This window comes from Oscillibacter sp. PEA192 (assembly GCF_003574015.1).
GTDB classification, from domain to species: Bacteria; Bacillota; Clostridia; order Oscillospirales; family Oscillospiraceae; genus Oscillibacter; species Oscillibacter welbionis.
Genome location: NZ_AP018532.1, coordinates 1697092 through 1754762, shown reverse-complemented (window position 1 = coordinate 1754762; position 57671 = coordinate 1697092). Strand labels below are relative to the sequence as shown.

Below are 57671 nucleotides of genomic sequence, written 5' to 3'. Positions count from 1 at the left end.
ATATTTACGGTTTTGCCGCAACCAAAGAGCGCGTGGAGGAGGAATACCTTTATCATGCGCCGAAAGGCCAACGTTCTCTGGTGTTCTCCCGCACCGGCCAGGAGTTCCACTTCCCTACAAACAACCTGAAAAGAAGACGGGAACTGATCGGGGAGGCGGTGGCAGCCAACCAGCTCTACTTTGCGGTGGCCTGCACGATGAATGAGCAGGCCTGTGTCGGCGCCATGCGCTGGTTCCGGGAATGCGTCCGATTTTCCCGGGGGTATGCTGACTTTCCGAAGCACCTGTTGGAGTATTCAGAAGATTCCAATATGCTCCAGGCCATCTCTGACTATGCCAAGGCGGCCGATGTGGGCATCCGGGATATGCAGTTTGATATCAAAAACCAGGAGTTTCCCAGCCCGCAGGACCTCCCTGAAAACGTGCCGGAGGGGATCAAGGCTGCCCTGGCGCAGTTCATGCAGGCCCTTTCCGACGCGTCTCCGGATTCAGAGCAGAAACTGCGGATGGGAGAGATCCGGGCTGCGTCTTATCACCAGGGAATCAATCGAGCTGGTAAAGAAAGTCTCTATTCGCTGGAGCTGGCCGATGAGTCGGACGGTACACGCCGGTTGATGTCCCTTGCTCCAGATATGGAACAGGTCCTGAGCCGCGGCGGTGTGCTGTTGGTAGATGAATTGGAAAAAGAGATGCACCCCATGCTCGTGGAGTATATCGTCGCAAAATTCCAAAGTCCTGAGTCTAATCCCAATCATGCACAGCTTATTTTTACGAACCATAATACGGAACTTCTGAATATGGAGCTGCTGCGGAAGGATCAGCTATACTTTGTGGATAAAAGCCGCAAGGATGGCACTTCCTCCCTTTATAGCATCAGCGAACTGGCCACACCCACCAGCGAGAATGTTCGGAAAGGCTATCTCATGGGAAAATACGGCGCCACTCCAGAGCTTGAGATCGAGGAGGTGGAGTAAATGCCACGCCGTCAGGTGAAACGAGGGGGGCGCAAGTTTCAGCCAGAAAAGCCTCTGATCTACGTCTTCTGTGAGGGAGAGAGCGAGCAAGCCTATGCAAAATTCCTGAAAGAACATTTTGCAGATGTCGCCGTGCTCAAAATTCCCTCAAAAACAGGACTTTTTTCTAAAGCCAAAAACGATTTTGACAAGGAACCAAAATACCGCAATTATGCCGAGGTCACAGACGAAATCTGGTTTTTCTTTGACGTAGAGGCAGATGATTGCGGAAAGTGGGATGAGCGATGGAAAATCATCGAGACGCTGCGTGGACTTCGTGAAAAGCCCAATGTGCATGTCCGGCTGCTAATGACCACGGCCTGTATCGAATACTGGCTGATGCTCCATTACAAGATGATGATACCGACGTCCTTGACAACTGTGGAGGACAAAGAACGCATGCGCCATCAGTTGATAGAAATCGTTCCGAATTACCAAAAGGGAGATGAAACGGCGATCCGTAAAATCGCTGCGGAATATCCTAAGGCTGTTGAGCGCGGCGGTCGGGTATTGGCCGCGCTGCTGGATGATGGGCTCCCGAGCTTGGATGATACGGATGAACGCAACCGCTGGCTGTGTCAGTGCGGAAAAACTTTTACGACGGTACAGGAAGCCATCGTATTTTTGGAGAGTCTCAGGCAATAATGCGCTTTACATGCTCCAATAGATATCATACGGGAGGGGCCCCCTTTGTAAGCCTCTATCCTATGTAATTTACGTCCAATTGTCCGTTGTAGTTATTCCAAAGTGTCCTGGTATTGTGATGTATGATTGCTCTTGTTAATTAAGGAAAATCGTAGTATTTTAAAACATAGATATCAAGTTTCATGTAAGGAGTCATTTTATGCCCGAACTATCTATTCGTAAAATTATTGAAAAAACATTATCCGGCGAAATTAGAATCCCCTCATTTCAACGTGGATTTGTATGGGAACCGGAAAAGGTCGCCTTTTTCATTGACAGCTTATATAAAGGCTATCCTATCGGCTCACTATTGTTTTGGAGAACGAACATACGATTAGAAAACGAAAGGCAATTAGGTAATTATTCTTTACCAGAACCGACAAAAGGATATCCTTTAGATTATGTTTTGGATGGTCAGCAAAGAATTACTTCTATCTTTTCTGTCTTTCAGACAGAACTTACTGCTGTTTCAACCGTATCAAGTTGGATGGATATTTATTATATTTTGGGAAGTTCAGTTGAGAGCCAGCAAAGTCAGTTTGTCCCTCTAGATGCTAACAATGTTGACGCAAAAAAACATTTCCCATTAAATTGCCTTTTTGATTCCGTAAAATATAGGAAAGCTACAGAACATTTAGATGATCAAACCAAAATTGAAGTTGATAAATTGCAGGAAACATTTAAAGAGATTCAAATCCCGTTCCAACTAATGGAGACAGACGATCGTGCTCATGTTGCGATTGTGTTTGAGCGAATTAATCGTACCGGAGTTCCGTTGGACTCTTTCCAGTTATTAAAAGCGTGGAGTTGGAGTACTGATTTTGATTTGCAGGAACAATTGGACGACCTATCATCCGATCTAGCAGATTATGGCTATGACGGACTAACAAGCGATCAAGATCTGTTGTTAAAATGCTTCACTGGATATATTCTTGGTAGTACGTCACCAGGAGCAATCACACAGCTAGATGGAGAGCATATTCGGGCAAATTTTGATGAAATAAAAAATGGAATAAAGTCTTCGGTCGATTTTATCCGCGGCGAGTTAAAACTCAACAGTTTGAAATACTTACCATATCCTGCAATGCTGGTTTCTTTGGTTAAATTTTTTGGCACTACAAAAAAGGGGGGCGCGGCATTTACTGATCTACAACGACAGAGCCTTATCAAATGGTTTTGGCGGAGTTGTTTTTCTAGACGCTACTCCAGCGGCGTGAATAGTGCACATGAAACAGATTTACAAGCAATGGAACGTTTAGTTTTTGACGAACAATATGATATTTGTTCCTTCAAATGCGAAGTCTCTCCCACATTTTTTACGGATAACGTTTTTAACCTCAATACTGTTAATACAAAGACATTTGTCGCCCTATTAGCGTCCACATCTCCCAAATCATTTATTTCAGGCGCGAATGTAAATTTATCAGAACCAATGAAATTGGCTAATTCGAAAGAGTTCCATCATATTTTCCCGGCGAAATACTTGCAGCGATTAGGCTTGGCGCGTAACAGAATTTTTTGTTTGGCTAATTTTTGTTTTCTCAATAATGCAGATAATCAAAGAATTAAAGATAAAGCCCCAGCGGAATATTGTAAGATGATGAACTCAGATAAAATAAATGATATCCTTCAAAGTGCATTGTGTCCAAGTCAAACATTTTGCCTGGATTATGACACATTTCTAAATGAGCGAAGTAAAATACTGGTTGACCAGGCTAAAGTACTATGTGGGATGGCAGGGTAGCAGTATAAAATTCTTTGTAATCCAAATACTTTAAAGGGGGCCTATAGGGATGCCCTCCTTATTTCCCGCGAAATAATAGAAACGTATGGATGCAGAAAGGGATTATCACCATCTACTCCGCATATTCGCCATCTCCGCATCCATTGAAGTACACCCAGTCTTCATTTAACAATTTTTCTTCCAAATTGAGCAAGCACATCCTCCGTTCCCGAAGCAGTTTCTGCATATCTGGAGAGAGCCGCGAAAATTCCATCCAGTCCTCAAGCCCCTTTTTGAAAGAACTCTTAGAATCAGCTCCGGGCCATCTGTCGGTCATAAATGCACAAGGTTTCTGTTGGCCGCAGTTGTCACAGTCGGAGCACGACTCCAGTAGTACATCCACCAAAGAAAAAGTCAACTTTAGGAGAGACTCACCGACTTCAATCAGTTCCCTGGCGGTCATCTCTCCGGGGATCACTACCGCCGCCTGATCCAACAGATGGAGTTCCAAACGGTCAAACCCCATCAGGTTCGCCTGCTCCAGATCTGCTGCCGGAATCGTAATCTCATTTTTTTGTTCAAAAAGCCTCTGCTTCATTTTTCCATCCTTTCCTGGTCTCTGTCCCATGATATAGAGAATCACCATACTGCATACGGTCACGGCGGTGCTTTGAATTACCCTGGATTGTGACCCATCTTTCTGCACCGAATTGACCCATATCCCGTTGGACTGGGGTGGACTTATTGGAGAAAATAGTTCACAAATCAGCGCAAAATCACACTTATCGAACACATTTGGAACGATTATACAAACCCGACGTAGTTCGGGACCAAGAGGCCGTGGGTTCAAATCCCGCCACTCGGACCATCGGAGTATCCTTTGGGGTACTCCGATTTTTTACTGCCAATTTGTAAATTTTCTCATGTTGTTGCACAGGAATGTGCAACTTTTTTTGTTTGGGAACCTGTATGCAGAAGGACTTGTTCCTTACTACATACAGGAGGGCTATCTATGACCGAAGAAAATTACAACTACCGAACCAGTCAGAAACTGCTTCGCAACCAGTTTCCCGGCAAAGGAAAGTTAAAAATCCCCATCATTCCTAAGTTCCAAGAAAGTCCCGGAGACTTCGATGATCTTTTGTTGATCGGTTTTGACAAAACCCATTTGGAGGACCAGAATCACCTAGACCGCATGGTACACTTCTTCCTATATGACTATCGCTTTGAGAGGGTCTGGAAGAACCCGGACAATGACATTGAAAAACTCTCCCGCTACCGCGCGGTGCTGTCGCCGGATTTCAGTATGTACCTGGAGATGGCGCCTGTTATGCAACTTTACAATGTATTTCGTAATCGCTGGTGCGGCGCTTACTGGGCATCCAAAGGGCTCCGGGTCATTCCAACTGTCAACTGGGGAGATGAATCCACGTTTGATTTCTGCTTTGAAGGGATTGAAAAAGGAAGCGTTGTTGCTGTCTCCACTTATATGGCCTCAGAGCATGACAACCGCTGCGACCAGAAAGAATGGTTCATGGCAGGATACAACGAGATGCTGCGGCGCATTGATCCGGAAAAAATTATCTGTTATAATACACCGTTTCCCGAAATGCAGGGCAACATTATCCATGTGGATTACGAACGCAGTTCTTGGCGGTATATGAACTATGAACGAAGTTTCCATCGTGAAGATTTGGATGCCTTTAAAATTGGCGGCACATCCAGTAATAATCGTGATACAATAGAGCCGTACCTAATTGGAAAAGGCGGAGGAAGCGCCTACGGCGGAGAAATCAAACCGTCAAAACCAGAGGATGAGCGATTCTGGGGTGAGCCGGGCGAAACAAAATATACCTATACGGCAAAAGGAGAGCTTATTGAAACGCTGATTGGTCCTGACGGAAAAGCATATTTGGAAATTCACCATACAAACCATGGTTTCCCCAAGTATCATGAAGTTCCACACCAACATAGCATCATATGGGATCAGTCAGGCTTTCACTTCGGCAAAGAACAGACTACCAAGAGCTTTTTATACGGGAGGAACACGAACATGGCAACATGGGTCGGCACAAACAGCCTTGAAGATAATAGGTTTAAAACAATCAGTGATTTCAAACAGTGTATGCGGCGCGGCGGCGAAGTCCAGTTCGAGTGGAATGGCGTGCTGTACTGTTGCTTTGGCTGTATTTCTCCTGCGGCAGATGCAGCGCCTAAAATGGTGATTTGTCAGGCTGGCTCTGTGGAAGTAAACACTCGTACTGAGAAATGGTGTGATACCGCCGACGAAATTCTGGAGTATATGGTTGGTGGTGATCGTCTGCGTGATGTAATCACGCAAGTGAAAGTGTGGGAGCGTACAATTTAAGATGAAGCCTTTTGCCGACTGCTTACAAACCATTGATATTACTGGATTTCCACAGATCCTTTAATGACATTCAGACTATGTTAAAAGCTGCATTTTGGTTCTTTGAACCGAAATGCAGCTTTTTCATTTTCCCGCCCTTCATGACAAACTGGTCGACAGTATGTATCATGGAGGGCTTCTTATGTTTCAACATGTGATCAAGATCCCGTATACGCAGAAGGACCATCCTATTTGAGACCAGCAGCTGCGGGTTGCAGCCTATTGCCGTACCAGCACGAATCAGGAGAAACAAAATTCAAGCCTGGAAAAACAGATTGCGTATTATACAGCTTTCATTCAGAGTAATCCCAAGTGGCGGTTTGCAGCTGTTTACGCCGGCCAGGCATCGGGACAGCACACCCAAAACCGCCCGGGCTAATGTAATTTTTTACATTAAGTAAAAGTCATGCAGTTGATAATTGAATGATGTGTTGTATAGCACATTCTATTTAAACTATTAATAATTGGTAAATAATTCCTTGATATGTTGACTTTATTACCACCTCTTCGTACAATATATTGTAATCAGTTGGTTGTACTCTTTCAATAAATAGAAAGGCGTATTATGGGCGGAAAAGAAGGCGGCAGAGGTTATCTATATCAAGGGATTGTTGCTGTTCTAGAAGCATTAAGGCGAAATGATTGGGATAGGATTTACATTGAATTTCCAACAGAAGGTGACAAGGTAGATATTGCTTTAAAGAGCGCAGATACAATTACAGATGCGATCCAAGTTAAATCGACGGTCAACTCTTTTTCAAAGGGCGATATTTCTAAGTGGTTAAAAGATATCATCACTGATTATCCCTGCCAGCGGTATTGCTTGGTTTTAATCGGAAATTGTGCGGTATCAGCTGTGGATTTTATGAACGCTATTACCAAGTTTCAAACGGGTAAGTTGGATGCAACAGGTAAAAAACAGTTAGAAAAATTTGAAACTCAATTACTAAAAGATATTAATGTGGATTTTAAAGTGTTGCCATTCGATCCAGATAGTTTGAAGAGCCTTGTTCGAGAGGCTCTTTGGAAATATGCATATGATAGTGGACATTCCTTGGAGCATCCCCAAGTATCTTTACTTGTGGACGCAATGGTTGAGGAGGAACTTCTTCAATCAACAAAAGATGGCTATACCGATCGAACAATTTTCAGCCTGGAGTTGAACAAGCGAATCGAATTAATTATCAAGAAGTACACCAAGGTACGAAAAGCAATTGGAATTTTGTGTTTTTCAAGAGGTTCTGAAAGACTTACCCAAGAGACGTCAATTCTGTTAGATTTACAAGACAAATTTGAAGGTAGATTTTTGAAACCGGATTTTGACTGGACGGTTGATATCGGTAAGCCTGTTCAAGATTTTTTGAGAGAAAATACAGAGGTGCAGCAAGCTTACCAAATTATGCTGGAAGCCCATGGTTCCATCGCTTTTGCTGCAGGTCGTGTTTTTGATACTAAATCCGGTGTGGATATTTGTCCTGTTCAAAAAACAATTTTGGGACCAGAAATATGGGAATTTGACAAATGCGATCGAACCCAATATCAGAATTGGAAGGTAGAACATATAGCAAGAGATGAAGATACATTTGACACCGCGCTTATCCTCAACGTGAGGCACAATATTTGCTCTGATGTGGAGCGATACCTGAAAGAACAGGGGGTTCACGTTGGACGGATTATTAATTTCTCACCAGAGGACACAGGTAGCACTGGCTTTTCTATTCAAAATGGCACCCACTCCTCAAAACTGGCAATGGAAGTTTATGCCGCATTGGCAGGACGAAGCACCGTTGAAAGGCGAGCATATCTCCATATTTTTGCTGCCGCGCCTAATGCGTTTATGTTTCATCTTGGGCAAGTATCCCGTCCATTTGGAAAGTGTATTCTGTACGAATATGATTTTGAACAACGAGGCAACTGCTCTTACATACCGTCCATTCAGTTTGACGGGAAAGGAGGACTTGAATGAGCGCAATACAAACTTATTTTCAGGATTTCTTGACTAATATTCGGCTACCTGACAGTTTGAAAAAAGCGTTGATCTCCGCACACACCGAGCTTCGAGAACAACTCAAATCTGATGACCTTACAAAAGATTTACTCGTTGAAAGTTTTTTACAGGGTAGCTATGCTAGGTCAACTTGTATTAAACCAGCACCAGGAAAAAAGGTGGATGTAGATGTAATTGTAGTTACTAATATTGATCATGATACCGTTTCTGCCCAAGAAGCATTTGCCATAATTACACCCTTTGTAAAGAAGTACTATCAGAACTACGAACAGCAAAAGCGTTCGATCGGTATTTCTTTGCCCGAAGTAGATATGGATCTAGTAATTACCGCAGCTCCCAGCGAAGAGGTGAAAAGGGCCATTGAATGTGCTGGCCTTTCATCCGCATTCACAGTCGATGATCTCTCGGGCTATCAGCAGTCACTTTTGGAAAATTACCGCTTAGATTCACTGGAAAGATTTTTCGAAAGTGATTCTACTGGCCAACAATGGAGGGCGGAGCCTTTACTGATTCCAGATAATGTCGAAAATCAATGGTATCGAACGCATCCTTTAGAGCAGATCCGTTGGACCAAGAGAAAAAATCAAATTTGCAAAGGTAATTATGTAAATGTAGTTAAAGCGATCAAATGGTGGCGACGATTGGAACTACCTAGCCTCAAGCATCCGAAAAGCTATCCGTTGGAACATTTTGTGGGAGAGTGTTGTCCAGATGGAATCACAAGTGTTGCAGAGGGCATCGTCGGAACCTTGGAGTGCATTGCGGAATGTTATCCTAAAAAGCCATTCCTCCCAGACCGGGGGGTTCCTGAGCATGACGTATTTGAGATGCTCTCAGATGAGGATTATGACACTTTCTATAAGGCGGTTTGCGGCGGTGCAAGACTTGCTAGAGCAGCTTATGATAGCGCTGATATAGAAGAGAGTGTTAACCTTTGGAAATCTTTCTTCAAAGATTGCGATGAATTTCCATCCTATTATAGAAAAAACGGAGGATTTACTCCGAGAGTACAGGAAAGTAAGGGCGTTCCTGTTGGGAGGTTTGGATGAGTCAGAATCCAACTGAGAATTTGCGACGCGGGCGGCGCCGGATTGAAGAAATACCAGAAATAATTTTGCTGAAAGATTGGACTTGGGATGTAGTTACAAAACGTTTTTATCTTCACATTAGGGTTTGTTTGGACCATGATGGCAAAGATATTCCCAGAGTAACAGAATGGTTTGTTACTGCGGAAACTGTTTATCCCTTTGGAACTATTGCTATATATCCGAGCTGCAAAAATAGTATAACAAATACATTTCCACATCAATCGATCAATGCTTTTGAGGAAGAAAACCATTTGTGGCGTAAAGGAAAACTCTGTGTTGATCTTATTGATCAGACTCTTGGCATCCGCGTTCCTGAAAAAGAGCCGTTCACAGTTGATGAACGGCTCTTTTGGAATATGCAAAGAGCTGTTTTGTGGCTCCGTGCGGCTGCAGAAGAGAGATTAATAAAAAATGGGGATGCCTTTGAGTTACCAGATTTTCCAGTCTCTCATATACAGACAGTCTTTGCTTTTCAAGAGGATTGTGTTTCCATGATGATCTGGGAAAGTACGGATGAGCGTTGTGGAATTGCAAGAATCGTTCGTAGGCAACTTTCATCAGAGCAATCCATAGCAATGATTCGGAGCTTTCGCTCCATTGATTCTCAGAAGGTAATCTATCAACCGGTTTGGGGAACGGCAATAAGGGAAAAAAACTATGAAAATGCACTTTGGATCAGACTAAAAGAGGTACCAGTTATTAATAACTGGCAAGTTCCCACTAACCTATGTCAGTTGAAGCAGATATGCACTAATCAGGGCATTGATTTGCTGGCCATTTTGAAATCATTTGCCCCCAAAGCCAGAGATGGGAGGCGGCATCTGCTTTTGGTTGGTTTTCCAATCCCAGCACATATCGGTGAAGATTCCTACGAGATGACTTGGCAGGCTATAGAGCTTCCTGCTCTATCCTGCGGAAAATATACAAATAGAGTTTTTCATTCTGGCAAGCGACTTAGCATTCCTCAGACTTACGGAGCAAGAAAAGGCTACCGCCCGAGTGAAGCGGGCTGGTGGATGAATGACAAAGCAAAGATATTCCTGGATAGTATGGAACTATCATGGATTCGCAGCGAAAACTGGAGCGCACGCACGATTAAGGGGCGTGGAAAGCTTGCAAATAGGCTTGCGAATCAGCGTATAGTTATGATTGGGCTCGGTAGCTTGGGCGCTTCTATTGCAGAACTGTTGACTCGTGCTGGGGCAACACAACTCACCTGTATCGATGGAAATGCTTTAGAAATGGGAAATCTTTGCCGTCATACTTTATGTATGACAGATCTTTATCAGTCCAAAAGTAAACTTGTAGCTAAAAGGTTAACGAATATTGACCCTAACATTCACACTACTTATGCAGAAAGGTATTTAGATATAGATGAAACTGGGGCATTAGTACCAGACTTGAGCAGTTTTGATATTATCATTGATTCCACTGGCGAGGATCAAGTATTGGCGTTATTATCTGCAACAGAGTGGAAGCGAAAAATTGTATTCTGCTCAAGTTCTGTTGGACTTGGTGCAAAACGACTGTATATTAATATTCAAAGGACAAAACTGCCTCACTTTGAAAATTTTCTTAATTTAGTCGAACCATATTTTCAAAAAGATTCCAATGATTTTAATCTAGATGCGCTTCCTCGGGATGGCATTGGCTGCTGGCATCCATTATTTCCTGCCAGGGCAGATGATATGTGGTTTGCGGCTTGTACCACAGTCAAGGCATTAGAAGCTTTTGTACAAAATTCAACAGAAAAAGGGATCTCATTAATCTATGAAACACAGACTGAAGATGGACTTTTTAATGGCCTGCGATTGATTGAGAAACAATATGAATATCGAGAAAATTGAGACCTTTAAATATTACGAGAGCTTTAATGGAAGCTATGGTGTTAAGTTGCCGGATCAGGAGCTAGAGTATATTCATAGTTTATGTATGAATTCATATCCTTATGAGACAGGCGGAATCCTCATCGGCAGATACTCTGATGATTTGAAATGGGCAGAAATAACCACTATAACAGGAGCTCCAGCAGAATCCAAGCAAACTTTGTGTTCATTCGTACGGAGTACGCGGGGCATTATTACGAAGCTAAAAAGAGCGTGGCAAAAGCAGCAATATTATTTAGGGGAGTGGCATTATCATCCCAATGCTTCTCCTAAGCCATCTGCACTAGATTTGAAAACAATGGTCAATTTATCTAAAGACGAAGACCTAGGATGTCCAGAACCAATTTTGTTGGTCATCGGAGGTAGCTCATCCAACTGGCTTCAGTATATTGGGGTATATGTAAAGGAACAAGAGATAGAACTCTATGAAATAAATAATAACTAATGCTACCATTATACTTTTTAGATCTATTTTTTTAGATCTAATGAATAAAGGCTCTCAAGCGACATCTATAATAGTCGCACAATACATGTTAAAAGCTATATTTTAGTTCCTTGAACTGAAATGTAGCTTTTTCATTTTCTACCCCTCCATGATAAACTGATCGACAGTATGTATCATGGAGGGGTTCTTATGTTTCAACATGTGATTGAGATCCCGCAGACGCAGGAGGACCACCCTATTTGGAATCAGCAGTTGCGGGGGGCAACCTATTGCCGTACCAGCACGAATCAGGAGGAACAAAATTCAAGCCTGGAAAACCAGATCGCGTATTATACAGCTTTCATTCAGAGTAATCCCTTGTGGCGATTCGTGGCTGTTTGCGCGGACCAAGCGTCGAGATTGCACACGAAAAACCGCTCAGGCTATCGGAAGATCCTGAGAGGCTGCCGGAGAGGGAAGATCCATTTGATCCTTGTCAAATCGCTCAGCCGCTTTGGAAGAGATGCCCGGGAAGCTATTAGCACAATCAGAAAGCTGAAATAAATGAACGTAGGAATTTACATTGAGTTAGGAGGTATCTTTACCATGAAGCCGCCAGACAGCGTGATCGATCTGTATGCTGCCTCTGCACAAGTGGAGAGCCAAACTCGCAGCGAGAACATTAAGTTTGGCATTCAGAATCGCATGCGGAGCGGGAAAACCATTTTGAATTACATACAGTTTCTGAGCTATACTAAGGGGCCGAATGGAGTGCTGCAGATCGTACTGGAGGAGGCCGAGATCATCCGAAAGATTTTTGACCTCTACATCCAGGGAAACGGCGTCCGGAAGATAAAAAGTATCTGGAATCTCACGGCATCAAGACGGTCACCGGAAAAACGGAGAGGAGCACCTCCACCATTGACCGGATGTTGAATTGTGCGATTGGGTTTTAGAACCGGAGCGTTCAGAAAGAAGTCACCGTAACTGACCGTGGACTGTTCCAGACGGGCGATGTCTCCGGCGGTGTAGCCGGTGAGCCAGGTTGTGACCTGGTCCACCTCTTCTCGCGTGCGGCCTTTCCGCTCCGCTTTTGCCACCAGCAGAGGATAGAGCTTTGCAAAGGGCATTTGAGTGACATCCATACGGGCATGACAGCACCTCCTCGCTTTCTGTTGCCATCATATCATACGCGGTTCTGCCTGGCAATTCAGCAAAGTAAGGGAAAGCGGTTTCCTGGATTCCCGGCATCTTTTGAATCATCTCATAGGGTTTGGATACCGTATGCCGGGTCACCTTGGCCCCTTGGCAATGACGCTGTAATTTGTCTCTTCGGGTGGAACTTTATGTGCGTCCAGATCTCTTGTATGTTTTTCAAGACAGAGGTACCATTTTTTCAAACTTTGAGGTAAACTGTACCGCCTAGAGTATCACCGTGGGTCATGGATTCTGGCCGAAACTTTTCCGCTGACCACATGTAAGACCACAGACAGAGCTGGAATACACGGAAACAGCGGAAACAAGAGCGATGGAAAGTAACTGATTTGAAGCGGAAATGACTATAAAGCAATATAAACGCCTATAAAAAATTCCGGAAACCTCTTTGGGACTAGAACTCATTAAAAGCGATTAGAAAAAAATAATAGTATCAGAATAAACCGTACAACAAGAGAGAACGGTCTGCCTTGCAAGTTGCCTCCGACCTATGGATACCAGGGCGGCAGTTATAATTTCATTGCAGAGAGAGATTCCTGCTCCGCTTTACAGTTATGTGCCTGCATGAAGGCAAATATTTCCCGGTAGGCACAGAGCATAGGTGACTGCATGACTTTCCGATCTTCTGCGGTCAGCGGACGGTAATGTCCTGCCTGGAAACAAGCTTGCAGGGTAGCAAGATCCATTCCTGAAGCGGCAAATGGAATTCCGGTTTTTTGTTTCAGGTTTTCCAGTATCAAAAGACCGTATGGATCCAGATCTCCATAATGCAGATAAACAGCATCCGGTTTGGAAGCGTAAACCATACGAAGAAAACTTGCCCGTGCGGAATTTGGGAAACCACCCAGATATAAAACGGCTCGATCGTCTGAGGGAATGTCGTGATAGGTAGTGAGGTTTTCTACGGTAATGACTGTCCGGGGCTCCAAAAGGACAGACCGTATGGCACTCAAACCGTCAGAGGTCAAACCGATACCACCTGGAAGATCAGTAACACGGATACATGAGTCCGGAAACTCCAATATCCAGCCTCCTTTCAAATAGAGGTAGGTTGGATTTTCCAAAAGATTGTAATATTCCAGGATCTGCTTCTTTTCTACCGGCTGGTCTGTCAAATCGGAGAGAATACTGCGGATAATCCCGGAAATAGAGTGAAAGTGCTTGGAGTCATGGAATACGGCCTCGGAAAAGTTGCGCACATAGGTCTCTTTGTTTAACTGCCCGATTTTTTCCAGAGCCAGCAGAACATCCCGTAGTTTCTCAACATTCCCCTGAAGGCCGTATCCCGGTGAACGTCCTGCCTGCAGTGCGGCCATCAGCTCTCCGGCGAAGCGGCTGGAGAGAGTATCCGGGTTTTGTCTCTGGGCATCCAATAGAAGCTGCAGTTGCTCCTGCCGGGTTTCCTGGGCTGGTTTCCGCCCTAAAAATTCATAGATTTCCTGAATGTGGTCCAGCCGCAGAGTAATCTTGGTGTAGTATCCCTGGGCACTGCGGGGGGCGGCAACCATCTGCCAACTGGAAAGGCGCGTCACCGCATCGTCAATGGCCTGCTCCTCCTCGCTCAGGTGGTCCCGGTATATGGGATAATACTTTGCGAGATCAAAGGTTACCGCCCGCTGGGGCTTACCGTTCTGGGCAGAAGTTCCTTTCCTGCGTTCATAGCGATCCACCATCGCCGTGAGAATTTCGTGGGTGTAGTCCATCATTCCCTCACATCCTGATAAAATGGGCGGACAGCATTGCGCGTACCGCTTTTGATAATGGAACAGGTGGTGTCACAGTAGGGCTGGATGGCCGAGGCCTTTTCCACTGTGGTGATCAGTACCGTCTGTAGCTGCATTTTGCGCAGCATCTGCATCATGGGGCGGATGCGGTCGCTGGTCATGCGGCTGAACGCCTCGTCCAGCAGTGCCAGGCGAATGCTGTTCTCGCATTTGTCGTAGATCTGCAGCAGGGATGCACAGATTGCAATATAGAACGGCGCCTGATTCTCTCCGCCGCTGCTGTCCTGACTGACCGCAGAGAGGCGGGTCACGCCGCCGGTGATCTGGTTGCGGCACTCAATATCATATTCCAGGTAGTACCGGTAGTCCACATAGCGAGACAGCTCTGTGGCCAGATGCTTTCCCTCTTGGCGGCGCTGGGCATTGGCTTTCAGCTCTGCTAGGATCCGCTCCATCAATTCGTCCACCTGCGTTTCGTAGGCCGGGTCATTGCGGGCCAGAAAATCTTCGATACTGCCGTCCCCCTGGATCCGCCGGTTGCTGTCCTGCATGATTACATCATAAAATGCCCGGCGTTCGGGATCGGCGCTGGCCTGGACAACGAACTGATAGACCTCCTCACCGTACTGCAGGTTTTCCATTGTGTGGTTGAGTTCCCGGAATTGCCGCTTGGCGTTATAGATATCGTCCTTCATCCGATAAAGAATGTCTTCACGGAAGCGCTGGCGGCACCGTTCTTGTGCCTGGTGCAGACTGGTAGAGTACCGTTCCAGATCTACATGAACCAGCCGTTCCTGCTGTTCCCGGAAGGTCTCGATGCCATCCAGCCCCAGAGGATAATCACAGGTGTAGATGGTGTTATACTCCCGCTGCCTGGGGATCAGCTGATCCCGCAGCCATTCGTCCAATGCTTTATCCACCTGATTTTGATAATTCGTTTGGTATTGGACGATCTTGTCCGGGGGACGGCTGCGGGCTGCGTCCTGATATTTTTTCTCTACCTCTGTCTGCAGCAAGGGTTCCTGCTGGCAAAACGCCAGCCAGCCTGCTCTGGCGTCTTCCGCCTCCCGGCTGGCCTGCTCCTGCATCCCTTGTTTTTCCTGGACTTTATTCGTTTGGGAGCGGAGGGTGGCTTCGATTTCCACCCGCTTTTGATCCTGCCGCGTCCATTCTTCCTGGCAGAGATGTTCGGCGGTGATCTTTGCCTGGAGAATGGGATTTTCCTTCCACATCTCGTATTCCTGCCGTGCCTGCTCCAGCGCCTGCCAACTGGCTTGGTGCCGCTGGACGCTGCCCCAGTTTTTGCGCAGATCCTCCAGAACGCTGCTGTGCAGAACGCGGCGGCATTGCTCCAGAATATCCCGCAGGGACTGTGCCTGGGCGGTGCACTCGGTCAGCTGTCCGCGCAAAGCTGAAAACTCCTCCCAGGCAGCTTTCAGCTGCTGCTTGCGGGCTTCCATACCGATATACAGCACGGGCGTTCGCAGACGTGCCAACCGATAAGGATAGTGCCGCAGAAGATCTTTTGTGGCGCTCTGGGGATACGCTTCCAGCGCCTCCGACGTATCGCAGCAGACGATTTGCCCCAGCAGGTTCTGCACATAGTATTTGGCCAGCCAGTTTTCACTGGTGACTTTGGCGGCGAGAGTACTGAGTTGCGGGGAGGCGGCGTCTTTTTCGCCATCCCGCTCCAGAGCAGGACTGTCCAGAAGGCTGACCTGTCCGACCTCGGCTTTCAGATGCTCAAATACCCGTTTGGCGGTACGGTAATGCCGGGGGGGAGACGAAAATGTCGAAGCGGCGGTTTCCCAGACAGGCTTCGATACACGCCTGCCAGTCGGGCTCTTGTACCGTCAGGATCTCGCAGAGAATGCGGGCATCGGCCTCCATACCCTGCTGGGCCAACTCCCGGTTGATGGCCTGGCAGACCCGTTTTGCCCGGTCCTGATCCGGATAGACCAACTGGCCCTTTTCCAGCGTTTCAATTTTCGCCTGAAGGGCTTTTTGCCGCTCCTTCAGCTGTTGGAGATCGCTTCGGACCTGAAATTCCTCCTGATCCAGGGAATCTTCCCGCTCCCGAAGCAATTGTTCCATGGCGGTGAGCTGCTCCGTCTGCCGCTGCTCCGGCAGCTGCTCAATGGCATCCGGCATCTGTTCGGCCGGAAGTGCTCGTCTGCAGTCGGACAGCTTTCGATTGAGGGCTTCCAGCTCCTGTTTGGCGTTTTGTAGAGAGGAGAGGGCTTTTCGGGCCTCCGTGTAGTCTTTTTCACGGTCTTTTACCAGATCCTCGAAGACCTGCAGCTGCTGGCGTTCCGGGCTGTTCTGGTTTTCCCGCAGGGCATCCATCCACCGCTGGTGGGCCTGCTCCGTCCGCTCCTTCTGATACTGCAGCTCTTCTTGCAGACGGTCGATCTCCCGGTTTCCGTCGCAGATGGCAGAGAGGATCTGCTCCTCTGCCCCCTCTGCCGCCTGTTGGCTGGCATATAGAACAAACCCCTGGTTCACTCTGCAGTCCCGCTGCTTGGAACGGGCAGTTTCACCCAGGGTACCGATCTCCGTCAGCAGCTGCGCCCGCTCCTTTGCCTGGAGCAGCACGTCGTTCAGATGATCCAATTCGATCTGCTCCTGCTGCAGTGCTTGGGGGTCAATTTCCGGCTGGGGGAGGATGTAGTGATAGATGAATTCCCGGAAGTCCTCAATGTCGTCCATCCCGGTACCCATGGGAAATACCGCACAGAATTTCTTCCCCAACGGGGAGTCTGCTGCTCCAATCCCCAGCGCGCGGCAGATCAGGTCTTTTGCCAGCTTTTGATTGTCGGTATCCCGCATTTTCCCATTTTTCGGGCAGAACTGTTCCCGCTTTGTGGGAATATAGTCGGGGCCCAGGAAGGGGAGGTCCTCCAGCATGACGCCCCGGGGAGAGATGTACCAGCGCTGCTGTACGTGACGCATGTCCTCGTCAGGTTTCTCAGATTCCACCCGGACCGTAATGACAAAGGTGTCCTTCCCAGGGGCTGCGGTATCATCCCGAAATTCGGCGCCGACATAGGATACAGTATGCCCCTTGCGGCTGTACCGGGGACGGTCTCCGTCCTGATCCCGCTGTTTGCCGTGTACCGAGCCCAGCAGTGTTCGCTTGCTCTTGCGGTTGCCCAGGGCGTTGAAGCTTTTGCTCGTGGTGAGGCAATACCGCAGGGCGTCCAGGATCGTGGTCTTGCCCACACCGTTGACGCCGATCAGATAGGTGATCTGCTGGATATTCAGAAGGTCGTTGACAAAATTATGCCAGTTGATCAGCCGCAGGCGGCACAGTGCAATCATACATCATCCTCCTCACCGGCTTTGCGGTATTTGTCCAGTGCCGCTGCCGTCTCATCCCTGGATGACTTCAGGACATTGTCTGGCAACGCCAGAATAACAGTGGGATAGATCTCGATTTTGGCTTCTTCCTCGGTGAGACGGTCCAGCGGCTTTGCCAGATTGTAGGTCTTGAGGGTCCGCAGGATGGCTTCCAGCGTGATCCGGTCCAGCTTGCGGGGAAGACCCAGCTTTTGATACTCCTCCTGGATCTCTCCCACTGTGGCGACGACATGCGCTCCATCCAGAGAGAGCTTCTCCCGCTTTTGCAAATACAGTAGCCGGAAAATTAACAGCAGGATGCTCTCATATTTATTCAGCTTCGCTTGGTTGCCCTCATACTCGCTGACCAGTGCGATCACCTTCAGAGGCGCGGAATGGTAGACAACCGTATAGCCAAGGGGCTTGAAGATCCGGCGCAGCTCCTCCAAGTGATTGACCGCATAGTAATGCTTTTCCAGCAGGTCTTCCGCCTGCGACGGAAGAAAGCAGTGGTTGAGCAAATAGTTGGCGACCTCTCTTACGTCCATAGAAACCTCTCTTTCAGCTTCGCCTGCGTATCCAGAACTGCTGGAATCGGAACCCACCGCAGGAGACCCATTCCTCCTGTTCGGAGATCTCATAATTGCGGTCGGGGGATTGTGAGTATGTGTGAAGTCCGATGATTTTGATAAATTCCTGACTTTGCGTGGAAGCCAGTTCCAGAGCGGAAACCGTCTCTCGGTGGTTCAGCACCTGGCCGGCAAAACGATTTACATTTTCCAGAGTGACCGCCTGGCGGACATATTCCAGCAGCAGTTCCTGCTGGCGCTGGAGTTCCTCCTCGGATATGGGCGGTTCCGGAGGTGCCTGCTCGATAGGAGTGGGTTTTCGGCTGTTAACGGCTGGCTTGAGAAAGTTCCTGCCTAGGATCTCTGTGGGATAGAATTTCCAATGGCGGCTCAAGGGGCTCTCGTCTGGCTCGAACAGCTCTTCCGGGCGCTGAATGGTTTGGGCGTAATACCGCAGCAGATCGCTGATTTTTCCTTGAGCGGAGCCGTCGGAGAGCAGCATGAACTGTGCCCGCTGCACAGCCCGCTTCCGGTAGGTCACATGGTTGCGATCGATCTCCGAGAGCAGATCCCGCATAATCTCCAGATCATCCCGCACTTTCTGAACCAGCCTTCGTACTGCAATGGCGGCTTCCGACTCGCTGACCCGCTCCACTCTGCAGTAATCCGCAGCCAATGCCTCAGCATACTGCCCGTTGCAGGCATCCAAGCCCTCTAGGATCTCTGTCCTATATTGGAACAGATTGTCACTGGTTTTAAAACGGTGGTAGGCCGCCACCACGACTTCGTCCTCATATTGCTGAAATAGGTCCAAGACTTCCTGAGGGGTCCGATTCCGAGTCAGCTGGTCGATGTAGCTCCCGATAGATGCATTGAGCTGCCGCAGAGAGGTGTTCAGGTCCGCCATGTCAGCGGAGACCTCTTTGAGCACATTTTCATAAGGGCTTTTTTCGTGCTCCATGTCCTGGAGCAATCGATAAGCCTTTAAAAGCTTTCCGCTGTATGTGACAGTCTTGGGATGGAGCAGTTCATCAAAAAGTTGCAGCAGACGGACAGCCAGGGCAGACAGGGCCGTGCGGTTTTCCTCCTCATATCCGCCCTCCAGATCTTCCACCCACCCTGCGTCCCGTAAACGGCGCACAAACAGCAATCCTTGGCTCCTGGCATCCGTGGCTGATTCGCCCGGGGAATCCTCTTCATCAAGCGGCAGGATCGTGCCCAGTCCTTCCATATAGGTCTCTGCCAGTTCTGTAAGAGCACCTTTCCCGATGCTGTAGTCCTGGGATGTGCTGCATCTGTCCCAGATCAGCATCAGCAAGTCAGCATAAATGCGCTGATTTCGCCCTGTCAGCGGCCGGAACATTCTCGGATTGAGTAAATCAAAAAGATTCATTTTGAGGCCTCCCATTCAGGCAGAGAGAACGGCTAAAGTATCTAAAGCATCAGGCTTATTCGTGAAAAAACTTTTTGTAGGACTGTTCTCTGGGTTGTTTCTACAGCAAGCAATCAAAAAGAGTATGGTCCTGTTATTTTTTGGTAGCCAGCTTTGTCAAGATTAACTTTATAGGAATATTCCGGTTGTGTCAAGCGCATCTCCAATACCTGAAATATCATCGGCAAAAAAGAGATGGGGTGAATGACAACCTCTTTTAGGGCCATTATAAAATCCGGGCACCTGTAGCAATTGAGCATTCAAGAAAATCCGCCGTAGCCTCAGAGACTACGGCGGATTTTTGGGGGGAGTTCTTGACAGATGTTTTCTTTGATATAGCGACACAAAAATTGATCGGTTTTCTCTCAAAAAAGTCTTGTATGTTTTTCGAGATAGAGGTACCATTTTTCAAACTTTGAGGTAAATTGTACCACCTAGGGTGTCACTGTGGGGCAGGGATTCTGGCCGAAACTTTTCCGCTGACCACATGCAAGACCACAGACAGAGCTGGAATACACGGAAACAGTGGAAACAAGATCGCTAGAAAGTAACTGGGTTGGAGCAGAAATGATGATAAATTACTATAAACAACTATAAAAAATGCTGAGAACCTCTTTTGGGAGAATACGCCCGGGCCACCCCACAACTTCATATCCGGGTGTAGCGCAGTTGGTAGCGCGCCTGCTTTGGGAGGATAGACGGTCTATCCATTCCCCCAAAAGTGAAAGCCCGGAAGTCCTTGGGACAGTAGCCTGTGGCGGAAATCCCCCGCCTGAAGATCCCCCCGCAAAACCGGCCTTGACCACAGCACTGCCCACAGACACGAAAAACTTGCTTTTTCCTTCTCCGCATAGTATCATGCAGAAAAATCGAATATCCGGGATTAGCGCAGTTGGTAGCGCGGGTGGTTTGGGACCATCAGGCCGGGAGTTCGAGTCTCCCATCTCGGACCAGAATGAATGACCCTACCTGATCTGAACAAAAAGATGTCAATGTTCAGAATAGGTAGGGTCATTTTATGCCAGAAACCATTGTGCCACAATGGTTTCTGGCGTTCCTATTATAGAGGGCACTATGTCACCAAACAAATGCAAACAGGGCGAAATCAAGACGCAAAACGCGCAATCGATGGAATCTGCCCCCCAGCTGTGTCACTGGGATACGGATTCATGATTTGTCACTCATGAACGCATCTTCAACCTGGCATGGCGTCAGATTTTTCAAGGTACGATGTGGGCGCTGGGTGCTGTAAAACTCGATATAGGAGGCAAGGCCACGCTTGAAAGCCGCCTCTGAGGTGTAATCCTTCCGATACAGATCTTCCTTCTTTAGGGTGGCGAAGAAAGACTCCGCAACAGCGTTGCCATGAGGTTTCCTCGAATTGGAGAAAGATTGCACCACTGCGCGCTCATGAAGCAGTTGTCGGAACCGATGTGAGGTATATTGAGCCCCACGGTCACTGTGAAAAATGAGGCCGGTATCGGGAGCTCTCTGCTCCCATGCGTCCTTAAATGTGGAGGTAATCAACTGGGTGCTATTCTTCCTGGACACTTTATAGGCAACAACCCTGCGTGAAAACAGGTCTAGAATTACGCAGGTATAGAGATAAAGCTCCCCCAGTTTAAAGCAGGTAACATCACTGACCCAGATTTGATTGAGCCTGTCCGCCTGGAACTGTTGACGCAGGACATTCCGTTTCTTTTCTGGCTCATGAAGTTTCATGTAATCCTGCTTCGCAGTACTGCGGATGCTGGTCAGCCCCATCTCCTTCATCAACTTTGCCACATATTCTGGGCTAACCTGATGACCTCGTTGAACAAGAATAGTGCGGATCTTTTCAGCACCCAGCACCTGACGATACTCATCAAATACTTCACGGATCAATCCGCAATATTCCTCTCTGCGTTTTTGGAACCAAGCATTGCTCCGCTTATTTCGGAGAATATGGTTATAGAAGGTTCCGCGGGAGACATTCATAGCTTCACAAAGAGTGTGTACGTCGTATTGGCCGTATAACAACTCCAGTTCTCCTAACCGCTCCTTCAATGGAGCATGGACCGTGCAGCCGACAGTTTGCAAAATAGCGACCATGTTTTCTAATTTGGCAACTCTGCGAAGAAGTGCATCATACTCTTTGACGGTATAGGTGCGTTTTTCGTCCGGAACCACTGGGCAGTATATCTTCGCCCAGCGGTAGATCGTCCGTGCGCAGACGCCGCATTCTGTACATAATTGCTGGATTGGCCTGCCCTGTCTGTACTGTGTGATGATAGCGGTTTTCTCTTGATCTGTGTAGGTCATGGTGTTTGCTCCTTTCATGTGATATGAATTAGCATATCACATGAAAGGAACTACCCTATTTTGGATTATGAATTGTACTACACCGCATATACCATTAACAGAAATCTGATTCATGTCTCTATGAGAGTAGCATTGTAAATCTACCACAATTATGCCATAATGAAATTGTAATAACGTTATATTCGGCACCGCAGGGAGGGCTATACATGACGAATATCCCCGTTGACTGGAAGGTTTTTGAGTCCAAGTTTTCTCAGAATCCCAGGGCTGCCTTTGAGGGCCTTGTCACCACGCTGTTCTGCCACGAGATGGGGCTTTCGCACGGTATTTTCCGGTACTTCAATCAACCATATATCGAAACACAGCCCGTGATGGCTCCGGATGGCCTTTTGACCGGATTTCAAGCGAAATACTATGATGCTTCCACTCGGATTTCATCTAAAGAAGTGGATTTCAAAAATGCTATTGCGGATGCAAAGCAGAAATATGCAGGAATCAGCCGGATTATTTTTTATATTAATAAGGAAATGTCTGTCAGCAAGCGCCCTCATACCCAGAAGCCCATATATCAAGAGAATATCGAAACACACGGCGAAAGCCTTGGCATCACTGTTGAATGGCGGGGGCCAAGCCATATCGAGCAGATACTTTTGGCACTACCCACAGTAAGAGATTTATATTTTAACCCTATGCCGGGTCTTTCCCAGTGGGTTGAGCAGATCCAAAACCGGAGTGACTCCATCCGTTCCAATATTCAGTCGGAGATTCCGTGCCAGGGTGAGCGGATCAAAATCTATTATGATATGCAGAAGCTCGATGTACTATGGGAGTCGGAAAAAGCTGTCTGTATCATATATGGTGACGCAGGGACGGGTAAATCTGGCGTAGTGAAGGATCTCATTTCTCGGCGGCAGGAGCAGGGCGATGAGTTTGCCTGCTTCTTGTTCTCTTCCACCGACTTGGATGTGGAGGAAGAAAGTCTGTTTTTACGCAAGTATGGAAACTACCAACTGGAAGACTTATTTACCCTCTACAGTCAAGAGAAGCGAAAGGTCTGTGTAATTGAATCCGCTGAGAAGTTCTCCGCACTTAATAGCCCACAGGTATTTGCTGCCCTTGTCCATAAATTCATTGACCACGGCTGGAAGATGATCTTCACCATCCGTACCGTATACAAGGACAGCTTTTGCAATATTCTCCTCAAAGACATCGCTTATGACGAGTTTCGGGTGGAGAGCATAGCTGATGAGGTGCTAGAAGCGATCTCAGAGCAGTATCACTTCCCACTTCCCCAAAACCAGAATCTTCGAAGCCTCCTGAAGGATTTCTTCTATTTAAAGCTGTACTTAAAGCTAGATCCGGCTGGCTTGGATTTGGTATCCTCTGAGGAGCTGTTTCTGCAGCAGGTCTGGAAGGAGGTCATCTGTGACAGCCACCGTCGCGCAGAAAACCTCCCCGTCCGACGAGAGGAGATGGTAACGCACATCGTGTTCTCTATGCTGCAACGGGGATCCACCATTTACATAAGCAGTGCCAACGATGACTATATGGCGCTGACCGCGCTGGAGGATAGCGGAATTATCGCCGTTTACGACAACTCTCCACGTCGGTGGATGATGAGTCACGATGTGTATGAGGAGCTGATTATAAAACACATTTTGACCCAGCGGTACCAGGAGGGAATAGAGGCCGAGAAGGTTCTAGAGGGGTTCGGCCTATCTCTACGAGCCAGGAAGCTGTATCGCATCTGGCTGGAATCCGTTTTTGCTAGCGGTGGAGGTCGCTATGCAGATTTTTTGATCTCTATGCTCCAAAGCGGACTGGATCAGGCTTGGAAGGATGAGACGCTGATCGCACTGATGCAGTCTGATCAGGTGGACTGTTTCCGGGCAATCGACCCCATTCTGAGTCAGGAACGATACTCTTTGTTCACCCGCATGGTCTTTCTACTGAACACCGCCTGCCGTGACATCGACCGGGAACTGTTAAAGAAACTGTCCACGCCAACAGGGAACAAGTATCGCTTCACCTGCCCTGTAGGACGGGCTTGGTTTACGGTCTTTCAATATATTTATAATAACCGTGGCCTGATTCCTTGGACAGCCCAAAATCTGGACATCGTCACTAATACATTGAAAACATGGACAGCGAAATATGAAACAGGAGAGACAACGGGACTGGCGGGGAGGATTGCCCTCTATTTGAAAAGTGAGATATGGAAAAGGGAGCGGTATCCCTATACCCTTCGGCGAGACTCGCGATTTATCACCCTTACCGATGTGATTTTGGCTGCCGCAATGGAACTGAAGCAGGAACTGACCGACATCTTCCAATCCTTTACAGATACACAGACGGATGATAGTTACAAGGAAAACTATTTACTCCTGCAAAAGAGCCTGTCCAATGTTTATGAATGCGGAAGAGTTTGCCAGGCAATTCCGGAGCAGGTACTCAGTCTTGCGGAGCGTTATTGGTGCGACTCTTCTCAACGAGAACATAATGACTATTCTCATGACAGCATGGAGTACTATTTCGGCCTGTCCCACAGCTTGGATATGAAATACAAGGCGGAAAGCGCCCTTCAAACTCCGCTGTTTTTCCTATTACAGGAGGCACCAATCCGGGCGTTGAACACGATCCTGCGGATCATGAACTACGCCACAAACTGCTACAGTTCTTCCAAATTGGCAACAGAGTATTCTGAATGTTCTCAGATTGAAATCCATTTCACTGACGGCACGGTACAGCGACAGGTGTGCAGCGACAGACTGTGGAAGATGTACCGAGGTACTCATGTAGCACCCAAGTTGTTGGAGAGCGTGTTGATGGCACTGGAAAAATGGCTACTGGATTTGGCCGAGTTTACCGAGGAGAAAACCATATGCCAGTTCTGTGAGTATCTGCTGAGGAAATCCGCAAGCGCAGCCATTACTGCCGTGGTACTGAGTGTGGTGATTGCCTATCCAGATAAGCTCTTTCCCATCAGCTGTATTCTGTTGAAGACCAAGGAGGTCTTTGTCTTCGACATCGCCCGACTGCAGGCGGAGCACAGTGCCGATTTTCTGAAAGGAACGCTGGCATCTCATCGCTGGTTCGACCATGAGCGGATGGAGACCAATGCACTACCCTTCCGAAAAAAGCAATTTGAACAAGTTTTGGTGGACTACCAGATTGAAAAAGGCATTCTGTCTGAGAATGAGCTGGAAGAGAGAAAGACACAGCTGTATGCCGCATTTGACGAGGCAACCCAGAGCATCGATTCCTGGGAGGAGGTATATCAGTTTGCGTACTATCGGAGCGACCTTCGAAGGCGTCAGATTAGTAGCCAGAAGGTGTCCCAGGACAGAGTGATGATCTCTGTGGTGCCAGATATGCCGGAAAATCTCACAGCCCTCAGCGAACAGGCCCAACGCAATTATGAGGACTTTATGCGGCATGTACCGCTAATGCTTTGGGCAGATGCAAAACTTCGAGGCAATCAGGAAGCTGCCCAACAGTACCCACAGTTTGAGGGCGGTATCGAGCCAGTGGTAAATGAGATCTATCAGATTCTGGAGGAGGGAGAAGCGGACTCCCACGACATTTCCAGTGCCGTAAATGCCTGTGCAGTCCTTTTACGGGAGCGACGGACGGCTATAAATGAGACAACGCTTGCCTTTTGCACCGAGGTACTTCTGGCGACCTGTCTGAACTTTTTGAATCGAGATTGCCATCTAGGTCCCTATGAGTTGAATGGAGTTATCTCCGCAGTGGCAAGTCTGGTTTCCAGTGACGACTTCATCGCCGATTGGTCTTCTCCACTTTTCATGCTGCTGGCCCTTGTGATGTATAACGGCAAACAGAATGAAGCGCTGAACAGTGTGGCCTCCATCCTTTGGCCCTCCGCCCCCAATGTGGCCCGAAAGCTAATGCATACCTATGCGGTGCTCGCACCCCGATATTTCTCCCAAGTCCTTTGCTACAACGGCATTTCTACAAGGACCTTTTTTGAGCAGCACAGTCAAGAAATCCAGGCGCTGTTTCAAGAGGAGGTCTCCGATTTAGAAGACATCCCTTTGAGCGGCCTTGAGGTTCACCAACTGATTGCCCTGCAGCGGATGATTCCGTCCGGTAATGTAGAAGGCTCCTTCGTTTTCGTATTAAAAATCGGGGACCGGGTCTGGGGTACATTGCTCGGACCTGAGGACACGGACAGAGACGGCTATCAGGACTACGAAGGAGAGTACGCATATACACAGTGGCTCGGCGACTATGTTCTGGGCCTATCTGCGGAGCAGCAGAGCATCTTTCTGGACCATTTGGTGAAGCACGTGAAATACGGCAAGGAATTCACCCGCTTTTTGCGGGATGTTATCCAGGCCGAAGATATTAAACCTAGGTATAGCGCCTTTTGGGGATTTTGGGATTTGCTGAAAAACTACATCTTCTCTGCCTTCGAACGGGCCCCCGAATTCGAGCAACAGATGGATGAGGATCGGGCCATCAGTTTTGGAATAGGAAATGTCCTGACGGAGTATCTTTTGGCAGGACCTGAATGGAGAGAAGGCATCACAACCTGGCACTCCCTCCGGGAGGACTGTGCGGTCTTTTATAAAACGGCAGTAAATAGGACGGGAGCACATCCGGCAATTTTGTACTCTGTCGGTCGGGTATTGAACAGCATCGGTTCCCAAGTGTTCTTTGAAGACGGCGTGGAATGGCTCAGCGACATTATATCCAACAACCCCCAGCTGCGTCAAACCGCTCTTCCCACAAACACTATCTACTATATGGAAGAGTATATGTACCGTTATGTTCAAAAGCGGCTGTACCTCTTCAAATCGGATGCCCTGCGTAAGCACAAGGTTTTAAATGTCTTGGACTTTCTTGTAAACAGAGGGTCTCCTCTCGGATTTTTGCTACGAGAAGACATTATATAGCATCCTTTCAGCTAGGCAGCTGTTGATTAAGCGATCTAGTTAAGATAAGAAAAGCTAGTGCAGATGAAAACAAATAGATGGGATATAGATTTTGTGGGCTACTACACTTCAATGATTTGAACGCCCCCCGCCTAATCTGAATAGTTTGTATGAGACTGACGGATTAGGTGGGGGTGTTTTATGGCTGAAAACCTTGACACAGCAAGGTTTTCAGCCATTTTCATATCTGCAATAGAAATGGGACATGAAAACACAAAAAACTTGAAATCGATTTACAAAACAGAAGATTTCCGAAATCTGAACCCCTATATGCCAACCTCTTAGGATTGGCACCACTACGTTTGGTAGTCTTCCTCCATCTGGCATGGAGTCCAATTTTTTAATGTGCGATAAGGCCATGTTGTATTGCGGAATTCAATATATGAGTCGATCCTGTTCTTGAACTCTGATTCAGAAGCATAGTCCCTCCGATTTTGAAGTACTTCGGACACAGATCAACCCCATCTCACGCATAGATATCAGCCACAAATCTTGTGTTGACCTTGTGCTCCCTCTGCATGAGAATCATGCGGATTTTCTCAGCGCCAAGCAGATCCTGTCTGCGGACATTGAATTTCCATCCGCGCTCCCCTCACGGTGAGCGACGATCACCTCACATCCAACGCTTCGTCCGGCTCGGATTTCAATCCACGCTCCCCGTAAGGGGAGCGACAAGAGCAGCAGGCCGCCATTGACGCCGCCGTGAAATTTCAATCCACGCTCCCCGTAAGGGGAGCGACGGGTCCTGCGCCATCAAAGCGAGTTCCCGGTAAAATTTCAATCCACGCTCCCCGTAAGGGGAGCGACTCTTGTGGTGGATGCCCCTTCCGGAGCCGCCGGGATTTCAATCCACGCTCCCCGTAAGGGGAGCGACTCTCCGCTCTGGTGCACCGTCTGGAGACGGAGCTATTTCAATCCACGCTCCCCTCGCGGAGAGCGACCGCCCGCCTGATGGGCTATGAGGTGGTGGAGGATATTTCAATCCACGCTCCCCTCGCGGAGAGCGACGGCGTCAGGATGATGGGATAGGCTTGTTTCATGAATTTCAATCCACGCTCCCCTCGCGGAGAGCGACGTCAAAGTCGTGGACGGTGTGGCCGTCCGCTTTATTTCAATCCACGCTCCCCTCGCGGAGAGCGACGTCAAAGTCGTGGACGGTGTGGCCGTCCGCTTTATTTCAATCCACGCTCCCCTCGCGGAGAGCGACACATGCTGGAGGGGACGGCGGTGCTGTGGGAGGAATTTCAATCCACGCTCCCCGTGAGGGGAGCGACCAAGCCAGGGATACAACGGATCCGGATTAAGGGTATTTCAATCCACGCTCCCCGTGAGGGGAGCGACAGCGAAACAGCACAAAGGCACAGGTATGTTTTGTGACAAATGTGCAATTTCGTAAACTGGAATGGCCAGGAGCCGTGTCTGTGTCACAGTTCGCACGCTTAAATTTACGGAAATCTCCTGTCCATTTGATGATATTTGAGTGCGAACCTGCCGGGAAAACGATGTTCGCTTCCCCTTCGCACTCAGAGGATCAGAGGGGCCTCCGGTTGGTAGCTGCGCTGATTGCCGAAGTGCTCGATCTTGTTTTCATAGCGCTTTCCCAGATAGTAAAACCGCAGACTATCTCTTTCCGGGTCCATGATGGAGAGCAGTTTGGCCTGCAGCACCTTGCACTGGGCAGTGTCCAGCATACACTCAAAGACGGAGTTCTGGACCCGCTGGCCGTAGTTGACGCACTGCCTGGCGATCTGCCGCAGGCGTTTGCGGCCGGCGGGGTCCTCCGTGTTCACATCATAGGTAATCAGTACCAGCATTCGGACGCCTCACTTCCACAAAAAGGGCGGGTATTCCTCCAGGTCGTCCCGCAGAGTCCGGGCCAACAGCAGCGCCTGTACATAGGGGACCAGGCCCCAGGGGATCTTCTCTCCCAGATAGGGGTGCGTCAGTTCAGCTTTTTTCCGCTCCTGCCAGTGGGTCAAAAAGACCTTGCGGCCGGAGTCCGTCAGATAGACCGCCCCATTTTCCCGGAACTGGAAGTCGTCCCTGTGCACGACACGATTGTTGATTAGAGTCAGGACGAAGCGGTCCGCAAGGCAGGGACGCAGTTCCTCCATCAAGTCCAGGGCAAAAGAGGTTCGCCCGGGGCGGTCCCGGTGGAGAAATCCCACATAGGCGTCCAGCCCCACGCTCTCCAGAGCGGAGGCACAGTCGTGCGTCAGCAGGCTGTATGCGAAGGACAGCAGGGCGTTGACCGGGTCCAGCGGCGGCCGGCGGTTTCGGTTCGAAAAGGCAAACAGCGGTTTCTCCCCTAAGATCATCTGGTCAAACACGCTGAAGTAGATCGTGGCCCCGGCGCCCTCCAGGCCCCGCAGCTGCTCCAGGGAGGTTTCGGCGGCGATCTGGGGCAGCAGCGCCCGCAGCTGGGCGGAGGCGTTGGAAAACGCGCTTTCATCTATCCGGAGGCCGTGGTCCCGCCGGGTACGCTCAACGCTCCACCGGGTGTTGTGCACCTTTCCAAAGATCATGTTGCGGGCGATCCGGCAGCAGGGGCCGGGATCATCTGCTGTCCGGTACTGTGTCCGCTGCAGCAGCACATTCCCGGAGGATTCCCCGGATACCCGGGCGAGAAACCGTCCCCGGGGCGTGCAGAACGCCAGAGACACATCCCTCTGGACACAGGCCCCCATCAGCGCCGGAGAGGCGCCGGCGTAGGAGAAGGAGACGATACCGGAGAGAATGTGGAGGGGATAGCGAGCCATCTCCTGCTTGCCGCGGCTGGCCACCACATTCTCCCCGTCCAGAGACAGGTAGATGTCCTCACTGTTGACAAACAGCGTATTCAGAAGATGTCTCATGGCGATTCCTCCATGGCGCGGCGCAGATACGTCTGGACGCTCTCCCGCCGGACCAGCTGGGGCAGGCACAGCTCCTTGAGAGAGCAGGCGTTGCAGGATTTGGAGGGCTTGGCCTTGGGCGTATGGCCTCGATGGTACAGCTGGTGCATTTCGTCGGAGTCCCTGCGCACCGTCTCCCGTAGCTCCGGGGTGAAGAGCACCACCGTGCGGCGGCGTGGCTCCCCATAGAACAGAGCGCCTTCTGGAATAGAGCAGCAGAGCATCTCCTCCAGGCACATGGCCTGGGCGCACAGCTGCAGTTCATCCGCCTGATGGGATTTGGGCTTTCCCCGCTTATACTCCACGGGATACGGCTGCCAAAGCCCCTCCTCCCCCTGAAGCGGTACGCCTTTGGGGGTGGCGTGGAATTCCACCACGTCGCACTGGCCGGAAAGCCCCAGTTGATGGGAGACCACCTGCAATCCCCGGAGGATCAGGGTATCGCCCCGCCGCTCCCGGGCCGCCTCGTCGTGGGCTCTGCGATGGAGAAGGCCGCCCTCCACAGTCCGCAGGTTCTCCTGCCATTGCTGCTCCAGATGGATCAGTGCCCACTGCCGCCGGCAGAACGCGAAGTGCTGCAGACCGGAGAGGGGGAGGAGGTCCTCAGAAAAATCAATCACCCCATGCGGGTACAGGTGATGCCGGCGGGCAGCGCGGACTCGTCCACTGAGACAGTGTAGTCTCCAAAGGAGCGGGCGGGGGAGGCGTCCGCCGGGTCCTTTCGGGCGATCTTTACCGTGTCGAACAGCTTCCAGGCGGGGGCGCAGCCCAGCTCGCTGTCGTGCCTGAAGACGATCAGCTCCCGGACTGCCATCTTGCCGCGGGCGGCGGAGTGATCGTTCTCGAACATGTTGAGGATGGCCTCCCACAGCAGGGACAGGTCCTCCTCGGAGAAACCGGTGGTCTTGCTGGCCAGATTGGCGGAGATATAGCCCTCGCACCGGTACAGTCCATAGGGGACGATGTACTTGCGGCCCATCTCCGTCCCCTTTTTCTCCGCGTCCGCCTCGGTAGTGATGGCCACCCGTGTAATGGTGATCTCCTGGGGGATAACGGGCTCCACGCTGCGGGCAAAGCCCAGCTGCACCGGGCCGCGGACCTGCCCGCAGTTCAGGGCGGCCTTCATAAACGTGGTCATCACCGCGCCGAAGGCGCGGATGTCGTAGAAGTTGGCGCACATCCAGTCCCGGATTTTTCGGTCCAGTTCCGGATCGGCTTTTTTCTTCTCCTTAGCGGTTTTTTCATCGACATCCAGCGCCTTGTAGGCCTCGGCATCGCTCCGGTTGAGAGGGACCCCGTCCTTCACATAGATGCGGTAGCCGGCAGCGTCTTCCTTGACCGTCTCTACATAATTGCGGATTTTTCTCTTCAGGCACACGTCCGTGACAAGGCCCAGGCCGGTTTCGGGATCTACCCGGGGCATATTCCCCGCATCCGGGTCTCCATTGGGGTTGCCATTTTCCACGTCAAAGAGAATGACAAATTCATAGCGGTTCTTGATGGGTTCAGACATCTTTCGCTTCCTCCTTTTTCTGATAGCGGGCCTGGGTCTGGCAGTAGTAGCCCAGCTGGAACGAACCCTGCTGGGGCAGATTCATGTGGGCGGGATACTGTTCCCCAATGCGGCTGCAAAGCTCTGTCAGCTGTTTTTCATAGAAGACCACCAGCCCTGCGTTGGAGCCGCGCAGCTTTTTCAGATGCTTCTGCGCCAGGTTGAGGAGAATGGGGAAGATCATGGCCGGCGTAGCGGCGGCGGAGTTGAAATACTTGTCCTTGATGGTGGCGTTGATGCCGGGATTTGCAGAGGCCTGAATGGCTTCCAGCACGGAAAAGAGCCGGCCCAGCGTATAGGGCACGTTCGATGCATCCGGATTCAGGGACACTTGCAAGACCTCCTCTGGTATGTCTGGATTTTCGTGTTTGGTAGTTTCTGCAAGCTTTTGGTAGTAGGCTTTTACGATGGCTGCCCGCCCCCGAGTGACCTCCCGCTCCGCCCGGATCCGGAGGGCCACGCCATTCAGCAGCGTGGCGGGATACCGGGTATTGGTCAGGACTGCCCGCAGCACTTCACCGGCCAGGTCGGGAGCAGGGGATTTGTCCCTGGCATTTTGGTTGACGGTCTCACTGAGCAGCTTCCAGAGGGGCAGCGTCTCAAATTTGTCGTAGGCCGGGCGGACGATCTCCAGCCGGTCATAATGGGCCTGGACATTCCGAAGGAACCCACCGAACGTATTGTGGAGGAAAAACCGCACCGACAGGCGGGCGGAATTGGGAGACAGGCCCAGGATGTAAAAGTCCATGCTGGGGTCCAGTTTTGTCTCATCGTAGACCACCGGATTGCCCTGACACAAGGCGCCAACCAGCCCTTTCAGGTCCGTTTCGTCATAGAAATCGGAGAAAAACATCTGAAAGACGTCCTGATATCCCCGCTCTCCGCTTCTGGCCCAGCAGACGACGGTAGCATCGCCCACGCGAAAGACGTGTTCCCGGTCGGCCAGGAGCGCGTTCAATGCGGAGGTATATGCAAATGCCGCATACTTGCCGGTGGGAGCGTTGAGGTTCTGCTCCTTTCCGTAGGAGCAGAAGGCCGGGGCGTTGAAGGACACCAGGGCCGCTCCGCTGGACTGGGCACCCGCCACATTTTTGATGGCGGGGTGGACGCTTTCCACCGGTCCCGGCTGCCCGGTGACCAAGCAGATCCCCTGAGGACCATCCCCCTCGGCCTGATAAAACGCGTCCCAGGCCCTCCGGACGGAGGGATCCCTGTGGACATAGCCGTCCAGGGTGCGGAAGATCAGGTTGCCGCCGGAGAGGATGTCCTCCAGATGCTCCGCCAGAGCGGGGTGTTCCCGGGCTGTCTCGGGGTCCCAAGAGCGGAAAAAGGCGGCGACTGCCCGGGCGGCGGGGGAGTCTACACCCGCCAGCAGCTGTTCGTGCAGCGATCTGCTGGCTTCAAAGCACTCCCGCGTCCGCTGGGGCTTGCCCTTGCTGTCGATCCCCAGCAGATAACCGGCGTTGTCGCAGAGGAAGTTGGCGGCCACTCCCACCGTTCGTTTCACAGGCGCGGGGAGGGAGAGGATCTGCGGCGCGGAAGCCATCTTCTTTCCCCGCGGCTGTTCCGTCTGAATGTCAATCACCTGCTCCAGCGTGCCGTTTTCCGAGAGCAGCAGCGCATAGGACACCTTCACCGGCGCCCAGCCGGGGGCGTCGATCTTCCCGGCCTGTTCCAGTACCCGGTAGTAGTCGGTCAGCGCCTGTAAGATCATCCCCGCACCTCCCTGCTGTTCCGCCCAGGGACCCGCAGGACGCCGTCTTCCAGGGACGCCCGGAAGAACAGGGGGCGGATATCCTCCGGGTTCGTGTAATCCATGTCATACAGCATCCAGCCCAGATCCCTTGGCCCTTTCAGCTCCTCCGGACAGGGCGGCGGCTCCTCGCACCAACGGAACTGGGCGGGAAATTCCCGGCAGCCGAAGCAGGGCTGATGATAGAACTGCCCCCGCTGGATGCGGCGCTTGACAATGTCCTGGAACTTGCCCGGGTTATCCCCGGGAGCGGCTTTGTCCGTCACATCAAAATGGGCCTCAATGACATAGTGCACATCCCGCAGCAGCAGCGCCGCCCGCTGCTGGATGTCGTTGGCAGTACAGAGATACAGCTCTCCGGTCCCGCGTTCCATGACGGTGCGGACAGACCGGGCGGAGAGAGTGGACTTCACCTCATTGCGCCGCAGATTGGTGAACCGGATCGGCGCGCACACGTGGATGCAGTCGATCACCCACCGCAGCCCCGGATGCCAGTAAATTGCCTCGATCAGCCCCCGGGCTGCCGAAGGGGTCATGACATCATAGCTGACCCGTTCCACCTTCATCTCCGGTCTGGTGAAGAGGGCGTAGTCCCCCCAGACCTCCAAAGAGATGGGCATCAGCATGCACTCCTTTCTTTCGTTTGTGGAAGGGTGGAGCAGCGTACCGCTCCATAGACAGATTTTGGTATAGGTATTTCAATGGATTCTCCGGCCTATCCGATGAACAGGGCATTTCCACCGCTGGGCTCCAGAGTCAGCCCGGTAGTCTGTGTATACAGCCCAATATCCCGCAGGACCACGGAGCCGTCCTCCAGATGCTCCAGCGCCCCTGCCTGCTCCAATGCCGCTAAATGCTGCGGATAGACCGACACGCCGTATTGCCCCAGGCGGCGGTACAGTGTGCGGCTGTATTGACCGCTCCGCAGCAATTCCACAAGTCCGGCGCCCTCCTCCAGAGGAAGGTACACGGTTGTGGTGGGGCTTTCAATCAGGTGGAATCGCTCCGCCACAGTGCGGAAGGGGAAGAACTCCGATTCCATCAGCGGCAGGATGTGGTGGGCATCCTGAGCTTCCGCGCCTTTCAAATCCAGCAACGTGGAGAAATAGGTGTGTATGGCCGCTCGGGAACTGACGTCCTGGCAGTGATCCAGGACGATCTTCCCGGCGCCGATGGAGGTCTCAAACAGACGGGGAGGTGGATCTTCTCCCTGAAAGATGGTGACGATGCTGTCCTCCGGAGGGCGCTTGCCCTCCCGGTTGCACCGCCCAGCGGCCTGGAGGATGGAGTCCAGACCGGACAGCTCCCGATAGACGGCTGGGAAATCCACATCGACACCGGCCTCGATGAGAGAGGTGGAGACCACCCGGCAGGGCAGCCCATCCCGCAGGCGCCGGCGGATCTCATCCAGAATTCTCCTGCGGTGCGCGGGGTACATCAGGGTGGAGAGATGGAAATTGCCTGGACCGGACAGTTGGTGGAAGACCTCCCGCGCGGCCCGGCGGGTGTTGACGACGCACAGAACCTGCTCCTGCTGCTGCAGGCGGGCGGCCAGGTCCATCCAGGACAGCGTTCCTGCCTGCTGGAAGGAAACCCGGCGGAAGGACTCCCAGTGCGCTTCGGCCATGGGGCAAATCTCCCGGATGGGGATCTCCGGAGCGAATTCCTGAAAAATGGGGTCCAAAGCGGGCTGAGTGGCGGTACACAAAACAGCGGAAGCGCCGTAGTGCCGGACCAGCTGGGCAATCGCCCAGACACAGGGTCGCAGATAGGGGAGGGGGAGCATCTGGGCCTCGTCAAAGATCAGGACGCTCTGGGCCAGGTTGTGGAGCTTCCGGCATTTGGAAGGCTGGCAGGCATAAAGGGATTCAAAGAATTGGACTGCTGTGGTGACGATTACAGGAACATCCCACGTCTCCACAGACCGGGTCAGCGGAACGGCCTCCGGACTGGATGCATCGTCCTCCTGCTGGTCGAACTGCACACCGGAGTGAAATTCCAGAACATTTTCATCACCCAAAATCTCCCGAAAGGCCTGGGCAGTCTGCTCGATAATCGATGTGTAGGGGATCACATAAACGATTCGCTTCATCCTGCGGGCTTTGGCCTGCGCCAGCGCAAAGGACAGGGATGCCACGGTTTTTCCTCCGCCGGTGGGCACTGTCAGCGTGAAGAGGCCTGGTCCATACTGTGCCCCCGCCGACATGCACTGTTCCAAAATCACACATCGCTGCATGTTCAGAGCGCCTTTTGGGGGAAACCAGCCGGAGACATAGGTTTCCAGGCGGCGCCACAATTCCTCCATAGAGGAGGACGATGCTGGCAGATACGGGCTGTTGTCCATAAACGCGCCCGTATCTGTGTAGTCTGCATCTACCAGGCAGGAAAAGAGCATCCGCGTGAAAAACATCCCCTCCAGCCTTGTTCCCGCAAATGCGGGGGTATTTGCATGAGGCAGGGAGAATTCACTCTGCCAGGCATGATAGTCCTCCAGCCTCCCTTGACTCGCCCGATTGATGCGCCCCCAAAAGGTGCCGGCGCCAGCGGCGTCTCCCCGGCCGCCGCCGTCGGGGAGGCCGCCGTGGTGTCCAGAGATCGCAAAAGCAGCCGCCAGCTGTTGAGCTTTCAGACACTCGAAAGCCCCGGCAGAGGCGTGATCCACTTTCGGCCCGCCATGGAGCCGCCGCTGAAAGGCAGCGGAGTATTTTCCGATGTCGTGAGCCATACCGGCCAGCTGTCCCTGCGCCTCTGCGTCAAAAGCAGCTGCGAAAGCGGAACACAGAGACGCGGTGCCTTTGAGATGTTCCAGAATTGTCTGGGTCCGGCCGTCTTCTGTGAGATGGGCCAGATAGGCGTAAGTATCCATCCTGCAACCACATCCTGAAATTATATAAAATGCACAATTTATAGATTTATTATATGATTTTCTTGGTTGTATTGCAAGAGGGATATCTGATTCCGGCAGCATCCATGAAACAGGGGGAGTAGATAGAGACATCTTGCAAGGAGGCTCAGGCAAGAATACGTGAAAATTGGATGACATTGGGTGACGAAACTGCTATTTCGCAGAGCAGTTTAACACGTGATCTATCTCTGCAAGCAAGCTCGCTAGAAGCGGGCTTGCTTTTATGTGTTTTGCGACAAAATCCGATGTTTTTCTGTTGCTCTATCCAACAAGAACTATAGGTCCGTCCAAATTTTTATAGTTCATGGTTAAAATCCTCTATATAAGGAGGGATTTTCCCATGACAAAAATAACTTTACGACGAATTTTTTCAAAGCACGTCCTTCTCAAAAGTACGCAATTTCAACTGACACAGGCTCAACTTGCAGAGGCGGTTGGGACCTCCCATGGATGGATTCAGAAAATTGAATCTGGTAAGAAGATGCCTGGCTTTTTTCTCGCAATCAAACTTGCAGTCTTTCTCGAAATTGATATGAATAGCTTTCTGAAAGATCTGATGGAAGCCTCTGGCACTCCAATAACTGCATCTAAACGTCAGGAGTCTCTTGTTCATACCCATGCAGCAAAAGAATCCGGGGATACTGAGGTGACTGGTCATGTACAAGTATGAGGTATTTAAGATACATTCTTTATCTTCCAGATCTTACGGCATTCTTGCTAAAGAAAAAATAGGCCGAAGTTGGATTACAGTAGCAGTTACTGCCCCTTTTTCCAACGATTACGGAACCGCCCATCAACTAGCTGAATCCTGTTCTGCCCGCCAGCTTTCTCCCCCGCATCTCGTGGATGTTGTTTCTGATTTTATCTCTTAGAAAACGGTTATATCTTGAAGTTTTTAGCCTTTTCTACAGGAGCGATTCCATCGAAATGGCTCCTACCAGTTTTCTCCTATTTGGACGCTACTACAACGGGTGAAGCACACCCGTCAGACGTGCTTCATTCGTTCCCAAGATTCAGCCACAATGGGGCAACATACAGACAGCGAACGATCACTGCTTCGCGGGCTGCCAGGCAAGCCCCGTGTTGTAATGGAGTCTACGGGTAATTATCATTTACCGGAAGCCTGACTGCTGAATGCCTCCGGATTCTATGCTTCGGCAGTCAGTGCAGCGCTGGTGCCAATTTGCGCCGTGCCAAGACCGACAAGAAGGATGCCATTAAACCGGCAAACGACGGTCTTGGCCACTGGCTTATCTTGGCGAGGTATAGATACCTGATTGATGCGCAGAAACTGCTGCCAGGCAATACCAGCCGTATTCAAAAGTTGAAGAACAACCTGATCTCTCTGTTAGACACAGCTTTTCCGGGCGCAAACCGCCTGTTTTCAAGCCCTCCGCGTACCGATGGCAGCGAGAAATGGTGGACTTCGCAGCGACATTTTGGAACTGTGAGTGCGTTTGCGTTTTATGTGAAAAAGCATTTATTTCCAAATACCAAAGGTGGTGTAAGAAATATAGCTACAACTTCAGCGAAGATAGGGCATTGGATATTTATGCTTCTGCCCGTAGTCACTTTGGTGTTATGCCGAAAACTGATACTGCCAGACTTCTGGCAGAACGGGCTGTCTCTCAACTCCGGACGGCCTGTGCAGCATTGGCCGCCCTGAAACTGCAAAACTGCAAATGCGATCTTGGGCATCTTCACGCCCGGAATATCCCGTGGTGATGAGGATATTTGGTGTTGGTCCATCGCTCGGCTCACAACTTATGGCGGAGATTGGCGATGTCCGCCGTTTCCACTCCAAGACGGCGTCGGTGGCTTTTGCCGGTATTGATGCATCGCCTTACCAGTCTGGTCAAATAGATATTTACATCCGCAATTCCGCTTCGTTACAGAACTTTTCCTGCTGATGGGTGGATATCTCCCCAATGCCCCTGTAAACGAGGCTGCGCATCAATTCATAGAGAAAAAGTGCTCTGAGGGCAAGCATGACAAGGGTTACATGACGATCCCTTTTACCACACAGTCATGGTTCGATCCGGCTCCCGGACCAGATCCAGTTGGCAGCTTCCGGTTTCCCCGTGAAATGCGAGACAAGGAGTTGGCGCAGCATATCAGTTGTTCTTTCCGAAGAGCTGCGGAGGCCCTGGAGAAGATCCCCCAAGATCATCCAGATAGTTGAGCTGGTGCAGCTTCAGCGCAACTGTCCGGACTGGGAGGGATCCCAATCTCCAGTGCCGGAAGTGCGATGAGGTGGCCCGGAGATACGGGAAAGAGATTGCGGTCGTGGAGCCGGTGAAGGGAGGTGCTCTGATGAACTTACCGGAGGAGGCCGCTGTGCTGCTGTACCAAGCTGATGCGACCGCCGGACCGGCCTCCTCCTGGTCCATCCGGCTCATTGCGGGGCTGGACGGGGCTTTGACTGTTTTAAGCGGCATGAGAAATCCGGAGCGATTGGGGAACAACACGGGCTACACTGCCAACCAGGAGGCGTATTATGCGGCTCTGCCCCAGACTTACAGAAAGGCATCCGACTGCATCCGCTGTGGCCTGCGGGAGAAAATTGCCCGCAGAGGCTTCCGCCCGTGATCTGCTGGAAACGGTTGCAGAAGCGTTAGAAGCGGAAATATAAAATTTCCGGTGTCCCCAGACAAAACACATTCATAAACAATTGGCTCAGAAACATTAGAAATCTATCTCGGGGCTGTCATTTTGAAGAATATATTGGGACGCCGCACCAAAAGTCCATTGGTGCGGCGTCCGATCTTATTCAATACCTGTGTAAATATTCCTATGTCCAGCCAATTACTTGCTGTGTATTGCCCCCGTAAAATCCATATCCTGCGCCTGCCAGGAACTCCAGACGGGCTGAAGGATAGACCACTCTTTACGGAACAGGGCAGGGGGGGGACGATGCTGTCCGTATTTACGAGACTCGGAAGGACATCCTTATTCTGGGGGGCTATCGCCGCATAGATACCATAGCCCAGCAGAGTTCCCGCTTAGATGCGGCCAACGGTCATCCACAGGGAAAAGTAGCTGTCCGGAACACCCTCCACGCCAGAAAAAATCTCATTCATCATTCTTTTATAGAAGAAAATCTGAGAAAAATCCCGGGTATGGATGAGCAAGGATGGTCCAAGTTATACTCTGGATCAGCAGTTTCTGAATCTCCGCCTGGAGCAAGCAGGTTTTATGTAATAAAAGGCACAGGATGCGAGGCCGAGACGAGACTGGGCAGAGAAGTGTTTCGGAAGGGGAGATTTGAGGATGGAAGGAGGCTGCTCCATGTCGCTGTTTGCTCAGTATGTCGGAATATCCTCGTTAAAGACCATGGAACATTTTTTTCAGTTCTTCCACATAGGGAGCGGTCAAAGGGTGAGGCGTCTGCCCCTTCTTGGTGACATAATAATGGGCCAGGATACTATCTTCTCCCTTAAGCGGGACCGAGGAAAAATGGTAGTGCTGCGGATGCTGCCAGCGGGTAGAACTGATGAAAAAAGCATCGGATTGGGCCACAATATCCTGGCTGGCAGCACTGTCGTTAATAGAGATGATGCATTTTGGGGGAGACTGAAACAGTTGAGAGATGGACTCGGAATCATCATCGTAAAATCTGCCGAAATTCTCGTGGTTTTCTGCAATCACATAGGGATAGTCCGTCATACGGTCTTCCACCGGAACGGTCTCCTGAGCCTGCAGAATGGGGTGGTCCGCTCTCGTGACGATGCTGATATGGCTCTCCCCCAACAGATGGTAATCCAAGTCCTTTACGCTGCAAAGCCGCGTGATCCGATTACTGTGGGATTTCATCAGGAAGACGATCCCCAGGTCGGAGCGGCAGTGCTGCACATCATCCAGAACATCGTAAAAAGACTGTTTTTTCAGCCTGATATAGATAGAGCCGCCGTGGCCGTCTGAAATCTGCGGCCAAAGCCTTGTGATGGGCGTGCTGAGAAAGAAGGATCGCATGGAAGAGACACTGAAATACTGCTTGCGGAAGTGGCTCTTTGCATACAGATCTTCTACAAAAATTTTTTTGTCTATGATCTCGTTTGCATAGCTCAAGAACTCCCGCCCCTCTTCCGTGACGGAAACGCCCTTTTTGGTTCGAAGGAAGATCTGGATTCCCAATTCTTCCTCCAAGGCCTTGATGCTGTTGCTGACATTGCTCTGGGACGTATAGAGCCGCTCGGCGGCTTTGTTGATGGATTCGCAGTTGGCGACCTCTACCACGAAGCTGAGCTGTTGGAACGTCATGTTGGATCCTCCCTCCGTACATAATAATGCCCCCCTAGACAGCCTCGGCATTTTCCGCCCAGTTTGCTGAGGGGCCTTTGGGATTGCTCTCCAATGTCCTGTCACAGTCCGGAAAAACGCGGAAGTCGGACAGGAGATCCGGCGTGCGCCCGGGAGAGACAGTCTCCCTGAAGTGTGCCCGTAAAGATATGAAATTCATATATTTAGTACTAACAATACCATATAAACGGATTTCCTGTCAATGTGATAAAATTAAGACAAGCAAAACAGGACAGGATCAGACAAAAAACACAATGTTTGCAGAGAGGAGCAGTACGGACAGGAAAAGAGCTGACGAGATCACCTTCAATCAGGCATAGAAGCCGCGGTAATTTTGGAAATGGAAACAACACCTAAGGAGAAACGCCCTTGGGTATTTTTTCAAAGCAAAATACGTTTGTTCAAATTCCATAGGAAAATGAAATGTGGAGGGAATCAAGATGTTGAAATTTGCGATTATCGGAGCGGGCGCAGGCGGACAGAGCATGGCCGCCATTCTCACCAGCAAGGGCTATATCGCCAAGCTGTATGACATCGACAAGGAAAAAATCCATCGTCTGCAGGAACTCAAAACAATCAAGGTCACCGGCGTCATTGCCTGCGAGGCCGCACCGGCGGTTATTACGGACCGGATCGATGAAGTCATGGATGACGTGGACGTGATCATGGTCGTCTCTACTACGGATGCCCATAGAAGCATCGCCTATGCCTGCAAGCCCTATCTGAAGGATGGGCAGATCGTCATGCTGAATCCCGGCCACTGCGGAGGTGCTCTGGAGATCGCCAATATCCTGCGCGGCGAGGATGGCTGCGGCAAGGATCTTATCATTGCGGAGGCGGGGGACCTGATGTATGGCTGCCGCAGTTATGAGGTCGGCAATATCCTTCACACGGGCCTGAAGGTCCACGTGCCGGTGGCGACACTGCCCGCCAGTGATATCGACCGCCTGATGAAAGTGCTGGGACCCATCTTCCCCTGCCTGCAGCCTGCGGCCAATGTGCTGGAGACCGGCTTTGAGGGCGCCGGCGCCATGCTGCACCCCATCCCCAGCCTCATGAACATCAACAAGATGGATCTGGGGCAGAGCTACGACTATTACATGGAGGGAATCACCCCACATATTGCCGATATCATCTCCGCTTGCGACAAGGAGCGTGTCGCTGTATGCAGGGCGCTGGGCGTGGATGCGCTGGCGCTGGGGGATATGCTGGTCAAGACCTACAAGCTGGAGCCGAAGGACAGCCTGTATGATCTGATTCAGAGCATCGAATCCTATCGCGCTCTGCGCAACCCGACCAATACCAAGCACCGGTTCATCGTGGAGGATACCATGTCCGGCTTGGTACCTCTGGCTTCCGTGGGCCATGCATTGGGCATCCCCACCCCGATGATGGACGCCTTTGTCAATATCGCCAGTGCTGTCTGCGGTCGGGACTTCTGGAAAGAGGGACGCACCGCAGAAAAGCTGGGGATGGCCGGCAAGACGCTGGAGGAGATTCAGGAGATGGTCCGCTGACCAGCGGCTTTTGGAGGAAAAGGCATGGATGTCATAGGGGCCATGAAGGCTAGAAGAAGTGTGCGGAGCTATCTGCCCCGCAAGGTGGAACAGGAAAAACTCAATGCAGTTCTGGAGGCTGTCCGCCTGACGCCTTCCCGACATAACGATCAGAATATCCGGGTGATCGTGGTACGGGACAGTGCCTTGAAGCAGCAGATCCGCCAGCAGGCTGAGACACAGCCCATGGTGGAGGAAGCAGATGTACTTTTGGTGTTCTGCGCTACGGACCGCACAGATTTTGTAATGCCCTGCGGGCAATATGGCTATGTAGTGGACATGTCTCTGGCCACAGGATTTGCTCTGCTGGAAGCGGCAGAACAGGGGTTAGATACGTGTATCATCTGTGCATTTAGAGAAGATGCGGTCAAAGATTTGCTGCATGTTCCGGCATCTGCGCGGGTCGTATCTATGGTAGCGCTCGGATATGGTGCGGACAACAGCCCCCGGAAGACAAAAAAGAATATGGAAGAAATCGTCAGCTATGACCGGTTTTAAAGGGGGCAACAAAAATGGCAGTTTCCGGTGAAAACCGGTGATTGTAAAATATGAAAAAGGAGAAGAGATGTTATGAAAAAAAAGTTGCTGCGGATTTTTTCCTCCGTGCTGTGTCTCTGCATGTTGACAACTGCATGTGGCGGCGGCACAGAAGATGCCGGAAACGGCGATGATGGGGGAGAGGCGAAAGATACTCTGACTATTGCCGTTCAGGCAGATATGGCAGACAAGGACCCTATCAACGGAAGCAGCACCAATGATACTTTGAAGATCAAGGCAAATGTCTACGAGACCCTGATCGAGCGCACAGTGCCGGAAGGAGAGTACAAGCCGCTTCTGGCCGAATCCTGGGAATTCAACGATGATGCCACTGAGCTGACAATGACTCTTCGGGAAGGCGTCATGTGCCATAACGGCGAGCCTTTGACGGCCGAGGATTGCCTCTTCTCTCTGCGCTGCCTGCGGGAGAGCTCCAACACCTCTGTTACCGACCATATGGATCTGGAAAACAGCTATGCGGTGGATGAGAGGACTTTTGTCATCGTGATGGACGAACCCTATATGCCTGTAATCGCCAACCTCTCATTCCCTACCTGCGTGATGTTCAGCCAGAAGGGATATGAGGAAGGAAACGGGGATTGGGCCAATATGGACATCGGTACCGGTCCTTATACCTGGGGCGAATGGTCTATCGGCAGCAGCGTGAGTCTGGTGGGCTTCGACGACTACTATGTGGAGGGCCAGCCTGCCATCAAGAATGTGGAATTCAGAGTGATTTCCGAAGATGGCAACCGCTACATCGAGGTGGAGACCGGCGGCGCAGATATGTGCTACAATCTTTCCGGCGTGGATATCGAGGCTGCCGAGGCCAATTCTGATGTTGTGGTATTCCGTGAGTATACGACGGACAACTGCTATCTGAGCTTCAATCTGCGGAATTCTCCCTTTGACGATGTCCGTGTCCGCCAGGCTATCGCTTATGCACTGGATATTGACGGTGCATGGGAGGTCTGCATGGACGGCGTCGGTCAGCCCGCGGAAGGCCTGCTGCCCAGCAATATTCCTGATTCCATCGCGGATGTGGACTCTCCCTATCATGTGGATTATCCGGTCTATGAATATAATCTTGAGAAGGCCAAAGAACTGCTGGCAGAGGCCGGTTACCCCGACGGGTTCTCCTGCAGATATCACGTGGGCCACATGGCTGTGCGTCAGGCCTATGGTGAGTTCTTTGCCAATGCACTGGGGCAGATCGGTATTGATGTGGAGATCGTTGCTTTGGACGCTGCCACAAACTCTCAGGCTTTGAAGGTGGAGCACAACTTCGATATTTATACCTGGGGCATCTCTGCCACCAACGGCGATATTGACTATGCGAACCGATTCTTCTACACCGATAACGCCAACAACATCTTCGGATACAGCGATCCTGAGATGGATGCCCTGATTGATGCTGCTGCTATGGAGGCGGACTCTGCAAAGCGCAGCGAACTGAATGCAGAAATCCAGCAGAAGGTGCTGGATGAATGTGTCATCGTTCCCATCTATCAGCAGGAGGATATCCACTGCTACACCAGCGATCTGCAGGGCTTCCGCAATGGCGCATTCCAGGCTCCGCTGCTGAAGTATTGCTACTTCGCGTAAAATGATTCTCCGGATTAAGGGTTTGATTTGATCCAAGGGATGGGTGGATAATACAACAATTATTCACCCATCCTATTTTTTTACATGACAGTACAAAAAAGCGGTGGCCTCCGGGGCGCCGCGCTGGTTGAGTGAGGAAAACGAACCATGCTGAAATACATTATCAAGCGAATCTTATGGATCATTCCCATATTGATCGGTGTAACCATTGTTGTTTTTACAATTCTCTATTTTTCTCCTGGTGATCCTGCTTATCTGGCCTTGGGAGATAACGCCACGCCGGAAGCTGTTGAGGCATACCGCATTGAGATGGGGATCAACGGGACCTACTGGGAGCGGCTGGGAAGGACACTGCTGGGCCTGTTTCAGGGGGACCTTGGAATCTCCTACCGCTCCAGAACTCCGGTTTTGAACGAACTTCTCGTGCGCTTCTCTGTAACATTCAATATCTCCGCATGGAGCATTGTTCTGGGCATTATACTTGGAATATTCTTCGGAATCGTAGCTGCTCTGAAACAGAACACCATTCTGGACTCTCTGTGCACAGGGTGCGCTTTATTTGGAATTTCCATGCCGATGTTCTGGCAGGGCCTGATGCTGATTCTGATTTTCTCCGTTGGACTGGGCTGGCTTCCGGCTTCGGGCTACGGGAATAGCTGGACGCAGATGATCATGCCGGTGGTTGCGCTGGGCGTGAATTCCTCTGCCACTATCATGCGGACAACCCGCAGCTCCATGCTGGAGGTTATGCGGCAGGACTATATCCGCACGGCCAAGGCAAAGGGCCAGACTTATTGGATGGTAATCCTGAGCCATGCATTGAAAAATGCTATGATCCCCATTGTCACCGTAATCGGGCTGCAGCTAGGTGTTCTGCTGGCCGGCTCCATTGTCACAGAGGTGATTTTCTCCATCAATGGCGTGGGAAAGTACCTGGTGGATTCCATGAATGCCCGAGACTATGCTGCCGTGCAGGGATGTGTGCTGCTGATCGCGTTTGTCTCGGCCATTTTGAACCTGATTGTAGATATCATCTACACGTTTATTGACCCCCGCATGAAGACCATGTATGAGAGCTCCAAGAGCGGGTTCTTCCGTTTCAAGAAGAGAGGAGAGAAGAAGGCGGCATGAAAAATCACAGTATGCTCTCCGAAATCTGGAGACGTTTTAAAAAGAACAAGCAGGCGCTGGTGGGACTGATCGTTTTGATCCTTTTCGTTCTCATCGCAATTTTCGCCGATCAGATCGCACCATACGGATATGATGATCAGGATGCCAGCCGTGCCATGATCGCGCCCTGCGCAGAGCATATTTTCGGCACAGACAACCTTGGCCGGGACCAGTTGAGCCGCCTGATCTATGGCAGCCGTTATTCTCTGGCCATCGGCTTCCTGGCGGTTGGAATTTCTGTCATTACAGGCGGAATTTTGGGTGTCCTGGCAGCCTACTATCCCAAGCTGGACAATATCATTATGCGCTGTATGGATCTGTTCATGGCCATTCCCCAGATGCTGCTGGCCATGTGCATTGTCACGGCACTGGGTTCCAGCTTGTTCAACCTGATGCTGGCGGTGGGCCTGTCTTCTACGCCAAAATTCGCGCGCGTGGTGCGGGCAGCAGTTATGTCAACACGGGAACAGGAGTTTGTCGAGGCGGCCCGAGCCATCGGCGCCAATAACTGGCGTATCATTGTCCACCACATTCTTCCCAATTCTATTTCCTCTCTGATCGTGCAGGCCACACTGGCCATGGCGGGCGCCATCATTTCCGCTTCTGCTCTGAGTTTCCTGGGATTTGGCATTCAGGCTCCGCTGCCGGAGTGGGGCGCAATGCTGTCCACCGGCCGGCGGTACATCCGGACAGAACCTTACCTCACGGTCATTCCCGGCCTTGCCATCATGGTGGTGGTCTATGCACTCAACGTTGTAGGAGATGGCCTGCGGGACTGCCTGGACCCCAGATTGAAGAAGTGAGCGGTGAAAGGAGTACGGTATGGCTGAAAATATATTGGAAGTGCACGACCTTGAAATCCGTTATGTGACAGACGAGGAAACTGTGCAGGCGGTGAATGACATCACCTTTTCTCTGGAGAGGGGCGAAAGTATCGGCCTGGTGGGGGAGACCGGTGCCGGAAAGACCACCACGGCCCTTGGAATCATGGGGCTGGTGCCGGATCCGCCAGGAGAGATCGTAAAGGGATCGATCCTGTTTGAGGGAGAGGATCTGCTGAAACTCTCAGAAAAGCAGATGCGCCGGATCCGCGGCGGAAAGATCTCCATGATCTTCCAGGATCCCATGACTTCCCTGAACCCGGTGACACGGGTAGGAGATCAGATTGCAGAAGTGATCCTGCTGCACAACAAGATCTCGAAGGCCGAGGCCCGGAAGCGTGCTATGGAGATGCTGGAGCAGGTGGGTATCCCCGGCGCCCGTTGCGACGACTACCCCCACCAGTTTTCCGGCGGCATGAAGCAGCGGGTGATGATCGCTATCGCCCTGGCCTGCAGCCCAGAGCTGCTGATCGCGGACGAGCCTACCACAGCCTTGGACGTGACGATCCAGGCGCAGGTGCTGGAGCTGATGAAAAAATTGAAGCAGGAGTATCAGACCTCCCTGATCCTCATCACTCATGATCTGGGCGTTGTGGCGAAGATCTGCGACAAGGTCGCGGTGGTGTACGCCGGGGAGATCGTGGAATCCGGAACCCTCAAGGAAATTTATACAGATAAGCGGCATCCGTATACCATCGGTCTGTTTGACTCTCTGCCGGATATTGAGAACGACGCATCTACGCTGAAAGTGATTCAGGGCATGGTACCGGACCCCGCAAACCTTCCGGATGGATGCAAGTTCCACCCCAGATGTCCCTATGCGACAGAAGCCTGCCAGACCGGAAAAATCAAGCCGGTGAAGCTTTCGGACTCTCACATGGTCCGCTGCAACCGTTTTTCTGACACGGAGGTTTGAGTATGGCTGAGATTTTAAGAGTAGAAGACCTGACAAAGTATTTTGCCACCAAAAAGGGGACACTCCATGCAGTGGATGGCGTCACCTTCGGTCTGCGGGAGGGACAGACGCTGGGGATCGTGGGAGAATCCGGCTGCGGAAAGTCTACACTGGGCCGGGTGATCCTGCACCTGCATCAGAGAACAGGCGGCCGGATTATCTTTCAGGGAAAGGATATCTCGGACGTGACCAAGGCGCAGCTGAAAGAGCTTCGCAAGGATATGCAGATCATTTTCCAGGATCCCTACGCATCTCTGAACCCCAGAATGTCCATCGGAGATATCATCGCAGAGCCTTTGAAGATCTATAAGCTCTGCAATTCCAAAGAGGAGCAGCAGAAAAAAGTCCGTGAGATCATGGATGTGGTGGGACTGGCAGAGAGAACCTATGGCCTGTATCCGCATGAACTGGATGGTGGACGCCGCCAGCGGGTAGGTATCGCCCGGGCGCTGATTCTGGATCCCAAGCTGGTGGTCTGCGATGAGCCGGTCTCTGCTTTGGACGTGTCCATTCAGGCACAGATTCTGAACCTGATGATGGAGCTCCAGAAGGAGCGGAATCTCACATATCTGTTTATCACCCACAACCTGTCCGTGGTCAAGCATATCTCCGATGATATCACGGTGATGTATCTGGGACAGATGGTAGAGAAGGCTGGATCCGCAGAGATCTTTGCCCACCAATATCATCCCTATACAAAGGCATTGATTTCTGCGATCCCGCTGCCCAAGTACAATGCGCCGGATAATCAGATCATTTTGAAGGGTGAGATCACTTCGCCTATCAACGTGACAAAGTCCTGCCGCTTCGCCCCCAGATGTGTATATGCGAAGCCGGAATGTTTTGAAAATGAGCCCCAGCTGGAAGAGATCGAAAAGGATCATTTTGTCAAATGCCATTTTGTGAGGGAGATTAATGGCCTGTGATAAATCCCGATTTAGGATCAGAAAGAGGTAAGGATGGAAAAAACGTTTGACTTTGACCACTTTGAAAGCCGCCTGCCGTGGGGGCAGGTTAAGTGGGAGCCAGCTGAACTGGAAAAGACTTTTGGAACCCAAGACGTTCTGCCCGCCTGGATTGCAGATATGGATCTGAAGACGCTTCCGGAGGTTCAGGAAGCCATCATTGAGGCAGCTAAGAACGGCATGTATGGATATACCAAAGTCACTGATGAGGTTATTGCGTCCTATCTGCGCTGGCAGCAACGGAGAAATGGCTGGAATGCGGCGGCGGACTGGTTCCGTTTTACCCCCGGTGTCGTGACAGCCATCAATCTCCTGCTGCTGTCAGAGACGGAGGAAGGCGATGAGGTCCTGATCCAGAGACCGGTGTATTATCCCTTCGCTGATTCGATACAGCAGCAGAAACGGGTTGTTGTAAACAGTCCGTTACAGCTCAGGGATGGGCGCTATGAGATCGACTTTGCAGATTTTGAGAGGAAAGCGGCATCCCCCAGATGCAGGGCCTTCGTTTTAAGCAACCCGCACAATCCGGTGGGCCGTGTTTATACGGAGGAGGAGCTCCGCAGAGTGGGCGAGATCTGCCGCAGGCATCATGTGTTTGTAATCGCAGATGAGATCCACAGCGATCTGATCTTCCCGGGCCACCAGCATATCGTGTTTGCCTCGCTGGGCCAGAACTATGCGGAAAACTGTGCCGTTTGCCATGCTCCATCCAAAACATTCAATCTGGCGGGGCTTTCTTTTTCCTGCATTATGATCCCCAATGAGGAACGCCGGAAACGATTTGACCAGATGTTCGCACGGTATTGTCGTGCCCATCCGAACTTTTTTGCCCCCGTTGCTGCAAAGGCTGCCTGGGACCACGGGGAAGCCTGGCTGGATTCATGCCTGGCTTATATTCAGAAAAATGACCAGTTCGTTCGGGAGTTTGCGGAAGATACTTGGAATGGAGACGTCAAGATCTCCCCTCTGGAGGGGACCTATCTCCAATGGATTGACTTCCGGAGACTGGAGCCGGATGCCGAAAAACTGCGCCAAAAGATGCTGTATCAGGCCCATGTGGCGATGGACGAAGGCAGTATGTTCGGCCCAGAGGGAAATGGATTTGAACGATTGAACCTGGCTGCACCCCGAAATCTGATCGAGGAGATCATGGATCGCATCGCCGCAGTATTACGGTAAGAGAACACCAATCCTAAATTACTGGAGGAGTAAACAGGAATGAAAATTTACAAAAAAAGCATGCTGATTGAGGAGAGCGACAACGTCGCAGTTGCCGTAGAGCCTATCCAGGCGGGTGAGTGCACACTAGTGGCTGGTGAGGAGATCACGGCCAACGAATATATCAAAGAGGGGCACAAAATCGCCCGCACTGATATCGAAAAAGGAGCCGAGATCATCAAGTATGGTGTACATATCGGCGTGGCCACCCAGTTCATCAAAAAGGGAGACTGGGTACATGAGCACAATGTTTACGATGACTTTGAGGAAATCAACCGGGAACAGCGTGCTTACTATCGCTCCATGGCACCGGATGCCATGGATTACACGATCCACCATAAATACAAAAAGGAAGAGTTGGGCCTGCCGGAGACGATCATGGGCTATAAGCGGGCAGACGGTTCCTTTGGGATCCGGAACCAGGTGGTGGTGATCTCTCTGGTTCAGTGCTCCAACAATGCGGCGCAGCGGATCTCTGCTGCCTGCAATGTCCCCGCCACGTTTGTCGATGCGGCTTGCGGTGAGTTTCCGGATCGCTTTGAGCGGACCCGCAGAGGATTCATCACAACCGGCACGCACCCGAACACCTTTGGCGTGGTACTGCTGTCCCTGGGGTGCCAGCAGACAGATCCTGAAGATGTGGCGGAGGAGATCCGTAAGACTGGCCGGCCGGTGGTGAATATCAGCATCCAGGCGGACGGCGGTGTCACCAAGGCCATCCAGGACGGGATTGCAGCTGTGGAGGATCTGAAGCGGCAGGCAGAGGCCCAGAAGCGCGAACCCTGCCCCCTCAGCGGACTGATTATCGGCGGCTATAACGGCGGATCTGACTGGACCAGCGGCCTGTCCGCCAATCCGGTGGTGGGTGAGGCAATCGATATGCACCTGTCCGCCGGCGGAAGAGCGGTGGAGGTTTGTGGCCGCGGCGGCTATCCCACCACAGCGGCTTCTTATGAGATCGGCATGCGCCTGATGGATATCGGAGATTTCTTCAATGAGGACTGCACCCGCAGAGGCGGTAAGGGCCTCTCCCAGGTCAATCCCACTCCCGGCAATAAGGCGGGCGGACTGACCACTATGACCGAGAAGAACCTGGGCAGCTTCAAAACCCAGGGACATCGCCGGATCCTGGGGATCCTGGACTGCGGTGATCCGGTCCCCGGCGCGGGAGCCTGGGGCATCAACCAGGCACAGGGCGCCAATGATGCCTATGCGTCCACCACGCTGGCCATGAGCGGATGCCATATCTGCCTCTTCACCACTGGGCGGGGCAACCCCATCGGCAACGCATGTATGACGACCATCAAGATCACAGGCAACCCCCAGACTGCGACGGCGCTGGAGGACATGATCGACTACTCCGCAGCTCCCATGCTGTATGGGGAACTGAGCCTGCAAGAAAGCGGCCGCGAGCTTTACGAGCTGCTTCTGCGTGTGGCCAACGGCGAGGAGACAAAGGCGGAAAAGCTGGGAGATTATAGCTGGACAACGCCCCACGGAACCAGTTACAACGGCGACTATTGATTTCTGCTGCGCAGGCCCCGGGTGGGATCGGAACAGACGACCGGAAGTGTATTCCGGTCGTCTGCGCTGATTTCCCGTGCAGACGGCCACGCTGTATGTTGCCATATAAAAGGAGAGACTGATTACGAAAAACAAAAAAACCAAAGCTATATATTTGATGCTGGTCTCATCGCTGTCCTTTTCCATCATGCAGGTATTTGTCAAATTGAGCTCTGAAGAGGTGGGGACATTTGAGCAGACCTTCTTCCGCAATCTTGTCAGCCTGATTATTGCAGCTGTTATGGTCCGACGGGAAAACCTGCAGGTTTTTCAGGAGATCAAACGAGGAGGCTGGGCGCTTTGGGGAAGGTCGTTCTTCGGCTTTCTGGGGATCGTGCTCTTCTTCTATGCGGCCGGTCACGCCCGCCAAGCGGATGTAGCTATGCTGAACCGGGCATCTCCGGTATTTGTCACACTGCTCGCCGGTATTTTCCTGAAGGAGAAGATCACTCCCGTCAAGATCGCCTCAACGATCCTGTGTCTTGTGGGCGCATATATCGCCATGCAGCCGTCCTTCGACTCCAACCCGTTCCCGCTTCTGGCGGCTTTGCTGGCAGCGGTGGTATCCGGCATGGCTTACACCATGTTGTCCTACTGTAAAAATTTCACGCACCCATCTGCGATTATCTTCCACTTTTCCGCACTGAGTACGGTCTGCGCAGGACTGATGATGCTGCCGAATCTGGTGATTCCGTCTCCAAAGGTATTCGTGATGCTTTTGCTGATCGGCGTCTTTGCGGCAGGGGGACAGTTCTTCCTGACATACGCTTATCAGCAGGCCCCGGCCTCTGAGGTCAGCATCTATCAGTATTCCGGTGTTGTGTTCACTGCCGTGTTCAGCTATGCCTTTTTGGGAGAGACCCTGAGCAAAAGCTCCATAATTGGTGGGATTGTGATTCTGGGCGCTATATTCTGGGTGTTTGAAAACACCAGGAAAGAAAAGAACACATGATTTGAAAATCTTGTGATCACATAAGCTGCAGTTCCCTACGGAATTCCAGGCTATTCACCAATAAGCAGGGAACGTCATGGCCGTGTTCAATTTTACTGAAATGACATTTACTCTTTGCATTTTGACCTGGTCTGTACATACAGAACCCGGCGCCGGGAATTCCCGGCGCCGGGTTTTTGTGCGGATTTGGTCCCTTCACGCTTGACCGGAGGGCTGCCTTTGCCTGGGGCTCTGCCGCCGGACTCCGGGACATGCCCGTGCAGCCTTGGACGGGGCGCTTTCCGCGTTCACAGCTTTTTGACGAACAGCGCACGGATGGCGTTGAGCACTGCCAGGATCATCACACCCACATCGGCGAAGATGGCCAGCCACATATTGGCGAACCCCAGGGCCACAAGCACCAGACACGCCAGCTTGATGCCGATGGCAAAGACGATGTTTTCATAGACGATCCGCAGGCACTTGCGGGAGATCCGGATGGCCTTTGCGATTTTGGCGGGATCGTCATCCATCAGGACCACGTCGGCGGCCTCGATGGCGGCATCGGAGCCCATGGCGCCCATGGCAATACCGATATCCGCCCGGCTGAGGACCGGGGCGTCGTTGATGCCGTCCCCCACGAAGGCCAGCTTTCCCCGCTCAGAGTTGTCCAGCAGCAGTTCTTCCACCTTTTCCACCTTTCCGGCGGGGAGCAACTCGGCGTAAACCTGATCGATGCCCAGGGACTGGGCCACCTGGTCTGCCACCGGCTTGGCGTCGCCGGTGAGCATGACGGTCCTATGAACACCGGCGGACCGCAGCGCCTGGACAGCCTCCCGGGCGTGGGGCTTCACCACGTCGGAGATGACGATATGTCCGGCATACTTCCCGCCGACGGCCATGTGGATGATGGTGCCTACGCTGTGACAGGGGATGTACGGCACGCCCAGCCGGTCCATCAGCTTGTCGTTGCCGGCGGCTACCTCCACGCCGTCCACTTTGGCGATGACGCCGCTGCCGCTGATCTCCTGAACATCCGTCACCCGGCTGCGGTCGATCTCCCGGCCATAGGCCCGCTGCAGGCTTTTGCTGATGGGGTGGCTGGAAGCGCTCTCCGCCAGAGCGGCGTACTCCACCAGCTTCTCGTTCTCCATCTCATGATGGTGGATGCCGTTGACCTCAAACACGCCCTGGGTCAGGGTGCCGGTCTTGTCAAAGACCACCGTTTTGGTTTGGGACAGAGTCTCCAGATAGTTAGAGCCCTTTACCAGTACGCCGGCGTTGCTGGCCCCGCCGATGCCGGCAAAGAAGCTGAGAGGGATGCTGATGACCAGAGCGCAGGGACAGCTGGCCACCAGGAAGGTGAGGGCCCGGTAGACCCAGACGCTCCAGCCGGCGGGCAGGCCCAGAAGGAGCGTCCGGGCCAGAGGGACCAGGATGGCCAGGGCCAGGGCGGCGAAACACACGGCGGGGGTATACACCCGGGCGAACCGGGAGATGAAGTCCTCCGACCGAGACTTGCGGGAGGAGGCGTTCTCCACCAGGTCCAGGATCTTGGACACCGTGGACTCGCCGAATTCCCGGGTGGTACGGATTTTCAGCAGCCCGGTCATGTTGACGCAGCCGCTGATGATCTCGTCCCCCTCCCGGACCTCCCGGGGCAGGGACTCGCCGGTGAGGGCGGCGGTATTCAGGGTGGAGGCGCCCTCCACCACAGTGCCGTCGATAGGAACCTTCTCGCCGGGCTGGACCACAATAACGGTGCCGATGGACACCTCGTCCGGGTCTACCTGCTCCAGCTTCCCGTCCTGCTCCACGTTGGCGTAGTCCGGGCGGATGTCCATCAGCTCACTGATGTTCCGGCGGCTCCGGCCTACTGCATAGCTCTGGAACCACTCGCCGATCTGATAGAACAGCATGACGGCGATGGCCTCGGTGTAATCCCCGCTCCGCTCGTACAGGGCCAGGGCAATGGCGCCCACAGTGGCCACGGCCATCAGGAAGTTCTCGTCGAACACCTGGCGGTTTTGGATGCCCTTCAGGGCCTTTCGCAGGATGTCGTAACCTGCGATCAGATAGGGGATCAGGTACAGCCCAAACCGCATCCAGCCTGTGACGGGGAGAACATGCAGGACAGCCAGCAGGGCCGCCGCTGTCAGAATGCGGATCAGCATGATTTTCTGCTTTTTATTCATGAGGTTCACTTCCGATCTGAGCCGCTCCGTGCGGCTGATAATTCAATAAACGTTTAATTGTTTTGGGAAAGAAAACACCCCGCCTCCGGAGGGGGTGCTTTCCTGAAAAACGCGCTTACAGGTAGATTTCGCAGTCGTCCTCCACCTTTTTGCAATTTCTGCGGACCTGCTCCATCACGGCCTTGGGGTCCTGCCCCTCCGCGAATTCCACGATCATCTTCAGCGCCATGAAGTTCACGGTGGCGCTCTGGACGCCTTCGGTCTTCCGGGCGGCCTCCTCCATCTTGTTGGCGCAATTGGCGCAGTCCACATCGATCTTATAGGTTTTTTTCATATAAAAGTCTCCCTTCAGCAATTGAGCAAAACGATTAAGCAATTATTTAATCTATGGTCTTATCATACACGGGGCGGCCCCCCAAGTCAACGGGGGAGGGAGAGAATCTTCCGATTGGGCAAAAACTCCTTCCGATTGGGCCAATGCGGGGCGGCATATTTTCGCTCTTCCAGAATGGCGCGGGGTGTGGTAGAATACAAAACCAGAAGGAGGGACGACCGATGGAAGAAAAGAAGCTGCCCCACGACCATGGACAGTCCATGGAGCGGGAGCTGGAACAGATGCCCAGCGTGGACGATTTCCAGACAGTGGCTGACATCTTCAAACAGCTGGGGGACGGCAGCCGCATCCGGATTTTTTGGCTGCTGTGCCACTGTGAAGAGTGCGTCATCAACCTCTCCTCCATGGTGGAGATGAGCTCCCCGGCGGTGTCCCACCACCTGAAGCAGCTGAAGGCCGGCGGCCTGATCGTCAGCCGGCGGGACGGGAAAGAGGTCTACTATAAGGCTGCCGAGACGGAGCGGGCCCAGCTGCTGCACCACATGATTGAGGCGATGGTGGAGATTGCCTGCCCCTCGGCGTGAGGTGGGAAGGAGCGGCGGAATGAAGCAAGCGGATTGCCTGCGGATGGCTCTGGCGGAGCTGCCGCAGGGGACTATGGAGATCGTGGGGCGCCCTGCGGCCGAACCTGGGGTTTTGTTCACCGGGACATTTCAGGGAGAGACGGATGGACGGGGACGGATGGAGGTCTACCCGGTCTTTCCGGGGGTGGAGGCGTCCTTCAACACGGTCCTGGGCACCTATGCCGCCTTCCGGCACGAGGCGGCCCGGTCCACGCTGGAGATCAACCACTGCCGCCTGGGCCGGGTGGGCTGGGACCTGCGGGACGGCATGTCGGTCTATCTGGGGGAGGGCGATCTGTCCCTCCACAGTGCGGACTGCTGCGCGGATTCTGTGATGCACTTCCCGGCGGAGATGTACGCGGGGCTGATGATCTGCGTGGATTTGACCCATCTGGCGGAGTCGCCGCCCCCCATCTTGGCGGAGGCGGACTTCCAGGCCGAGAGGCTGGCGGAAAAATTCTGCGGAGGCGGGACCTTCGCCCTTCCGGCGGGACCGGAGCTGGAGGAGATCTTCCGGCCCCTGTACCGGCAGCCGGAGATGCGGCGGCTACCCTATCTCCGGCTGAAGCTCCAGGAGCTGCTGCTGTATTTGGAGGGGCTGGAGTCCGGCGGGCGGGAGCTGACCCGGTACGGCTCCCAGCAGACGGCGCGTATCCAGGAGATCCACGCATTGCTGACCGAGCACCTGGACCGGCGGTACACCATTGAGGAGCTCTCCCACAGGTATCTGCTGAACACCTCCACCTTGAAGGAGGTGTTCAAGGCGGTGTACGGCCTGCCCATCGCCACCTATATGAAAGAGTACCGGGTGCGCAGGGCCATGGAGCTGCTGCGGGAGAGCGGCGGGAGCATCGCCGCCATCGCGGCCGCCGTGGGCTACGAGAGCCAGGGGAAATTCACCCGGGCATTCAAGGATGTGACGGGACAGCTCCCCACGGAGTACCGGCGGGAGCACCGGGGCTGACCCCGGAGTGAGATAGACGACCGGTTCCGCCGGTCGCCGGAGAGGAGGAGCGGAAGATGGCAGCAGACAGCGGGACTCGGACACTGGTCCGGCCCAGAAGGCGGATCGCCTCCCTGGATGCCCTGCGGGGCCTGACGCTGGTGAGCATGATCGCCTATCACGCCTGCTGGGACTTGGTGTATCTGTTCCACGCGGACTGGGATTGGTACCGGGGCACCGGCGCGTACATCTGGCAGCAGAGCATCTGCTGGACCTTTATCCTCCTCTCCGGATTTTGCTTCAGCCTGGGGCGGCGGCCCCTCCGGAGGGGACTGACGGTGTTCGGCTGCGGCTGGGTGGTGACGCTGGTGACGGTGCTCTTCATGCCGGAGGAGCAGATCTGGTTCGGCGTGCTGACGCTGATCGGCTCCTGCATGTTGCTGATGGTCCCACTGGAAAAACTGCTGCGGCACGTACCTGTGGGGGTGGGCCTCGCCGCCAGCGCGGCCTTGTTCACCCTGCTGCGGAACGTGAACCAGGGGACGCTGGGATTTGAGGACTGGACGCTGGGAACGGTACCGGAGGGACTTTACCGTAATCTGCTGACGGCGTACATAGGATTTCCGCCGCCGGACTTTTTCTCCACGGATTATTTCTCCCTGCTGCCCTGGCTGTTCCTGTTCCTGGCGGGGCATTTTCTCCGCCGCCTGCTGGCCGGGCCGATGGAGCGGCTGGATCCGGACGCGCTCCGGTGTCCGCCCCTGTGTGCCTTGGGCAGGCAGTCCCTGCCGGTATATATGCTCCACCAGCCGATAGTCTATGGGGTGCTGCTGGGCGGGGCTGCCCTGCTGGGACGGTGATATGGGACAGAATTTAGATGATGTCCTATACCGCTCCTCCGGGTGGGGGAGCGGTTTTTCTTGACGGGCCTCTGGGAGCGTCATATAGTAAACAAATGAAGAATGCCGGAGGCGAACTCCGGCACGGGAGGTTTGACAGGCATCGCGGGAAAGGACAGGTCATGCTGGAGAAAGCGGGAAAAAACAGCGGAGACAACAGGCGGGACAACCGCGGATTGGTCCTGCGCATGGTTGCCACCGGCGCATGCCGGACCCGGCGGGATCTGGTGGTGAGAACGGGCTTGAGCAAAATGACCATCTCCAATATCGTGGGTGAGATGATCGACGGGGATGTCCTGCGAGAGAGCGAGGTGGTGTGCAGCGAGGAGCCGGGGCGGAACCCCGTGCGCCTCCGGCTCTCACCCGAAGCGCCGAAGGCAGCGGGCGTGGCGTTCCTCCCGGGCCGTTGTGAGAGTGTTCTGTGCGGGCTGGACCTCCGGGTATTCCGGCGGGCTGGCACGGACCTGCCGAAGGACGCTCCGGAGGCGGTGCGGCGGGAGACCGCTCTCAGGCTGTTGGACAAGATGCTGTCCGGGACGGCTGGTGTACGGGCCATCGGCTTGGCGGCGGACCTGCCCTGGCGGCCCGGCGGGGAGCAGATGTGTCCCTCGGAATCCGTGCGTCCGGCAGTCCGGGAGCGGTACGGCCTCCCGGTATTCCTGGAGGACACCTGCCAGAGCGCTCTGCTGGTGGAGAGCCTGTTCGGCAGGGCCCGGAACTGCCGGGACGTGCTGTTTGTCAGCCTGGGGGACCGGGTGGGCAGCGCGGTCCTCAGCGGCGGGCAACTGTGCAGGGGCCGGGGAGGACGGCCCCTGGGGCTGGGCCATGTCACCATCTGCGCCGGTGGCCGTCCCTGCCGGTGCGGCGGCCGTGGCTGCCTGGAGCTGTACGTTCGTTCGCCGGAGGTGCTGAAAAAACTGTATCATCGAACGGGACTGGAGGCTTCCTACGCCGATTTCTGCCGGATAACCGGCAGCGGGGAAGTAGACCGGGTGTTCCGGGAGACCGTGGACTTTCTGGCTGCAGGGATCGCCAGCGCCCTGAATCTGCTGAACAGCGAACTGGTGTTGCTGGGCGGCGACGGACTCTGCTGGACCGACCGGCACGTGGCGGATCTGGAAT

Annotated in this window: 46 protein-coding genes, 1 tRNA gene and 1 pseudogene (2 of these 48 only partly in view); 30 read left to right on the top strand and 18 right to left on the bottom strand. The window is 52.4% G+C overall.

Going from position 1 to position 57671, the window contains the following annotated elements:
- The 3 genes from DN611_RS08655 to DN611_RS08645 all read left to right on the top strand — a co-directional run.
- A protein-coding gene (locus tag DN611_RS08655; protein WP_025543410.1) for an AAA family ATPase crosses the window boundary here: on the top strand, positions 1 to 974 show its 3' portion. The gene continues 355 nt to the left of window position 1, outside the view; only the last 974 of its 1329 coding nucleotides appear in the window; the start codon falls outside the window, past its left edge; the stop codon is at positions 972 to 974.
- Entirely contained in the window at positions 975 to 1658 is a 684-nt protein-coding gene (locus DN611_RS08650; RefSeq protein ID WP_025543411.1) for an RloB family protein, read from the top strand.
- A 199-nt stretch (positions 1659 to 1857) separates the two neighbouring features.
- Positions 1858 to 3441 (top strand): GmrSD restriction endonuclease domain-containing protein, encoded by a 1584-nt coding sequence (locus DN611_RS08645; protein WP_081691993.1) that lies wholly within the window; start codon positions 1858 to 1860, stop codon positions 3439 to 3441.
- A gap of 112 nt (positions 3442 to 3553) precedes the next feature.
- On the opposite strand, the gene DN611_RS08640 is transcribed toward DN611_RS08645, so the two are convergent.
- Entirely contained in the window at positions 3554 to 4018 is a 465-nt protein-coding gene (locus DN611_RS08640; protein WP_025543412.1) for a hypothetical protein, read from the bottom strand.
- A gap of 414 nt (positions 4019 to 4432) precedes the next feature.
- Between DN611_RS08640 and DN611_RS08635 the strand changes: the two genes are divergently transcribed.
- The 7 genes from DN611_RS08635 (at position 4433) to DN611_RS17305 (ending at position 11797) form a co-directional block, all read left to right on the top strand.
- On the top strand, positions 4433 to 5788 hold the full coding sequence (locus DN611_RS08635; protein WP_119311113.1) for a DUF4417 domain-containing protein: 1356 nt from the start codon (positions 4433 to 4435) through the stop codon (positions 5786 to 5788).
- Positions 5789 to 6032: 244 nt separating this feature from the next.
- A complete protein-coding gene (locus tag DN611_RS08630) occupies positions 6033 to 6206 on the top strand; it encodes a recombinase family protein (RefSeq protein ID WP_119311909.1) in 174 nt (57 codons plus the stop codon).
- Between the two features lie 186 nt (positions 6207 to 6392).
- Positions 6393 to 7793, top strand: a complete 1401-nt coding sequence (locus DN611_RS08625) for an SAVED domain-containing protein (protein WP_119311112.1) — start codon at positions 6393 to 6395, stop codon at positions 7791 to 7793.
- Complete coding sequence (locus tag DN611_RS08620) at positions 7790 to 8884, top strand: SMODS domain-containing nucleotidyltransferase (protein WP_119311111.1); 1095 nt, start codon at positions 7790 to 7792, stop codon at positions 8882 to 8884. Before DN611_RS08625 ends, DN611_RS08620 begins: the two co-directional genes overlap by 4 nt.
- On the top strand, positions 8881 to 10770 hold the full coding sequence (locus tag DN611_RS08615; RefSeq protein WP_119311110.1) for a ThiF family adenylyltransferase: 1890 nt from the start codon (positions 8881 to 8883) through the stop codon (positions 10768 to 10770). Before DN611_RS08620 ends, DN611_RS08615 begins: the two co-directional genes overlap by 4 nt.
- Positions 10751 to 11254, top strand: coding sequence for a Mov34/MPN/PAD-1 family protein (locus DN611_RS08610; protein ID WP_119311109.1), 504 nt, complete (start codon positions 10751 to 10753; stop codon positions 11252 to 11254). Before DN611_RS08615 ends, DN611_RS08610 begins: the two co-directional genes overlap by 20 nt.
- 168 nt (positions 11255 to 11422) lie before the next feature.
- Positions 11423 to 11797, top strand: coding sequence for a recombinase family protein (locus tag DN611_RS17305; protein ID WP_119311108.1), 375 nt, complete (start codon positions 11423 to 11425; stop codon positions 11795 to 11797).
- Between the two features lie 260 nt (positions 11798 to 12057).
- Here DN611_RS17305 and DN611_RS08600 read toward each other — a convergent pair whose 3' ends face one another.
- From DN611_RS08600 to DN611_RS08575, 6 genes are all read right to left on the bottom strand, one after another.
- A complete protein-coding gene (locus tag DN611_RS08600; protein WP_267288390.1) occupies positions 12058 to 12363 on the bottom strand; it encodes a DUF2200 domain-containing protein in 306 nt (101 codons plus the stop codon).
- A 594-nt stretch (positions 12364 to 12957) separates the two neighbouring features.
- Positions 12958 to 14154: a Wadjet anti-phage system protein JetD domain-containing protein gene (locus DN611_RS08595; RefSeq protein ID WP_119311106.1), complete on the bottom strand. Its 1197-nt coding sequence runs from the start codon at positions 14152 to 14154 to the stop codon at positions 12958 to 12960.
- Positions 14151 to 15773, bottom strand: coding sequence for an SbcC/MukB-like Walker B domain-containing protein (locus DN611_RS08590; RefSeq protein WP_119311105.1), 1623 nt, complete (start codon positions 15771 to 15773; stop codon positions 14151 to 14153). The genes DN611_RS08595 and DN611_RS08590 overlap by 4 nt, the downstream gene beginning before the upstream one ends.
- Before the next feature lie 142 nt (positions 15774 to 15915).
- A complete protein-coding gene (locus tag DN611_RS08585; protein WP_119311104.1) occupies positions 15916 to 17493 on the bottom strand; it encodes an ATP-binding protein in 1578 nt (525 codons plus the stop codon).
- Positions 17490 to 18059 carry a DUF4194 domain-containing protein gene (locus DN611_RS08580; RefSeq protein ID WP_249390765.1) on the bottom strand — a complete coding sequence of 190 codons (570 nt, stop codon included), beginning with the start codon at positions 18057 to 18059 and terminating at the stop codon, positions 17490 to 17492. Before DN611_RS08580 ends, DN611_RS08585 begins: the two co-directional genes overlap by 4 nt.
- A 13-nt stretch (positions 18060 to 18072) precedes the next feature.
- The gene (locus tag DN611_RS08575) at positions 18073 to 19473 is read right to left on the bottom strand and encodes a Wadjet anti-phage system protein JetA family protein (RefSeq protein WP_119311102.1); all 1401 of its coding nucleotides are present in this window, start codon (positions 19471 to 19473) and stop codon (positions 18073 to 18075) included.
- Between the two features lie 916 nt (positions 19474 to 20389).
- On the opposite strand from DN611_RS08575, the gene DN611_RS08570 reads away from it, so the two are divergent.
- Positions 20390 to 20465: transfer RNA gene (locus DN611_RS08570), tRNA-Pro, on the top strand.
- 214 nt (positions 20466 to 20679) lie between these two features.
- Here DN611_RS08570 and DN611_RS08565 read toward each other — a convergent pair.
- Entirely contained in the window at positions 20680 to 21813 is a 1134-nt protein-coding gene (locus DN611_RS08565; RefSeq protein WP_119311101.1) for an IS3 family transposase, read from the bottom strand.
- Between the two features lie 206 nt (positions 21814 to 22019).
- Here DN611_RS08565 and DN611_RS08560 point away from each other — a divergent pair, with 206 nt between their 5' ends.
- Positions 22020 to 26732 (top strand): hypothetical protein, encoded by a 4713-nt coding sequence (locus DN611_RS08560; protein WP_119311100.1) that lies wholly within the window; start codon positions 22020 to 22022, stop codon positions 26730 to 26732.
- Between the two features lie 1562 nt (positions 26733 to 28294).
- Here DN611_RS08560 and cas2 read toward each other — a convergent pair.
- From cas2 to cas3, 7 genes are all read right to left on the bottom strand, one after another.
- A complete protein-coding gene (gene cas2 / locus DN611_RS08555) occupies positions 28295 to 28585 on the bottom strand; it encodes a CRISPR-associated endonuclease Cas2 (RefSeq protein WP_025543469.1) in 291 nt (96 codons plus the stop codon).
- A 9-nt stretch (positions 28586 to 28594) separates the two neighbouring features.
- Positions 28595 to 29626 carry a type I-C CRISPR-associated endonuclease Cas1c gene (cas1c, locus tag DN611_RS08550; protein ID WP_119311099.1) on the bottom strand — a complete coding sequence of 344 codons (1032 nt, stop codon included), beginning with the start codon at positions 29624 to 29626 and terminating at the stop codon, positions 28595 to 28597.
- On the bottom strand, positions 29623 to 30285 hold the full coding sequence (gene cas4 / locus DN611_RS08545) for a CRISPR-associated protein Cas4 (protein ID WP_394802914.1): 663 nt from the start codon (positions 30283 to 30285) through the stop codon (positions 29623 to 29625). Before cas4 ends, cas1c begins: the two co-directional genes overlap by 4 nt.
- On the bottom strand, positions 30282 to 31178 hold the full coding sequence (cas7c, locus tag DN611_RS08540) for a type I-C CRISPR-associated protein Cas7/Csd2 (RefSeq protein WP_119311098.1): 897 nt from the start codon (positions 31176 to 31178) through the stop codon (positions 30282 to 30284). The genes cas4 and cas7c overlap by 4 nt, the downstream gene beginning before the upstream one ends.
- The gene (cas8c, locus tag DN611_RS08535) at positions 31171 to 32931 is read right to left on the bottom strand and encodes a type I-C CRISPR-associated protein Cas8c/Csd1 (RefSeq protein ID WP_119311097.1); all 1761 of its coding nucleotides are present in this window, start codon (positions 32929 to 32931) and stop codon (positions 31171 to 31173) included. The genes cas7c and cas8c overlap by 8 nt, the downstream gene beginning before the upstream one ends.
- On the bottom strand, positions 32928 to 33590 hold the full coding sequence (cas5c, locus tag DN611_RS08530; RefSeq protein ID WP_119311096.1) for a type I-C CRISPR-associated protein Cas5c: 663 nt from the start codon (positions 33588 to 33590) through the stop codon (positions 32928 to 32930). Before cas5c ends, cas8c begins: the two co-directional genes overlap by 4 nt.
- 95 nt (positions 33591 to 33685) lie before the next feature.
- Positions 33686 to 35836, bottom strand: a complete 2151-nt coding sequence (cas3, locus tag DN611_RS08525; protein WP_119311095.1) for a CRISPR-associated helicase Cas3' — start codon at positions 35834 to 35836, stop codon at positions 33686 to 33688.
- A 379-nt stretch (positions 35837 to 36215) separates the two neighbouring features.
- Between cas3 and DN611_RS08520 the strand changes: the two genes are divergently transcribed.
- The 4 genes and pseudogenes from DN611_RS08520 to DN611_RS08510 all read left to right on the top strand — a co-directional run bounded on the left by DN611_RS08520 (position 36216) and on the right by DN611_RS08510 (position 38464).
- A complete protein-coding gene (locus DN611_RS08520; protein WP_160117417.1) occupies positions 36216 to 36545 on the top strand; it encodes a helix-turn-helix domain-containing protein in 330 nt (109 codons plus the stop codon).
- A complete protein-coding gene (locus DN611_RS16470) occupies positions 36532 to 36747 on the top strand; it encodes a DUF6514 family protein (protein ID WP_021751290.1) in 216 nt (71 codons plus the stop codon). Before DN611_RS08520 ends, DN611_RS16470 begins: the two co-directional genes overlap by 14 nt.
- 156 nt (positions 36748 to 36903) lie before the next feature.
- A pseudogene (locus DN611_RS16995) lies at positions 36904 to 37880 on the top strand (transposase); the annotation flags it as partial.
- A 308-nt stretch (positions 37881 to 38188) separates the two neighbouring features.
- The gene (locus DN611_RS08510) at positions 38189 to 38464 is read left to right on the top strand and encodes a hypothetical protein (RefSeq protein WP_136890698.1); all 276 of its coding nucleotides are present in this window, start codon (positions 38189 to 38191) and stop codon (positions 38462 to 38464) included.
- Between the two features lie 735 nt (positions 38465 to 39199).
- Here DN611_RS08510 and DN611_RS08505 read toward each other — a convergent pair.
- A complete protein-coding gene (locus tag DN611_RS08505) occupies positions 39200 to 40135 on the bottom strand; it encodes a LysR family transcriptional regulator (protein ID WP_025544481.1) in 936 nt (311 codons plus the stop codon).
- A gap of 479 nt (positions 40136 to 40614) precedes the next feature.
- Here DN611_RS08505 and DN611_RS08500 point away from each other — a divergent pair, with 479 nt between their 5' ends.
- The 10 genes from DN611_RS08500 to DN611_RS08455 all read left to right on the top strand — a co-directional run bounded on the left by DN611_RS08500 (position 40615) and on the right by DN611_RS08455 (position 51576).
- Positions 40615 to 41691, top strand: a complete 1077-nt coding sequence (locus DN611_RS08500) for an NAD/NADP-dependent octopine/nopaline dehydrogenase family protein (protein WP_119311091.1) — start codon at positions 40615 to 40617, stop codon at positions 41689 to 41691.
- Between the two features lie 24 nt (positions 41692 to 41715).
- Positions 41716 to 42228: a nitroreductase family protein gene (locus tag DN611_RS08495; RefSeq protein ID WP_119311090.1), complete on the top strand. Its 513-nt coding sequence runs from the start codon at positions 41716 to 41718 to the stop codon at positions 42226 to 42228.
- A 72-nt stretch (positions 42229 to 42300) separates the two neighbouring features.
- Positions 42301 to 43872 (top strand): ABC transporter substrate-binding protein, encoded by a 1572-nt coding sequence (locus DN611_RS08490; protein WP_119311089.1) that lies wholly within the window; start codon positions 42301 to 42303, stop codon positions 43870 to 43872.
- A 147-nt stretch (positions 43873 to 44019) separates the two neighbouring features.
- Positions 44020 to 45003 carry an ABC transporter permease gene (locus DN611_RS08485; RefSeq protein ID WP_025544477.1) on the top strand — a complete coding sequence of 328 codons (984 nt, stop codon included), beginning with the start codon at positions 44020 to 44022 and terminating at the stop codon, positions 45001 to 45003.
- A complete protein-coding gene (locus DN611_RS08480; protein ID WP_119311088.1) occupies positions 45000 to 45845 on the top strand; it encodes an ABC transporter permease in 846 nt (281 codons plus the stop codon). The genes DN611_RS08485 and DN611_RS08480 overlap by 4 nt, the downstream gene beginning before the upstream one ends.
- A gap of 19 nt (positions 45846 to 45864) precedes the next feature.
- Complete coding sequence (locus DN611_RS08475; protein ID WP_025544476.1) at positions 45865 to 46839, top strand: ABC transporter ATP-binding protein; 975 nt, start codon at positions 45865 to 45867, stop codon at positions 46837 to 46839.
- Positions 46840 to 46841: 2 nt separating this feature from the next.
- The gene (locus tag DN611_RS08470; RefSeq protein WP_025544475.1) at positions 46842 to 47804 is read left to right on the top strand and encodes an ABC transporter ATP-binding protein; all 963 of its coding nucleotides are present in this window, start codon (positions 46842 to 46844) and stop codon (positions 47802 to 47804) included.
- Between the two features lie 33 nt (positions 47805 to 47837).
- On the top strand, positions 47838 to 49022 hold the full coding sequence (locus DN611_RS08465) for a MalY/PatB family protein (RefSeq protein ID WP_119311087.1): 1185 nt from the start codon (positions 47838 to 47840) through the stop codon (positions 49020 to 49022).
- A gap of 39 nt (positions 49023 to 49061) precedes the next feature.
- Positions 49062 to 50585 carry a UxaA family hydrolase gene (locus tag DN611_RS08460; protein ID WP_025544473.1) on the top strand — a complete coding sequence of 508 codons (1524 nt, stop codon included), beginning with the start codon at positions 49062 to 49064 and terminating at the stop codon, positions 50583 to 50585.
- Between the two features lie 154 nt (positions 50586 to 50739).
- Positions 50740 to 51576 carry a DMT family transporter gene (locus DN611_RS08455; RefSeq protein ID WP_256264618.1) on the top strand — a complete coding sequence of 279 codons (837 nt, stop codon included), beginning with the start codon at positions 50740 to 50742 and terminating at the stop codon, positions 51574 to 51576.
- A gap of 287 nt (positions 51577 to 51863) precedes the next feature.
- On the opposite strand, the gene DN611_RS08450 is transcribed toward DN611_RS08455, so the two are convergent.
- Complete coding sequence (locus tag DN611_RS08450) at positions 51864 to 53750, bottom strand: heavy metal translocating P-type ATPase (RefSeq protein WP_021751270.1); 1887 nt, start codon at positions 53748 to 53750, stop codon at positions 51864 to 51866.
- Between the two features lie 115 nt (positions 53751 to 53865).
- Positions 53866 to 54084 carry a cation transporter gene (locus DN611_RS08445; RefSeq protein ID WP_025544472.1) on the bottom strand — a complete coding sequence of 73 codons (219 nt, stop codon included), beginning with the start codon at positions 54082 to 54084 and terminating at the stop codon, positions 53866 to 53868.
- A 221-nt stretch (positions 54085 to 54305) separates the two neighbouring features.
- On the opposite strand from DN611_RS08445, the gene DN611_RS08440 reads away from it, so the two are divergent.
- From DN611_RS08440 to DN611_RS08425, 4 genes are all read left to right on the top strand, one after another.
- Complete coding sequence (locus tag DN611_RS08440; protein ID WP_025544470.1) at positions 54306 to 54668, top strand: ArsR/SmtB family transcription factor; 363 nt, start codon at positions 54306 to 54308, stop codon at positions 54666 to 54668.
- Between the two features lie 19 nt (positions 54669 to 54687).
- Positions 54688 to 55671 (top strand): helix-turn-helix domain-containing protein, encoded by a 984-nt coding sequence (locus DN611_RS08435; protein WP_119311086.1) that lies wholly within the window; start codon positions 54688 to 54690, stop codon positions 55669 to 55671.
- A gap of 56 nt (positions 55672 to 55727) precedes the next feature.
- Positions 55728 to 56510 carry a heparan-alpha-glucosaminide N-acetyltransferase gene (locus DN611_RS08430; protein WP_021751266.1) on the top strand — a complete coding sequence of 261 codons (783 nt, stop codon included), beginning with the start codon at positions 55728 to 55730 and terminating at the stop codon, positions 56508 to 56510.
- 161 nt (positions 56511 to 56671) lie between these two features.
- Positions 56672 to 57671, top strand: partial view of an ROK family protein gene (locus tag DN611_RS08425; RefSeq protein ID WP_036631297.1) — the 5' portion only. 149 nt of this gene lie beyond the right edge of the window; 1000 of the gene's 1149 nt are visible here — the first part of the coding sequence; the start codon lies at positions 56672 to 56674; its stop codon lies beyond the right edge, outside the window.

Excerpts from the sequence above, each read along its gene's own strand:
- DN611_RS08650 (WP_025543411.1), top strand. The coding sequence starts at position 975 with ATGCCACGCCGTCAGGTGAAACGAGGGGGGCGCAAGTTTCAGCCAGAA.
- DN611_RS08645 (WP_081691993.1), top strand. The coding sequence starts at position 1,858 with ATGCCCGAACTATCTATTCGTAAAATTATTGAAAAAACATTATCCGGC.
- DN611_RS08640 (WP_025543412.1), bottom strand. The coding sequence starts at position 4,018 with ATGAAGCAGAGGCTTTTTGAACAAAAAAATGAGATTACGATTCCGGCA.
- DN611_RS08635 (WP_119311113.1), top strand. The coding sequence starts at position 4,433 with ATGACCGAAGAAAATTACAACTACCGAACCAGTCAGAAACTGCTTCGC.
- DN611_RS08625 (WP_119311112.1), top strand. The coding sequence starts at position 6,393 with ATGGGCGGAAAAGAAGGCGGCAGAGGTTATCTATATCAAGGGATTGTT.
- DN611_RS08620 (WP_119311111.1), top strand. The coding sequence starts at position 7,790 with ATGAGCGCAATACAAACTTATTTTCAGGATTTCTTGACTAATATTCGG.
- DN611_RS08615 (WP_119311110.1), top strand. The coding sequence starts at position 8,881 with ATGAGTCAGAATCCAACTGAGAATTTGCGACGCGGGCGGCGCCGGATT.
- DN611_RS08610 (WP_119311109.1), top strand. The coding sequence starts at position 10,751 with ATGAATATCGAGAAAATTGAGACCTTTAAATATTACGAGAGCTTTAAT.
- DN611_RS17305 (WP_119311108.1), top strand. The coding sequence starts at position 11,423 with ATGTATCATGGAGGGGTTCTTATGTTTCAACATGTGATTGAGATCCCG.
- DN611_RS08600 (WP_267288390.1), bottom strand. The coding sequence starts at position 12,363 with ATGCCCTTTGCAAAGCTCTATCCTCTGCTGGTGGCAAAAGCGGAGCGG.
- DN611_RS08595 (WP_119311106.1), bottom strand. The coding sequence starts at position 14,154 with ATGATGGACTACACCCACGAAATTCTCACGGCGATGGTGGATCGCTAT.
- DN611_RS08585 (WP_119311104.1), bottom strand. The coding sequence starts at position 17,493 with ATGATTGCACTGTGCCGCCTGCGGCTGATCAACTGGCATAATTTTGTC.
- DN611_RS08580 (WP_249390765.1), bottom strand. The coding sequence starts at position 18,059 with ATGGACGTAAGAGAGGTCGCCAACTATTTGCTCAACCACTGCTTTCTT.
- DN611_RS08575 (WP_119311102.1), bottom strand. The coding sequence starts at position 19,473 with ATGAATCTTTTTGATTTACTCAATCCGAGAATGTTCCGGCCGCTGACA.
- DN611_RS08565 (WP_119311101.1), bottom strand. The coding sequence starts at position 21,813 with ATGACCTACACAGATCAAGAGAAAACCGCTATCATCACACAGTACAGA.
- DN611_RS08560 (WP_119311100.1), top strand. The coding sequence starts at position 22,020 with ATGACGAATATCCCCGTTGACTGGAAGGTTTTTGAGTCCAAGTTTTCT.
- cas2 (WP_025543469.1), bottom strand. The coding sequence starts at position 28,585 with ATGCTGGTACTGATTACCTATGATGTGAACACGGAGGACCCCGCCGGC.
- cas1c (WP_119311099.1), bottom strand. The coding sequence starts at position 29,626 with ATGAGACATCTTCTGAATACGCTGTTTGTCAACAGTGAGGACATCTAC.
- cas7c (WP_119311098.1), bottom strand. The coding sequence starts at position 31,178 with ATGTCTGAACCCATCAAGAACCGCTATGAATTTGTCATTCTCTTTGAC.
- cas8c (WP_119311097.1), bottom strand. The coding sequence starts at position 32,931 with ATGATCTTACAGGCGCTGACCGACTACTACCGGGTACTGGAACAGGCC.
- cas5c (WP_119311096.1), bottom strand. The coding sequence starts at position 33,590 with ATGCCCATCTCTTTGGAGGTCTGGGGGGACTACGCCCTCTTCACCAGA.
- cas3 (WP_119311095.1), bottom strand. The coding sequence starts at position 35,836 with ATGGATACTTACGCCTATCTGGCCCATCTCACAGAAGACGGCCGGACC.
- DN611_RS08520 (WP_160117417.1), top strand. The coding sequence starts at position 36,216 with ATGACAAAAATAACTTTACGACGAATTTTTTCAAAGCACGTCCTTCTC.
- DN611_RS16470 (WP_021751290.1), top strand. The coding sequence starts at position 36,532 with ATGTACAAGTATGAGGTATTTAAGATACATTCTTTATCTTCCAGATCT.
- DN611_RS08510 (WP_136890698.1), top strand. The coding sequence starts at position 38,189 with ATGAACTTACCGGAGGAGGCCGCTGTGCTGCTGTACCAAGCTGATGCG.
- DN611_RS08505 (WP_025544481.1), bottom strand. The coding sequence starts at position 40,135 with ATGACGTTCCAACAGCTCAGCTTCGTGGTAGAGGTCGCCAACTGCGAA.
- DN611_RS08500 (WP_119311091.1), top strand. The coding sequence starts at position 40,615 with ATGTTGAAATTTGCGATTATCGGAGCGGGCGCAGGCGGACAGAGCATG.
- DN611_RS08495 (WP_119311090.1), top strand. The coding sequence starts at position 41,716 with ATGGATGTCATAGGGGCCATGAAGGCTAGAAGAAGTGTGCGGAGCTAT.
- DN611_RS08490 (WP_119311089.1), top strand. The coding sequence starts at position 42,301 with ATGAAAAAAAAGTTGCTGCGGATTTTTTCCTCCGTGCTGTGTCTCTGC.
- DN611_RS08485 (WP_025544477.1), top strand. The coding sequence starts at position 44,020 with ATGCTGAAATACATTATCAAGCGAATCTTATGGATCATTCCCATATTG.
- DN611_RS08480 (WP_119311088.1), top strand. The coding sequence starts at position 45,000 with ATGAAAAATCACAGTATGCTCTCCGAAATCTGGAGACGTTTTAAAAAG.
- DN611_RS08475 (WP_025544476.1), top strand. The coding sequence starts at position 45,865 with ATGGCTGAAAATATATTGGAAGTGCACGACCTTGAAATCCGTTATGTG.
- DN611_RS08470 (WP_025544475.1), top strand. The coding sequence starts at position 46,842 with ATGGCTGAGATTTTAAGAGTAGAAGACCTGACAAAGTATTTTGCCACC.
- DN611_RS08465 (WP_119311087.1), top strand. The coding sequence starts at position 47,838 with ATGGAAAAAACGTTTGACTTTGACCACTTTGAAAGCCGCCTGCCGTGG.
- DN611_RS08460 (WP_025544473.1), top strand. The coding sequence starts at position 49,062 with ATGAAAATTTACAAAAAAAGCATGCTGATTGAGGAGAGCGACAACGTC.
- DN611_RS08450 (WP_021751270.1), bottom strand. The coding sequence starts at position 53,750 with ATGAATAAAAAGCAGAAAATCATGCTGATCCGCATTCTGACAGCGGCG.
- DN611_RS08445 (WP_025544472.1), bottom strand. The coding sequence starts at position 54,084 with ATGAAAAAAACCTATAAGATCGATGTGGACTGCGCCAATTGCGCCAAC.
- DN611_RS08440 (WP_025544470.1), top strand. The coding sequence starts at position 54,306 with ATGGAAGAAAAGAAGCTGCCCCACGACCATGGACAGTCCATGGAGCGG.
- DN611_RS08435 (WP_119311086.1), top strand. The coding sequence starts at position 54,688 with ATGAAGCAAGCGGATTGCCTGCGGATGGCTCTGGCGGAGCTGCCGCAG.
- DN611_RS08430 (WP_021751266.1), top strand. The coding sequence starts at position 55,728 with ATGGCAGCAGACAGCGGGACTCGGACACTGGTCCGGCCCAGAAGGCGG.